At 63.3% G+C, this 49,561-nt stretch carries 36 protein-coding genes and 4 pseudogenes; 22 read left to right on the forward strand and 18 right to left on the reverse strand.

What is annotated here, in order from left to right; genetic code table 11:
* The first annotated feature begins 643 nt into the window (after positions 1–643).
* From ASG92_RS14835 to ASG92_RS14840, 3 genes are all read left to right on the forward strand, one after another.
* Positions 644–1,126 carry a hypothetical protein gene (locus tag ASG92_RS14835; RefSeq protein WP_056629690.1) on the forward strand — a complete coding sequence of 161 codons (483 nt, stop codon included), beginning with the start codon at positions 644–646 and terminating at the stop codon, positions 1,124–1,126.
* A gap of 128 nt (positions 1,127–1,254) precedes the next feature.
* On the forward strand, positions 1,255–1,377 hold the full coding sequence (locus ASG92_RS30285; RefSeq protein WP_277309302.1) for a hypothetical protein: 123 nt from the start codon (positions 1,255–1,257) through the stop codon (positions 1,375–1,377).
* A gap of 47 nt (positions 1,378–1,424) precedes the next feature.
* Complete coding sequence (locus ASG92_RS14840) at positions 1,425–2,381, forward strand: AsnC family transcriptional regulator (RefSeq protein ID WP_056629757.1); 957 nt, start codon at positions 1,425–1,427, stop codon at positions 2,379–2,381.
* On the opposite strand, the gene ASG92_RS14845 is transcribed toward ASG92_RS14840, so the two are convergent.
* A complete protein-coding gene (locus ASG92_RS14845) occupies positions 2,362–3,822 on the reverse strand; it encodes an amidase (RefSeq protein WP_056629692.1) in 1,461 nt (486 codons plus the stop codon). The genes ASG92_RS14840 and ASG92_RS14845 overlap by 20 nt on opposite strands.
* Positions 3,823–4,095: 273 nt before the next feature.
* Between ASG92_RS14845 and ASG92_RS14850 the strand changes: the two genes are divergently transcribed.
* The 3 genes and pseudogenes from ASG92_RS14850 (at position 4,096) to ASG92_RS14860 (ending at position 6,924) form a co-directional block, all read left to right on the forward strand.
* A complete protein-coding gene (locus ASG92_RS14850; RefSeq protein ID WP_056629694.1) occupies positions 4,096–4,857 on the forward strand; it encodes a DUF5058 family protein in 762 nt (253 codons plus the stop codon).
* A 42-nt stretch (positions 4,858–4,899) separates the two neighbouring features.
* Positions 4,900–5,634, forward strand: coding sequence for a hypothetical protein (locus tag ASG92_RS14855; protein WP_056629696.1), 735 nt, complete (start codon positions 4,900–4,902; stop codon positions 5,632–5,634).
* A gap of 56 nt (positions 5,635–5,690) precedes the next feature.
* Positions 5,691–6,924, forward strand: a pseudogene (locus ASG92_RS14860) (amidohydrolase).
* 391 nt (positions 6,925–7,315) lie between these two features.
* Here ASG92_RS14860 and ASG92_RS14865 read toward each other — a convergent pair.
* The 6 genes from ASG92_RS14865 to ASG92_RS14890 form a co-directional block, all read right to left on the reverse strand.
* Entirely contained in the window at positions 7,316–8,326 is a 1,011-nt protein-coding gene (locus ASG92_RS14865; protein ID WP_056629698.1) for a threonine/serine dehydratase, read from the reverse strand.
* On the reverse strand, positions 8,319–8,795 hold the full coding sequence (locus ASG92_RS14870; RefSeq protein ID WP_056629761.1) for a RidA family protein: 477 nt from the start codon (positions 8,793–8,795) through the stop codon (positions 8,319–8,321). Before ASG92_RS14870 ends, ASG92_RS14865 begins: the two co-directional genes overlap by 8 nt.
* A 380-nt stretch (positions 8,796–9,175) precedes the next feature.
* Positions 9,176–10,048 carry an amino acid ABC transporter permease gene (locus ASG92_RS14875; protein ID WP_056629700.1) on the reverse strand — a complete coding sequence of 291 codons (873 nt, stop codon included), beginning with the start codon at positions 10,046–10,048 and terminating at the stop codon, positions 9,176–9,178.
* Positions 10,045–10,725, reverse strand: a complete 681-nt coding sequence (locus ASG92_RS14880; RefSeq protein ID WP_056629702.1) for an amino acid ABC transporter permease — start codon at positions 10,723–10,725, stop codon at positions 10,045–10,047. Before ASG92_RS14880 ends, ASG92_RS14875 begins: the two co-directional genes overlap by 4 nt.
* Positions 10,726–10,748: 23 nt before the next feature.
* Positions 10,749–11,591 carry a glutamate ABC transporter substrate-binding protein gene (locus tag ASG92_RS14885; protein ID WP_056629704.1) on the reverse strand — a complete coding sequence of 281 codons (843 nt, stop codon included), beginning with the start codon at positions 11,589–11,591 and terminating at the stop codon, positions 10,749–10,751.
* Positions 11,592–11,636: 45 nt separating this feature from the next.
* On the reverse strand, positions 11,637–12,365 hold the full coding sequence (locus ASG92_RS14890; RefSeq protein ID WP_056629764.1) for an amino acid ABC transporter ATP-binding protein: 729 nt from the start codon (positions 12,363–12,365) through the stop codon (positions 11,637–11,639).
* A gap of 1,291 nt (positions 12,366–13,656) precedes the next feature.
* Here ASG92_RS14890 and ASG92_RS14900 point away from each other — a divergent pair.
* Positions 13,657–14,703 (forward strand): aminotransferase class I/II-fold pyridoxal phosphate-dependent enzyme, encoded by a 1,047-nt coding sequence (locus ASG92_RS14900; RefSeq protein WP_082579518.1) that lies wholly within the window; start codon positions 13,657–13,659, stop codon positions 14,701–14,703.
* On the forward strand, positions 14,700–15,326 hold the full coding sequence (locus tag ASG92_RS14905; protein ID WP_200951983.1) for a TetR/AcrR family transcriptional regulator: 627 nt from the start codon (positions 14,700–14,702) through the stop codon (positions 15,324–15,326). The genes ASG92_RS14900 and ASG92_RS14905 overlap by 4 nt, the downstream gene beginning before the upstream one ends.
* A 114-nt stretch (positions 15,327–15,440) precedes the next feature.
* Here ASG92_RS14905 and ASG92_RS14910 read toward each other — a convergent pair whose 3' ends face one another.
* From ASG92_RS14910 to ASG92_RS29875, 3 genes and pseudogenes are all read right to left on the reverse strand, one after another.
* On the reverse strand, positions 15,441–16,154 hold the full coding sequence (locus ASG92_RS14910) for a cache domain-containing protein (RefSeq protein ID WP_056629710.1): 714 nt from the start codon (positions 16,152–16,154) through the stop codon (positions 15,441–15,443).
* A 1-nt stretch (position 16,155) separates the two neighbouring features.
* Positions 16,156–16,491: an FCD domain-containing protein gene (locus ASG92_RS29870; protein ID WP_240987150.1), complete on the reverse strand. Its 336-nt coding sequence runs from the start codon at positions 16,489–16,491 to the stop codon at positions 16,156–16,158.
* Positions 16,492–16,602: 111 nt separating this feature from the next.
* Positions 16,603–16,899, reverse strand: a pseudogene (locus ASG92_RS29875) (AMP-binding protein); the annotation flags it as partial.
* 232 nt (positions 16,900–17,131) lie between these two features.
* On the opposite strand from ASG92_RS29875, the gene ppk2 reads away from it, so the two are divergent.
* The coding region (gene ppk2 / locus ASG92_RS14920) for a polyphosphate kinase 2 (protein ID WP_157372232.1) at positions 17,132–17,946 on the forward strand (815 nt) is incomplete at its 3' end.
* A gap of 1 nt (position 17,947) precedes the next feature.
* A pseudogene (locus ASG92_RS27400) lies at positions 17,948–18,233 on the forward strand (polyphosphate kinase 2); the annotation flags it as partial.
* 126 nt (positions 18,234–18,359) lie between these two features.
* On the opposite strand, the gene ASG92_RS14925 reads toward ASG92_RS27400, so the two are convergent.
* Together ASG92_RS14925 and ASG92_RS14930 are read right to left on the reverse strand one after the other, a co-directional pair.
* Positions 18,360–19,529, reverse strand: coding sequence for a glutamate--cysteine ligase (locus tag ASG92_RS14925; RefSeq protein WP_240987148.1), 1,170 nt, complete (start codon positions 19,527–19,529; stop codon positions 18,360–18,362).
* 644 nt (positions 19,530–20,173) lie between these two features.
* On the reverse strand, positions 20,174–20,869 hold the full coding sequence (locus ASG92_RS14930; protein ID WP_056629714.1) for a hypothetical protein: 696 nt from the start codon (positions 20,867–20,869) through the stop codon (positions 20,174–20,176).
* 683 nt (positions 20,870–21,552) lie between these two features.
* Here ASG92_RS14930 and ASG92_RS14935 point away from each other — a divergent pair.
* From ASG92_RS14935 to ASG92_RS14955, 5 genes and pseudogenes are all read left to right on the forward strand, one after another.
* Positions 21,553–22,884 (forward strand): DUF2254 domain-containing protein, encoded by a 1,332-nt coding sequence (locus ASG92_RS14935; protein ID WP_056629716.1) that lies wholly within the window; start codon positions 21,553–21,555, stop codon positions 22,882–22,884.
* Positions 22,885–24,269: 1,385 nt separating this feature from the next.
* Positions 24,270–24,956, forward strand: a complete 687-nt coding sequence (locus ASG92_RS14940; protein WP_056629717.1) for a hypothetical protein — start codon at positions 24,270–24,272, stop codon at positions 24,954–24,956.
* 363 nt (positions 24,957–25,319) lie between these two features.
* A pseudogene (locus ASG92_RS14945) lies at positions 25,320–25,583 on the forward strand (p-hydroxycinnamoyl-CoA synthetase); the annotation flags it as partial.
* Positions 25,584–25,764: 181 nt separating this feature from the next.
* Positions 25,765–26,067, forward strand: a complete 303-nt coding sequence (locus ASG92_RS14950) for a hypothetical protein (RefSeq protein WP_056629724.1) — start codon at positions 25,765–25,767, stop codon at positions 26,065–26,067.
* Between the two features lie 449 nt (positions 26,068–26,516).
* Positions 26,517–28,493 carry an aconitate hydratase gene (locus tag ASG92_RS14955; protein ID WP_056629725.1) on the forward strand — a complete coding sequence of 659 codons (1,977 nt, stop codon included), beginning with the start codon at positions 26,517–26,519 and terminating at the stop codon, positions 28,491–28,493.
* Positions 28,494–28,831: 338 nt separating this feature from the next.
* Here ASG92_RS14955 and ASG92_RS14960 read toward each other — a convergent pair whose 3' ends face one another.
* Together ASG92_RS14960 and ASG92_RS14965 are read right to left on the reverse strand one after the other, a co-directional pair.
* Positions 28,832–31,288 carry an ATP-dependent Clp protease ATP-binding subunit gene (locus ASG92_RS14960; protein WP_157372229.1) on the reverse strand — a complete coding sequence of 819 codons (2,457 nt, stop codon included), beginning with the start codon at positions 31,286–31,288 and terminating at the stop codon, positions 28,832–28,834.
* 299 nt (positions 31,289–31,587) lie between these two features.
* Entirely contained in the window at positions 31,588–32,418 is an 831-nt protein-coding gene (locus tag ASG92_RS14965; RefSeq protein WP_056629728.1) for a DeoR/GlpR family DNA-binding transcription regulator, read from the reverse strand.
* Positions 32,419–32,717: 299 nt separating this feature from the next.
* On the opposite strand from ASG92_RS14965, the gene ASG92_RS14970 reads away from it, so the two are divergent.
* From ASG92_RS14970 to ASG92_RS14990, 5 genes are all read left to right on the forward strand, one after another.
* The gene (locus ASG92_RS14970) at positions 32,718–34,007 is read left to right on the forward strand and encodes a sugar ABC transporter substrate-binding protein (protein ID WP_056629730.1); all 1,290 of its coding nucleotides are present in this window, start codon (positions 32,718–32,720) and stop codon (positions 34,005–34,007) included.
* A gap of 66 nt (positions 34,008–34,073) precedes the next feature.
* The gene (locus ASG92_RS14975; RefSeq protein ID WP_056629731.1) at positions 34,074–35,003 is read left to right on the forward strand and encodes a sugar ABC transporter permease; all 930 of its coding nucleotides are present in this window, start codon (positions 34,074–34,076) and stop codon (positions 35,001–35,003) included.
* Between the two features lies 1 nt (position 35,004).
* Complete coding sequence (locus tag ASG92_RS14980; RefSeq protein WP_056629741.1) at positions 35,005–35,847, forward strand: carbohydrate ABC transporter permease; 843 nt, start codon at positions 35,005–35,007, stop codon at positions 35,845–35,847.
* A gap of 40 nt (positions 35,848–35,887) precedes the next feature.
* Entirely contained in the window at positions 35,888–36,748 is an 861-nt protein-coding gene (locus ASG92_RS14985) for a ketose-bisphosphate aldolase (protein WP_056629744.1), read from the forward strand.
* A gap of 14 nt (positions 36,749–36,762) precedes the next feature.
* Positions 36,763–38,031: an ADP-dependent glucokinase/phosphofructokinase gene (locus ASG92_RS14990; RefSeq protein WP_082579517.1), complete on the forward strand. Its 1,269-nt coding sequence runs from the start codon at positions 36,763–36,765 to the stop codon at positions 38,029–38,031.
* Between the two features lie 68 nt (positions 38,032–38,099).
* Here ASG92_RS14990 and ASG92_RS14995 read toward each other — a convergent pair whose 3' ends face one another.
* From ASG92_RS14995 to ASG92_RS30290, 3 genes are all read right to left on the reverse strand, one after another.
* Positions 38,100–42,962, reverse strand: coding sequence for an NAD-glutamate dehydrogenase (locus ASG92_RS14995; protein ID WP_056629746.1), 4,863 nt, complete (start codon positions 42,960–42,962; stop codon positions 38,100–38,102).
* 157 nt (positions 42,963–43,119) lie between these two features.
* On the reverse strand, positions 43,120–43,932 hold the full coding sequence (locus tag ASG92_RS15000; protein WP_056629751.1) for an MBL fold metallo-hydrolase: 813 nt from the start codon (positions 43,930–43,932) through the stop codon (positions 43,120–43,122).
* 431 nt (positions 43,933–44,363) lie between these two features.
* The gene (locus ASG92_RS30290) at positions 44,364–44,486 is read right to left on the reverse strand and encodes a hypothetical protein (protein ID WP_277309320.1); all 123 of its coding nucleotides are present in this window, start codon (positions 44,484–44,486) and stop codon (positions 44,364–44,366) included.
* A 588-nt stretch (positions 44,487–45,074) separates the two neighbouring features.
* Between ASG92_RS30290 and ASG92_RS15005 the strand changes: the two genes are divergently transcribed.
* Together ASG92_RS15005 and ASG92_RS15010 are read left to right on the forward strand one after the other, a co-directional pair.
* The gene (locus ASG92_RS15005; RefSeq protein ID WP_157372230.1) at positions 45,075–47,243 is read left to right on the forward strand and encodes a bifunctional polysaccharide deacetylase/glycosyltransferase family 2 protein; all 2,169 of its coding nucleotides are present in this window, start codon (positions 45,075–45,077) and stop codon (positions 47,241–47,243) included.
* Positions 47,244–47,610: 367 nt separating this feature from the next.
* Positions 47,611–49,077, forward strand: coding sequence for an NCS1 family nucleobase:cation symporter-1 (locus ASG92_RS15010; protein ID WP_240987149.1), 1,467 nt, complete (start codon positions 47,611–47,613; stop codon positions 49,075–49,077).
* Positions 49,078–49,183: 106 nt separating this feature from the next.
* Here the strand turns inward: ASG92_RS15010 and ASG92_RS15015 are convergent.
* The coding region (locus ASG92_RS15015) for an amidohydrolase family protein (protein WP_157372231.1) at positions 49,184–49,561 on the reverse strand (378 nt) is incomplete at its 5' end.

Below are 49,561 nucleotides of genomic sequence, written 5' to 3' on the forward strand. Positions count from 1 at the left end.
GTGAAGGCCCCGGAGGGACCCGGGGAAGGTTCCTCCGGGGCTGCGGGCCCGACCCGGACCGGCAACTGACCGACCAAAGACGGGTCCGCCGCGAACACCGCACATGCCGGAGGGGCCAGCCAAAGCGCACACACGCCCGCACCGACCCCTCCAACAGCACTTAGTTCAGCAGGCTCCTAGGAACAGGTGCGCTCCAGCGGGACTGCACCGGAAACGTCGTGGGAAACCATGTAGGTCCCGCCATCGGTAAACCTTCTCCCATTGCAGTCAGCGGCGCGGCGACCTGAGGTTGACGGTAAAAGTACAACAGCCGTGTTGTTTGAGTGCGGCAGGGACTTGTGGTCACAGAAACATTTCAATTTGATGGATTCATAGGAACGCCTCTGGTCCCGCACAGCGTCGCGATGTGATGGTGGACTCCCTGGTCTCGCATCGCATTGCATCCTAGGAGGACATCGTGGAACCCACCCAGTATCGGATAGTTCTGCGGTCGGGMCTCCCTGGTCTCGCATCGCATTGCATCCTAGGAGGACATCGTGGAACCCACCCAGTATCGGATAGTTCTGCGGTCGGGCCTGCTGCCAGCAGCCGGCCTCGCGTTCGCCTTCACGACGCAGAAGCTCTCGCTCCGCTACCCGGTGGCGTGGACGGCCGAGTCGCGAACATCCCCCGCGGCCCAATTACAGGGGAGTTCGTCACGTTCAAGGACGCCAAGGGCCGGACCTTGTTCACGGTGGACGTCGGCTTCAGCAGCTACGACTACGGCTGGCCGGTTCGGCGCACGGTCGTCGAGTCCGGCGCGGTTCCCGGCCTGTCCCAGGCAGGCTGGACGCCGCCGTATCAGTTTGCCTTTTACGCAGAGGAGCCCCTCTCCGGCCCGGGGACCGACACGGTCTGCACGCTCGCCCTGGTCCGTGAGGTTCCCCCTGACGGTCCGGGGATGCTCCGCGGGCTGCCGACGGGTGAACCCACGACAGTGCCATCGAGCTGGACCGGTCCCTTCCTCGGGGTCGAACTGAGTCAAGTCATCGAGAAGTGCGGGGATGTTGCCGCGGCCAGGGCGTGGTGGGCATCGCAGGAGGGGCAGCAGTTCAAGGCCGTGCTGCTCAGCCTGAGGGCGTCCTGACGGCGACCCCGTGTAGGCGAGGGTTTCCCCGCACGGCCGGTCATCCGCCCGAAACCATCGGCATCCTCATCTGCGGCACCACGAACGACTGCAGCGTCAGGTACATCCTCGGCCGCTCGACTTCCCAAATGGCCGTCGCAGCCTACACCTACGACCAACTCCCGCCAGCCGAACAGCGTGCTCTCCCCAACGAAGGACACCTCGTCGCGGCCTTGGAATGGGCCGAACCCGGTGCCGATGTCCCCGAGTGAACGCCCCGTCCGTGATGAAATTGACCGACGGAACGGACGGAGTTCGCATGGTGGTGTTTGACGCATTGGAGCGGCAGATTGTTGCCGCCCTCCAACTTGACCCGCGCTGCCCGTGGCGCAAGATGGCGGCCGTGCTCGGCGAGGCTGAGCGGACCGTGGCTCGTCGCGGATCCCAACTGTTGGAGTCGGGTGCGGTTGCCGTGGTGGGCGTGCGACCCAGGCAGGCGGCGGTGCTCGTGGACATGCGTTGTACCCCGGGGACGGTACGTGCGGCCGCCCAGGCACTCGCGCAGCGGACCGACACCACGTTCGTTTACACCACAACCGGCACGGGCGACTGCGTGGCAGAAATCCTCACCGAAGCAACGCGTATGGGCGACGTGTTGTCCGATGAACTGCCTTCCACCATCGGGTTGCGGGATTCCACCAGCTACCCCGTACTGCGCTACTTCCGGACCATCCGGGGTTGGCGGCCGGAGATCCTCAGCACGGACCGTGCCGAGGCCCTGCGATCGGATCTGTCGGCTGACTCGGGCATCCTGGAGGCGCGGCAGGACCTGAATCGACAGGACAATGAATTGGTCGAGGCACTGTGTGCCGACGGCCGGATGAGCTTCGAAGCGTTAGGGCGCCGGGTCGGTGTCTCGGAAGCCACGGCCCGGCGCCGCAGTGAATGGCTATTGGCCAACAACCAGGTCCAGCTAAGGGCCGTGGTGGAACCTGCGGCCTTTGGGCTTGCCGTCGAGGCCCTGCTCTGGATCCGGGCATCGCCGCAACACGTGGAACAGTTGGGCAAAGGCCTGGCTGAGCTTCCGATGGTCCGCTATGCGGCGGCAATTGCGGGCGATTACCAGATCATCGCGGATGTCACCGTGGGGGACATGTCCTCCCTGTACCGCTTCATCACGGGCTCGGAGTGGGCCCAGTACGCTTCAGGAGTGGACGTCTCCGTTCTGCTCGATGCCCGGAAACGCGGCGGACGGATCATGCGGACATCGTCGTAAGCGCCGCAGCACCGGCCCCAGCGCCAGCCCCGAAAGAAGGCGCGACGGCGGCGTACCCCGTCCGCTGCTCGAAGGCGCGGCCCCAGCGAAGCAACTGCATGTCGGTGTAGTGGTTGCAGGCGAGCTGGAGGCCAATGGGCAGGCCGGCGGAGCTGAATCCCGCGGGCACGCTTAGGACGGGGAGTCCGGCGGCGGACAGAACGCAGGCTGAGCGCATCCAGTCCAGATATGTCTCGGAGGCCACACCGGCCACGTCCGAGGGGTACCGCAGCGTTGCGTCGAAGGGCAGGACCTGCGCGCAGGGGCTGGCGAAGAGGTCGTAGCGGCCAAAGAACTCCTGCACGCTCAGTTCAAGGCGGGTGCGGGCAGCAGCGGTCTCTATGAGATCCTGCGCAGTGAGGGCAAAACCCTTGGCCACGTTCCAATGGACCTCCGGCTTGATGAGGTCCCCGGAGCGCTCCAGGATCGGCCCAAGTCCAGCGGCGAAGTCCATGGCACGGATGTTGCCGAAGACCAGGTCCGCTTCGCTGAAGTCCGGCGTGGCTTCCTCCACGATTGCGCCGAGCTCCTCGAACACGGCCAGCTGCCGTTCCAGATGGTCGAGGATTTCCGGTTCAACAGGCACGCCGATGCCGAAGTCGCGGGACCAGCCGATCCGCACGCCGCGCATATCGGTCTCCAAAGAAGACCGGAAAACTGCCGGGTCAAGCCCCTGGGGGTGGGGGACACGGGGATCCTTGCCGGCGGTGACGGACATGAACAGCGCGATGTCCTCAACGCTCCGGGCCATCGGACCGGTCCGTCCAAGCCACGCGTAGGCGTTCACTGCCGACGGCATGGGGATGACCGCCGTCGACGGCCTGAAACCGACCACGTTGCAGAAGGACGCGGGGATGCGCAGCGAGCCGCCCATATCGCTGCCATCACCGATGCTCTGGATCCGGGAAGCAACGACGGCGGCCACACCGCCACTGCTTCCGCCCGCGCTCAGCGTGGGTGCGTACGGGTTGGTCGTAGTCCCGAAGAGGTCGTTGAACGTGTGTGACCCCGCACCGAACTCGGGCACGTTGGACTTGCCCGTGGTGACCACGCCGGCCGCCTTCAACCGCGCGACGATCAGGTCGTCGGCGTCGGGAATGAAGTCCCTCAATGCCAGCGAGCCCTGGGTGGTGCGCATCCCCGTAGTGTTGTTGGTGTCCTTGTGCGTCATGGGCAGGCCGTGGAGGGGTGGCAACTCCGCGCCGGAGGCGGTGAGCCGGTCGGCGCGGTCGGCCAGTGCCTGCGCCCCTTCGGCATCGAGCGTAACTACGGCGTTGATCACGGGGTTGACCTCGGCGATCCGGTCGAAATGATCCGCCAGGGCTTCGCGCGCCGAGATCTTCTTGTCGCGGATGGCTGCGGTGAGTTCGACGGCGGACAGCTCGCCAATGGTGTCAGGCATGGTGCTCCTTTACTGGGTGTTCACTGCCCTGAAGTGTGCAGCGTCACAGGCGGAGCGGGGAAGTCTTGCGTAGCAGGAAAGCGCCCTTTGACTGTTTCGGCCACTTAGTTGGCTGATTCCGTCAAGTATTGTTTCGCGTCAGGCGGATAGCGGATGGTGTTGCTTACCCGTTGACCGATCTGGTCGATGGGAAAGGATTCGCCCTGGTGCAGCACGTACCGCACAACGTCGTCGGACGCGGACTCGCAACGGGGCTTTCAACCGGAGGTTCCCATGCACCAACCCCTGGCAACTCAACCCCTCGCAACCAACGACTCAGCGGACATCCTGGCCATTGCCAACAACCCCGTCTTGTGGATCTGCGTTGCAGGCGTCTTCGGCGTCATCATCGTCCAGTCCGTGATCTTCATGAAGGCAGCGCGCCGGGCCGCTCCGTCCGTGGAGATGAGCGCCCAGGACATCAAGACGTCGTTCCGGTCCGGCGCCGTCTCGGCCATCGGACCCTCCCTTGCCGTTTCCCTCGTGGCCATCGCACTGCTGGGCCTGTTCGGCGCGCCGGCGGTGCTCTCCCGGATCGGGCTGATCGGTTCGGCGGCGTACGACGTATCCGCGGCTGGCATCGCAGCAGGATCGATGGGGGCCAAGCTTGGCGATGCCAGCTACACCCAAAGTGTCTTCGCAGTGGCGTTTTTCGCCATGAGCATCGGAGGGGCAATGTGGATGCTCGCCACCCTGATCCTGACCCCGCTGCTCCGCAAGGGCGACGCCAAGATCCGCTCCGTGAATCCTGCCGCAATGGCGATCGTGCCGGCGGCCGCATTGATCGGCGCCTTCGCTTGCCTGGGACTGAGCGAACTGCCGAAGTCCGGGACTCACGTCCTGTCCTTCCTCGTTTCCGCAGCGGTCATGGGGCTTTGCTTACTGCTTGCCAAGAACCTCGGCAAGAGCTGGCTGCGTGAGTGGGGCCTCGGTTTCTCGATCGTCATCGGCCTGAGCGCTGCCTACCTGGCAGTCGGCCCGGCCGTCGGTGCCTGAGCCCGAACTCGAAGCCCTGACCACGAACGGAAAGGAACACCCATGACCTCCACTACCACCGCCCCCACCACCAGCAACTCCGCCATGGCGGACTTCAACCGCACCACCTCCCGCTGGGGCCAGATCACCATGATCGGCGGCTTGTTGATCTCCGTGGCCGGACCGCTGTATCTGGTTTTTGCCAGCGGCCTCGACATTGGCCCCGCACAACTCTGGATCGCCTTCGCGGCCGTCGCGGCCACGTTCGGCATCATCTGGATCGTTGAACCGCTGACGTACTTCCCAATCCTCGGCCCGGCCGCCATGTACCAGGCCTTCATGATCGGCAACATCTCCAACAAGCTCCTGCCCGCTGCCCTTATCGCCCAAACCAACATCGGCGCAAAGCCGGGCAGCAAGCGTGCCGAGCTTGCCGCTGTCGTCGCTATCTGTGGGGCTGCCGCGGTCCACCTGGTCTCCCTGGCAATCTTCGTCGGGCTCCTCGGGAGTTGGCTGATAAGCGAAATTCCGCCGTCGGTCCTGCTGGTGACCCGCTTGTATGTGCTGCCGACAGTCCTCGGCGCGGTGTTGGTGCAGGCCATTGTGTCCATGAAGCAGCCCCGCACCACGGTGTTCGCGCTGGTGGTGTCAGCCGTCGTCGTGTTCGTTGTCCTGCCCCTGGTGCCGTCACTTGCCACGGTGTCCACCGCAATCGTTGTGCTGGCCACGATCCTGCTGGCCTGGATCTTCCGGGGGAAGAGCGCCGTGGCTGAAGCCAGGCCCATTCACATCGAGTAGCCGGCACGCCACCACCCTCCCCCCAGACCCGCACTCCACGATAGGAAACCAAGACCATGACCCAAGCAGCCACACTTGCCCTCCAGCTCGACACCGAACAGACTGCCAAGCTACAGGCCCTGTACCGGCACCTTCACGCGCATCCGGAACTGTCCATGCAGGAGTTCGCTACGGCCACGCTGATCGAGGAGCAGCTGGACGGCCTCGGCATTGAGCACTTCCGCTGCGGTGGCACGGGCGTGGTGGGAATTCTCCGGAACGGTGAGGGTCCCGTGGTGGCGTTCCGGGCGGACTCGGACGGGCTCCCCATCGAGGAAGCCACGGGACTCGGGTACGCCAGCACGGACACGGGCACGTTGCCGGACGGCACACTACGGTCCCGGTCATGCACGGTTGTGGCCACGACACGCATGTAGCGAGCCTGCTGGGTGCCGCGGAAGGCTCACGGACAACCGCGGCGCCTGGTCCGGGACGCTGGTGCTGATCTTCCAGCCGGGGGAGGAGACGGCTGCCGGCGCGCTCGCCATGCTCGACGACGGTCTCTGGGACAGGGCCCCTCGTCCGGAGGTGGTCTTTGGGCAGCACGTCATGCCCCGCCGGGTCGGTACGGTGTCCATTTCGAGCGGCCCCGTAGCCGCCATGGCTGATTCGCTCCGGGTCACCGTCCACGGCCAGCAGTCGCACGGCTCCCAGCCTCAGGATTCCATCGATCCCATCGTCATGACGGCCTACATGGTCACCCGCCTCCAGGGGATTGTGTCCCGTGAGCTGGACCCGCGTAAGTCCGCCGTCGTGACGGTTGGCACCTTCCACGCGGGCCTCAAGGAGAACATCATTCCGGCCTCGGCCGAGTTCACGCTGAACATCCGCACCTTCGAAGAGGACATCCGGGGGCAAGTCCTGGCCGCCGTGCGCCGCATCATCGTGGCGGAAGCCGCCGCGTCCGGGGCGCCGCAGCCGGAGATCGAGGAAATGTACCGCTTCCCGCGATGCTTCAACGATCCCGACGCCGTTCCTTCGGTCATCGACGCACTGCGCGGTGCTCTGGGGCCGGAAGCAGTGGAAATCACCGCGCCCATGATGGGTAGCGAGGACTTCGGGCATCTGGGGACGGCGATCGGTGTGCCGTCCGTGTTCTGGATGTTCGGCGGAACGCCGGCAGACGTCTTCGACGGACCGGGTCCCGTCCCCGTCAACCACTCGCCCTACTTCGCGCCTGAGCTGGAAGGCTCGCTGTCCGGCGGAGTCTCGGCCGCCGTCGCCGTCCTTATGTCCCGTCTGGGCAACTGACACTTATCTTGAGGCACCCCGGCATGACTTCTCGCCAACGCCGGGATGTCTGCGATGAGCTGGTCGCGGGTGGCTGCGACTTGGAGGTTCGCGATGAGGCTGACGGTCTGGTCGTTGGTGCGTAGCTTTTGGCATCGAGCATGCCGGTCCAGGCGCACCTGCTCGATCGCATCGTGGTGGGGAATAGATTCCATGCGCTGCTCGACCGCGCCGGCCTTGGCTGCTTCGTGGGTTGGTGCGGGCAGGGTCATGCGGCCGGTGGGGTGGATGGTGCTGCCGTGGTAACTGAATTGGTGGCATCCCGAGCGATGTTGGGCACGTACGAAAAGGTGGCGGGATTTTTATCGGGCTCGTCCGGTGCCAATGCAACGGAGGCCGGCCGGTCACGGTCTCAGGCTAGCTTCAGCGGGTTTTCGGTGAGTGCGCGGGTGTATACGGCTGGGTCCACGTTGCCGCCTGAAGCTACGATCGCTACGGTCTTGCCCGCGAAGTTGGCTTTCTTCGACAGGACTGCAGCCAAGGATGCCGCGCCGCCTGGTTCGATCACCGTTTTCAGCGTGTAGAAAGAGGTTGCGACGGCCGCCAAGGCTTCCCCGTCGTCCACGGTGAGTGCTTTTACGCCGTGGCGGAGAAGAACTTCAAGGGGGAGTTTTCCGGCGACGGGACCGCTGATGCCGTCCATAATCGTGTGACGTACCGCGGGGTTACTGCGGACTTCACCGGCGGCGAGCGAGTGCGCCATTTTGTCGTAGCCCTGCGGCTCAACAATGTACTTTTCGATCTCCGGGAAGAAGTGCCCCATCGCTTCGATGACGCCGGATGCGAGACCGCCACCACTGCAATTGATGACAACTGCGTCAGGTTTCTGGCCTGCCGCGATCAGTTGCTCAGCCATTTCCAGTCCGGTGGTTCCAGCACCTGCCATGATGGCGTGGTCGTCGAATGGGGAGATGACGGTCATTCCGCGTTGGTCCGCGAGTGCTTGTGTGATCTCGGCGCGGTCCTCAGCGGCAGGGTCGTAGAAGACAACCTCTGCTCCCCACCAGCGGCAGTTCTCAACTTTGATCCGCGGTGCATTGTTGGGTACAACGATGACGGCAGGGCAACCAACGATGCTTGCGGCGGCGGCGACGGCGGACGCATGATTGCCTGCCGAATATGCCGCGATCCCGTTCTTGCGGCTTTCCTCGCTGAGGCCCAGGACCTTGTTCAAGGCCCCGCGGATCTTGAAGGAACCGGTCAGTTGAAGTGCTTCCATTTTGACCCACACGCGGGCATCGGCTGCCTTGTCCAGCATCGGCGAAGAGAGAAGTGGCGTTCGGACAACATATTCCGTGATCCGGTCGGCAGCCTGTCTAATATGCTCGATGCTGAACACGTCCGTGGCTTGTGCATTACTCATTGTCTTTGACCAGTTCAAACACGGTCGAAATCTCTACGGGTGCCTGCTGGGGGAGCGCGTAGACACCGACCGCGGTCCTGACGTGCTTGCCATTGTCGCCGAGGGCCTGAAGGAAGACGTCGGATGCACCATCCATGACTTTGGCCTGTTCTCCGAATTCAGGGACACAACGAATAAAACCGCTCAAACTGAGCAGACGAAGACCACTGAAGTCGCCGCCGCACGCCGCCCCTGCCACAGCAAGGGTGTTCAGGGCGCACAGGCGTGCAGCCGCTTGGCCGTCCTCGACGGTGAGCCCATCACCGACGACTCCCGTGAATTGCATTTCTTCCCCCACGCGGCAGATCTGGCCTGCAACCAACAGCTGATTGCCGGACCACACGAACGGCACATAGCTGCCACCGGGTCTCAGAGGCTCATCAGGGAGCTGAAGGCCAATCGAAGCTAAGCGGTCATTAATTGTGTCCATCAAGTCGTCTTTCTCATCGTGGAGGTAAATCGGCGCCGAGCCGGTCACGGGCAGGCCAGGCCGGCTCCATCGTCGTGCGGGCGTTCCCCTTCTGGGTCGGGGAAAGCTCCAGAACAAGCGTCCAGTAGACAGGCCTGCCATTAAGTGAAGGCATGAGCTCTCCCTGCTGCAGGTAGCGGTACGGTTTAGGGTCGCCGTCGGGACGCCACCAACCACTGGCCGGTGCATGGTGGCCGGTCATTGCTCCGACCGGAGGATTTGTACTGGTGATGATAGGTGTGACAACCACCTGGATACCTTTCTAAACGGTTCGACGGCCTAAGCAGTTCGACGGCGGTCCGCCACCAAGGGTGCGAGCCGCCGCCGTCGAACACGGAGACTCATAAGGCGGGTACCGCGACCTGCTGGTCCGGTGCCTTCACGACGGGTTTCCGGCCCTTTCGCAGCTTGTTCTCGACGGTCACGGCGAGTTGGGACAGCGCGAAGTTGATGGCGATCATGACAGCGGCCACGACGAGCAGGGCCGGAATGTAGTTGGAGTACGCCGACCCTGCCTGGATGCCTTGCCGTACTGCTTCAACGTAGGTGATCTGGTAGCCCAGGGCGGTGTCCTTGAGCGCGACGACGAGTTGGGCAACAATCGGGGGCAGCATCGCCGTAATGGCCTGTGGGAGGAGGACCATGCGCATGGCTTGACCGTTTCCCAGGCCGAGGGCGATCGATGCTTCGCGTTGTCCGCGGGGCAGCGCCTGGACGCCGGCTCGGACGATTTCGGCGATCACCGCGCCGTTGCAGAGGGTCAAGCCGGTGACGACGGCGGCCATCGCGAGCTGGGTGGAAGGGAAGAGTGAGTAATTGGCGAAGACCTGGAAGCAGAAGATCATTAGGATCAGTAGCGGCATGGCGCGGAAGAATTCCACGACGACCGTGCATCCGTACCTCATGAGCCTCTTCTCGGACATCCGTCCGACGCCGAGCAGGATGCCCAGGACTGTGGCAAGAACAACGGCCAGCGCTGCGGCCTGCAGGGTTCCGATGATGCCGGGCAGCAGGTAGGTGCGCCACATGTCGGCGGTCAGGAAGGGCAGCCATTTCTCGGGGGCGAGCTGGCCCTTCTCGCGCAGCGCTGAAAGTACCCAGACGGCACCGCCAGCGAGGCCGGCCAGGCAGGCGGCGCTGATGATGAGGTTCAGGGCTTTGCCGCGGGGCCCGGGCTCGTCGTAGAGGGTTTTGAGTGCGGGTTTCGTGCTCATGTTCTTACCGCCAGTTTCTTGCTCAGGTAGCTGAAGGCCGCGCCGGTGGGGAGGGTCAGGCACATGAAGCCCAGGGCGAAGATCAGGCCGACCACGATCAGGGCCGAGGTGTTTTCGATGACTTCCTTCATCAGCAGCGCGGCCTCCGCGACGCCGATGACGGAGGCGACGGTGGTGTTTTTGATCAGGGCGATCAGGATGCTGCCCAGCGGCCCGATCACTGCCCGGAAGGCCTGGGGCAGCACGATGTACCGCAGTCCCTGGGTGAATCCCAGGCCCAGGGACCGGGCGGCTTCGGACTGTCCCACGGGGATCGTGTTTACCCCGGCGCGGACCGCTTCGCAAACGAAGGTGGCTGTGTACAGGCTGAACGCCAGCACAGCGAGGCGGAAGGAACTGTCCGTAATCGAGGTCGGGGACTTCGGATCGACCAAGGTGATGCCCAGCTGCTGGGCCAGGCCGAAGGACGCGAACAGGACCACCAGTGTCAGCGGGGTGTTCCTGACGATGTTCACGTAGGCGGTTGCCACGGTGCGCAGCGCCCAGACCGGGGAGACGCGCATCGCGGCCAACACGGTGCCCAGCACCAAAGCAGCCACCGCGGACAGCGCGGCCAGTTGGATGGTGCGGGTGAACGCCGTGACCAGCTGGTCGCCGTATTCAGTGAGGATTTCCATGGATTAGCTTCCTTGAGGTGCTATCAGTACCTGTTGACGGCCGGCGCCGCAGGCTGCTGGTATCCGGAAGGGCCGAGATTCTTTCCGAAGGCTTTGGCCCATGAGCCGTCCTTGATCATGTCTTCGATTGCGTCGTTGATCTTGGCCCGACCCGTCGTGTCGTCCCTTTTCAGCCCGATGCCGTAAGAGTCTTTGGTGAAGGGCTTGCCAACGACCTTGAGCTTGCCAGCATTGATTGCGGCGTAGCCGGCCAGGACGATGTCGTCAGTACTGATGGCGTCAACGGCGCCGGACTTAAGCGCTTCAACACAGGCTGCGTTGGTGTCGTACTCCTGCAGCTGAACATCCTTGCTGTAGTTCTTCTTGATGTTTTGTGCGGGAACAGATCCGACGGTCGAGCACAGCTTCTTGCCGCCGTTGAGGGATTCGGGACCGGTGATGTCGGTGTTGTCGGCGCGGACAAGCAAGGACTGTCCCACTGTCAGGTAGGGGCCTGCGAAGCCGATCTTCTCCTTGCGGGCGTCGTTGATGGTGTAGGCGGCGACGATGTAGTCCACCTGGCCGTTCTGGATCAGGTTTTCGCGTTGCGCGGTGGGGGCTTCCTGCCACTTGATCTCGGATTCCTGGACGCCGAGCTTGCCGGCGACGTACTTTGCGACATCAACGTCGAAACCGCTGAAGCTGCCGTCCGGGTTCTTCTGGCTAATGCCGGGGCGGTCGAAGACAATGCCGATCGTCAGCTGGCCGGCTTTCGCCTTGGCCTCCACGCCCTTGGCTTCGCTGCCGGCCGCGCTGGCGCAACCGGTGGCCGCACCCGCGACGATGAGGGCGAGGGCGGGCAGGGCAATGAGGGACTTAAGTTTCATAATGGATTCTTTCTGTGCTGCTGGGAGAGATTGGTTGCCACGGGCTCAGTGGCTGAGGATTTTACCGAGGAAGTCGCGGGCTCTTGCGGTGGCGGGCGTGGTGAAGAATTGCTCCGGTGTGGTGTCTTCCAGGATCTGGCCGTCGGCCATGAAGACGACGCGGTCTGCTGCCCGGCGGGCGAAGCCCATCTCATGGGTCACGACGAGCATGGTCATTCCGCCCTTGGCCAAGGACGTCATAACGTCCAGGACTTCGGTGACCATTTCAGGGTCGAGGGCCGAGGTTGGTTCGTCGAAGAGCATCACCTTGGGCTCCATGGCCAGCGCCCTGGCAATGGCCACGCGCTGCTGTTGGCCTCCGGAGAGCTGGGCGGGAAGTTTGTCGGCCTGGTTGGCGATGCCCACGCGCTCCAGCAGAGCCATCGCCCGATCGCGGGCGGCTACCTTGGACAGTTTGCGCACCTTCTGAGGTGCCAGCATCACATTTTCAAGAATGGTCTTGTGGGCAAAGAGGTTGAATGACTGGAAGACCATTCCGACGTCGGCCCGGTAGCGGGTGAGGGCCTTGCCTTCCTGGGGGAGTGCCCTTCCGTCGATGGAGACCGATCCGGTATCGATGGTCTCGAGCCTGTTGATGGTCCGGCAAAGCGTGGACTTGCCGGATCCGGATGGTCCGAGGACTACGACGACCTGGCCGCGAGCGACCTCGAGGTCAATGTCGCGGAGGACGTGGAGCGGCCCAAAGTGTTTGTTGACTCCCTGCATGGAGATCATGATCTGAGGCCCTCCGGTCTCGGCTTCGCGGTCGAGGGTCGTTTCCGGGTTCTGTGAAATAGTCATGGTCACCATCCGTAGCGCTGAAGGGTAGGGAGCAAGCCGAGGAGCTCGGCCGTGGTGGCGCCGTCCATGATCCTGCGTCGGAACTCCTCCTCTTTGGCTTCCCGTTCCTCCGCGCACTGAAGTGTGCCTCAAGAACCTCGTAGGCTTTGACCACCACCAGCCCGTCACGATCGCCAACAATGATGTCCCCGCGCTCCACAGTGCTACCCGCAAGGTTGATGGTGCCGCCGATCGAGCCGGGGTCCACCTTGGTGGTTCCGCGAATGGAGATCCCGCGGGCGAAAACCGGGAACCCCGCCTTGATGATCGCCTCGGAGTCGCGGATTGAACCGTCAATGACAAGTCCCGCGATTCCAGCGCGTTGAGCGGCCAGGGTGAGCACGTCGCCCCAGGGACCGGCGTCAGTGAATCCCTTTGCGTCCACTACGAGTACGTCACCAGGCTGGGCCATCAGGACGGCTTGATGAAGCATAAGGTTGTCGCCTGGCGTCGTGTTGACCGTCAGCGCGGTTCCCACGACTTTCATGTCCGGGTGGATCGGGCGGATCTCTGAGGCGATGGATCCCCTTTGACCCTGCGCCTCGTAGACAGTCGCCGTACCCAGTGTCAGCAACCGTTGTAACTGCTTGCTGGCAACAGCCCCGTTTGCCAGGGCGTCGTTATGTTCCTGAATTCTTGTCATTGGGATCGGCGTGATGCCTGGTCTCCTTCTGGTTTGCGACGGCGGACGGGAAACGATGTCCGGGGCGGCGTTGAGGTAATCCATGCCGCAGCGCCGGTCGGCACCGGCGCGCTGCCGTCCTCAGGCCGGTTATTGATCCTTTGTTCGATGAGCGATCTGCTCTTCATCCGGATTGTCTCCTTGCATTGGGTTGGGCGAGCCCCCCGCACTTCGTTGTGCCTCACGTCACACTAAAGCACAATGAGAGAGCAGTCGCAAGTACGAGTTTGCTCGCAATATATTCCACAGTCATCGAAGATTTTGGGGTTTTGCGTCGCCGAAACACAACACTCCCTCCGGAAATACAGCGGAGACTACCGCTTATCTTGATTTTGAGACACCGACCTTGCCAACTTGCGACTACTGTCTTAGTTTGGAAGAGAAGTCGCAAATATTGGAGAAAACTTGAACTTGTATCGCGCATCAGCAGCCATCGACCGCGTTGTCGCCACTTCCCTCCGTCCCGTGGGGGGAGCGGCCCCGGCCGGGGCTCTTTCGCTGTCCATGGGCGAACCGGATTTTGATACGCCGCGGGAAATAGTCGAGGCTGCCGTCGAAGCCCTCCACGCCGGCTGGACCCACTACGGAGATGCAAACGGTGATCCGGACCTGCGGCAGCACATTGCCGACGAGGTTTCCTCCGTGTCCGGGCATACGGTCGGGCCGGAATCTGTCCTTGTCACACATGGGGGTTCGGCAGCCATCACGGCCACAGTCCTGGCGACTGTGGATCCCGGAGAAGGGGTTGTCATTCCGGAACCTACCTACTCCCTCTATCCGGATGCCGTGCGACTGGCTGGCGGGGTTCCGGTCTTCGTGCCCACCAGGCCTGATAACCAGCTTGATGTGCCCGCCTTGCTCGACGCCGCTAAGGGCGCCCGCCTGATCACACTCTGTAATCCGGTCAATCCCACCGGCGCCGTTTTCAGCAGGCGTTCTCTCGAGGAACTCGCCGAGGGGTTGGCAGGAACAGACACATTGGTGTTGGTCGACGAGGCCTACGCCCACCTTGTGTATGACGACACCTTCGTCTCGTCACTGGCTATCGAGCCGTTGCAGGAACGCTTGGTCTATTGCCAGACTCTGTCCAAAACGTACGCGATGACGGGATGGCGGATCGGCTACATAGCTGCGCCACCGGAGCTCATCGGTTCAATCCGTGCCGTGCACAGGACCATGAACAGTGCAGTCAATGCCGCGGCACAGCGGGCATCGCTGAAGGCGCTCCAGCTCGGCCCGGGAATTTCGTCCAGCATGCTTGAGGCCTATAGGGAACGGCGCGACTACGTGGTGGAACGGCTGAAGAACATCCCTGGAGTGGAGTTCACCGAGCCGAAGGGAGCTTTTTACGCCTTTTTCCGCTATCCCCAAGCCCTACCATCACCTGAAATGCTGGACCGATTCAAGCGATACGGGGTTATCCTTCGAGCTGGAAGTGAGTACGGGCCCTCGGGGGAGGGGCATCTGAGGCTGTCCTTTGCAGCAGACCTCGATACCCTAAAGACTGCCCTTGATCGCATTGAACAAGGAATATTGGAGATACAGGGGTGACCGTCCTGGCTGCTGAACAGCTTTCAAGCCCGCCGTCCGTTCGGAGTCGTCGAGACACCGTCCGAAACAAGCGGCGGCTCCTCAATGCTGCCGGAGAACTTCTGCGTGAGGATCCCCAGAACGCCTCCATGCCTGCGATTGCGGAGAAGGCCGAGCTCTCAGTAGCCACCGCCTACCGCTACTTTCCAACTCTGGAAGAGCTACACAAGGAGTATCTGCACGGCGTCCTGGTGAACCTGCGCGATTACAGCCTCGGTTCCCCGCTGCATGGAAAAGCTCTGTTTGAGGATGTTGTGGCCCGCCACGTGAAACTGCTGGAGACTTACGGTCCGGCCATGATCCAGCTCCGGTCCCGGGAAGGCTTTCTGACAAGGCTGCACCGCGGCGACGAAGTCATAGGTACGCTCCACGAAGCCTGGGAGCGCCCCGTGCGGGAGGTTATCAGGGAGCTGGGTCTCTCCGAAGGTCTTTTTGACTTCGCCCTCATGTTCTGCAACTCGCACTTTGATCCCCGTGAGGTGGACGACCTCTTGAAAAACCGCGGGAGCCTCAGTGAAGCGGCAGCCATCAGGATACTCATTAACGCGTTTTATGGTGCCCTCAAGGGCATGGCCGAAGGCTAGGCAAGCAAACCTTCGCGCGCCCTCCTCGATGGAGGGCGTAATTTTTGCCAATGCCCAGCTGAGGGACATGCACGACGGCCGCGCGACCGCTACACGTCAGGAAGGGCTTCACTCCTAAAAGCTGATCAGCTTCCAGGGCAGGCGGGTCGGGTTGCCGTGGGAAACATCGAGCGAGGTCTCCGCGCGGCTCAAATCCTCGTCACGGAGCAGGGTGCCCGTTGCGATGCGTGCGTTGTTGGACGCGACAACCCGGCCGTTAGGCCCGAGCAGGATCACCGCCGGCTCGCGGAGCTGAAGCGCCCGGAGGAAGACTCCCTCAAGATTCGCGAGGGTCAGGTCGCACCCGAGGACGTGCATGCCCTGTGCGGTTTGAGCGGGAACGCAGAGGGTGATGATGTTGACGTTGATGCCGCCGAAGTCGACATAGGGACCGACTGCCACCGGCCCTCCGGTGGAGGAGGGAAGGGTGAACCACTCCCGGCCTGTGTAGTCGTAGTAGTTCAGCGAGTCCGGATTGAGGTCGTGGGTGACGAAGCGGGGCCCGCCTTTGGGCTGTGCCCTCCACCATTCGAGCCAATGCGGCGCCTCGGGGAGGCTCCCTGGGGCGTAGGCGATCCCGGCGCCGACGATGAGGTCAGAGTGCAGCCTAATGAAATCGGCCAGCTCTTGCTTCAGGAACAGGAACTCGCTGCGGCGGGGGACACCGGGCACCGCTTCTGCGGCTGCCGTGACCGCGCCGGCGATCTTTTCCAGGTCCGCGAAGACGCGGTTGATGCTGGTGGAGAGGGTGACGGCGGTCCGCTCGAGGGCTTCTTTTACGGTCTCCACGTCACGCACCTTCTTCGGGCCGCATCGTCAACCTCAGATGCTGCTCAATCAAAAATTCCATCTCGCTTCGGCTGTGGTGCTCCGCTGCGCGGGCTGCGGCGTCGGCGTCCCGGTCTCTGATCGCATCGACGATCGCCTTGTGCTGGTCCACCAGTACGCTCTCGCTGCCGGAATGACCCGGGATGCCCCACCATAGGGTCATCAGTTCAGCCTCAAGTTGCAGCGCGGCCGAGGTCAGCCTGCTGGACTGCGAGGCAATGCTGATGGCCACGTGAAAGCGGCTGTCCATCCGGCGCCGCGCCCGTTCATCGGCAGTATCCCGGTGGCGATTGATCATCTGTCGGTGTTGCCTGCCGGGGAGCCGGGAAGGGCCGGACCCGCTCCGGGGAGGTGATGATCTCAGCGGCACGCAGGATCCCGGCGACGCCGGCCTCTTCGAACACCAGGCGGGAACATATGCGGCACCAACATACAGGATGGCCAGGATCGCGAGATACAGCTCGTTTGTCCCGGACGGGATCCGCACGCCGACCTTGTCTCCGGCGCCGATCCCGGCCTGATGGAGGCGCCGGCCATAGGCCCTCACGTCGCGGAGCAGCTCCCCATAGCTGAGTGAGGTCCGCCCGTCGTCCAAGGCAGAGGAGTCAGGGAACCGTTTGGCGGTTTCTTGGAGAATCTGAATCAAGATGCGCGGCGGAGCAGCGTCGGCAGCGCGGGCCAGCTGCGGGCGCTGGGTTGTCACCATCCCGGCTTGTCGGAGATCCGGCCGGAACGGGCGGCCGATCCGTTAGGCGCCAGCCAAAGCGCCGGATGTTACGGCCGCCGCGCATGCGGGCCGAGTGGCCCTTGCCAGGATCCGTGAGGCATCATTCCCCGTCGAATTGCGTGCGGAGACCTTTCCAAAATCTCTTCTCCGGCTGTCTATCCGTCCTGTTAGACTGCCGTCGACGGTGCGGCGAGACCGGAAGGAGACCCGGATGGCGCAGGCACGCAGCCCGTGGACCCCTGAGGATCCGTGGTGGGTCCGGGATAACCTGCGCGAGGCCATTGACCGTCTCGTGGCGCTGGGGTATGTGGTGCGCGGCGGGCAAGGCGAGGATCCGGAGCTCATCGACCCGGGAGGCTCCGCGGTGGAGACCTGGCGGGAGGATTACCCCTACGACGAGCGGATGTCGCGGGAGGAATACGAGCTCGAGAAGTACCGCCTGCAGGTCGAACTGCTGAAGTTCCAGTACTGGGGCCAGGACCACGGCCTCAGGAACGTCATCGTTTTCGAGGGTCGCGACGCCGCCGGCAAGGGCGGGACCATCAAGCGCTTCACCGAACACCTGGATCCCCGCTCCGCCCGCACCGTAGCGCTAAGCAAACCCTCCGACCGCGAACAGGGCCAGTGGTACTTCCAGCGCTACATCCAGCACCTGCCCACCGCCGGAGAAATCGTGATGTTCGACCGCTCCTGGTACAACCGCGCGAACGTAGAACGGGTCATGGGCTTTTGCACCGACCAGGAGTACCGCACCTTCATGGGACAGGCGCCGCTCTTCGAGAAAATGCTGGTGGACGCCGGAATCCACCTGAACAAGTTCTGGTTCTCGGTCACCCGCCACGAGCAACGAACCCGCTTCGCGATCCGCCAAATCGACCCGGTCCGGCGCTGGAAGCTCTCACCCGTGGACCTAGCCTCCCTGGACCGATGGGAGGACTACACGGAAGCCAAGGAACAAACATTCCTGCGCACCGACACCGACCACGCGCCGTGGATCACCATCAAATCCAACGACAAGAAGCGGGGNGAGCCGCCAAATCGACCCGGTCCGGCGCTGGAAGCTCTCCCCCGTGGACCTAGCCTCCCTGGACCGATGGGAGGACTACACGGAAGCCAAGGAACAAACATTCCTGCGCACCGACACCGACCACGCGCCGTGGATCACCATCAAATCCAACGACAAGAAGCGGGGACGGATCAACGCCATACGCTTCTTCCTGAACCAGTTCGACTACGACAATAAAGACATCTCGGTCGTGTACGAGCCCGACCCGCTCATCGTGCGCCGCGGCCGCGAGGCCGTCGGCGACTGATCGCGACCGGATGATGGCCCGGCGTGAAGGTCCCCGACCTCACATGCGCGATGAAAGTCGGCTGCCGACGCCTGCTCCGGTGCCGCAACCGTCGGCAGCCCAGGGCGCTCAGTCGCGTGTCGCGGCTCAGCCTAGGCTTGCGATGGCGGTATCCGCGGCCCGGTTCGGGAGCAGTTCCTCAAGGGGGTGCTCGGCGGGTTCCCCGTGGGTAGCGTCGATGGCATGCGTGACGACGTCGGCCAGGCTGCCGTTGCGCTGGTAGGCCTGCCGCTGTCGGGTGGCCCCCGTGCCCTGGTTGAGGATCCTCTGCAGAGACTGATCGACGTAGGCTGCGTCCGCGGTCTCCTCGAGTACGTCCCGGACGTGCGCGTGAAAAGCGGCAACGACGTTCCTGGCCGTGTCCGGCGTGTGCCTCACCGGATGGAGCAGGTCCCCGTGGACGCCGAACCGGCTGGCGCGCCAGGCACCCTGGCGCAGGATTGCGGCAGGAACCAAGTCAGGCGCCTGCCCGGCATCCCATTCCCGGGCGGCGGTCTCCACCAAGGCCCGCACCAGGGCCGCAATCAGGGCGGCGTCCCGGGCGTCCAGACAGACATCCGAAACCCGGATCTCGACGGTCGGGTGGCGGACGGACAGACGCGCGTCAAAGTCGGGGCTGGTGACGACTCCGGTGCCCGACAGCCGCGCCACCAGCGCGTGGTATGCCTCGGCCGAGCCGAAAACGTCCGTCGGCCCTGCGGTCGACCACCGGTTCCAGGCCTGGGTGCGGAAACTGGCATAACCGCTGTCGGTGCCGTTCCAGAACGGGGAATTCGAGCTCAGTGCTATGAGGGGCGGCAGCCAGGACCTGATCCGATCGAGGACCCCGACGCCTTCCTCATCCGAGGCGACGGAAACGTGGACGTGGTAGCCGCCCGTAAGCTGCTCCCGGGCCGTCAGGGCAAATTTCTCCATCAGCGCGTCGTAGCGGTCGCCGCGAGTGGCAAGGGGCGTGACCGGCGTCGGGGAGGTGGCGAGGGCTGCGATCCTCGCGCCTGTCTTCTGGGCGAGCGAGTCTGCATAGGTCCGGCCCGCCCGTATCTCGGCGGCGAGCCCGCTCAGGCTGTTGTGCGGGCGGGTGATGACTTCGAGTTGTTCCTGCTGCAGCTCGACAGCCAGCACGGGGAGGGGAGAATGATGGTCCGCCGCATGGTCACCGGGGTCATGGAGCCGCAGCATTTCTCCGGCCAAGGGCAGGGGACTGCCGTTATAGGGATCCACGATCAGGAATTCTTCCTCAACACCAAAAGTACGCACGTTACAAGTGTGGACGATGAAAGCGCCGGTGAAGGACAGGGCCTGACCGTTGCAGCACCTTGCCGACCCTGTGCTCCGTTTTACTCTGGTCCCGCACAGCGGGCACACGACTGAAGCGCGGGCAGCGGGATCTGGCCTCGTCATCCGCGCCTCCGGGGCGACGTTCTGCTGACCGATCGGTGCGCTTCTTTGGTGCGAAGTTCTGGACGAGTCCCGGAGTGCCGCCTTGGACAACGGGGGGCCGCATCACCGTCGGAGCATTAGCGCAGGTCAGGGGCGGTCCTGCCTGAGCTGCGATGTCACGGCTGGCTGGGCCGAGCACCCGTCACGCTGGAGGGGAGGCCCCAATCGTGTCCTCGAACGGAGCGGGGAAGATGTGAACGTGAGTGGGTCGGTGAAGATCTTCGTCCGTCCGGACAAACGACTCGTCCGTCGCGCCGCCGTTTTTTCGTCCCGTTCGGTCAGGAGCTGTTGCTTCGAGGAAGTCATTCACCAAGCGGGTTGACAAGCGGTCCTCCCTGCGAACTCTTCTTCTCGAATCGCCCCGTGCCCGCAGAGGGTGCCCATCCCGCGGGCTGCGGAGAAAACCCCGAAGGTGTCCTCCCCGCAGCCATTTGCGGCGCGTCGAAGTGAACGGCGGTGCTCTATTGAGAGACCGTGAGCTTGTAAGTCATGTCTATGGAAAAGTCTCCGAGTGTTCCGGTGAACTTGAGGGTGTGCTCGCCAGGAAGAGGGTTCTTGATCAGTGCGTAGTAACCGGCATCGGCGCAAGGCTCGTAGACTCCTCCGGGGGCGCCAGCGGAGGCTCCGCCGAAAATATTGTCGTCGGGAAGGGTGACGGAGAAGATGGGCGATTCTTCGTACTGCACAACGTCGGGGCCGATTGCCCTGCCGTCGAAAGTTACCGTGAGATTGCTGGCACTGTTTTTGACATCCACGCTCGCGACCAGTTTGCGGACGTAGGCTGGCGTTCGGTGGTCGGCCTGAGGTTCTATGTCCACGACATTGATGACGGGGAAGAACAGGTTGGTACCGGCGGGAACGGTGCAGGTCCGTTTTTCCTTGCCACCGGTGTTAAACGTGCCGGCTAGGAACCAGACGTCCCCTGTTTGTTGGTTGGCGCATTGCGCTCCCGTCTTATCCGTGAGTGGGTTTGTCGACGTTGGCTGGGATAATCCCCATATCCACCATTTTGCTGCCAGGGCGCTGTAGTCCTTGACATTGTCCTGTGCCGCGAATTGCACGGGCGTAGAGGAGACGGCGGGCGCGGCCAAGGCTGTGAGCGGCGCTGTTGTGATTAGTGTGGCCACGGTGATGAAGACGAGAAGCACCTTTTTCATGATGTGATCCTTCATTCAAGCGGGAGGGCGGAATAGCAACCGGAAGATGCGCCGCCGGCCCACACCGTCTTTTCCCGAACGGGCGGTCCGAACCATCGCATTATCCAGATCGTGCTCCGCCGACTGGAGTATTCCTTGGTGGCGCACCACCAGAATCTGATGGTGGAGACCGTTCGCCGTGAACATTCCGGGACAAAGCCCTGACTGCGGCGTGATTGGGAAGTGCCGCTGAATTACTCGGCCGGAATCACCGGCACAGCGGAACGATCGTATCCGGTGCGAATCCGCGACATAAGGGTGGTGACTACCTGTTATAGGCCTTGATGTACTCGTTAATGCGCTACAAGAAACTGGAATTGACGCGAGCTGTGTCGGCCACGTGACGAGAGGTTCAGGCCGTATCCCTAGCGGTTCGGCGCCGTGGCGGTCGAGCTGCATATATAGCCGAGTTCGTCGATGCAGATCAGGGGAGGACGCCGACTCCGATTTCGGTTCGTGCCTTGCGTGATCGCTCGGCGTCCTGGGTGTCCAAGGCGATGGGCTTCCGGTCAGGCCGTAGTGGTGGGGTCGTAGTTTTTCATGGGGTCCCCCTGACTTGCGGAAGCACCCCGCGCGCCCCACTGGGCGACAACCTAGCAGCGTTGCCCTTGACCGGCGAGGACCGTGAGCCGAGAGTGTTACATGTGAGGCGTGAGGCCGTTCGGGAGTATCTGGCGAGTGCCCTGTGGGCGATGCCGACGTGCGCCGTCGTCCTCGCGCTCATCGCGGGGGCGGGGCTCTCCACGGTGCAGCTCGGCGCGGAGTCGCCCCTCGCCGTCCTCCTATTCCAAGGGACGTCCGACGACGCGCGGAACCTGCTCATCGGGATCGCGAGTACGATGGTCACGGTCATCGCCGTCGTGCTCGGGCTCACCGTCGTGGCCCTGCAGCTCGCGTCGACGCAGTTCAGCCCGCGGCTGCTGCGGAACTTCCTTCGCGATGTCCCCAACCAGGTGACGCTCAGCGCGTTGATGGCCACGTTCGCGTACAGCACGGCGGGCCTCTACACCGTCGGCATCGCCGGCGGACAGCGCACTCAGGACTACCCGCGCCTCGCGGTGAGCGGCGCACTGCTGCTGCTGTTCGTGAGCATGGTCATGCTCGTCTTCTTCGCCCACCATCTGTCGCATTCGATCCAGGTGGACCAAGTCATGAAGGGCGTCGAGACGGCCACACTCAAGGTGATCGAGCGGTCGTTCGTCCCGGGCGATCCCAGTCTCCGCATGCCAAACCCGCCGCCCGGCGCCAAGGCCTTGCCGGCACCGCAGTCTGGATATGTCCAGGCCTTCCATGTCGAGGCGTTCGTCGGGGCGCTCGCGAGCCGAGGCCTCAGTGCCCGGATGGTGCCCATGGTCGGCCGACACGTCGTCGCCGGGGCCCCGCTCGCCTGGGTGTGGGGGAGCACGGGCGAGGGCGAGCGTCCCCTTGCCCCCGACGCTGGCGCTGAACTGGGCCAGGCGCTCGTACAGAGCGTGCGGATTGGCTACGAACGGACCCTTGAGCAGGATGTCGCCTTCGGGATCCGGCAACTCGCCGACGTCGCGTCCAAGGCGCTCTCGCCCGCCATCAACGACCCCTACACCGCGAACCAAGCGGTCGACCATCTCGGCTCGATCCTCGCGGCCCTCTCACTCCGGCAGCACGGCCCGCAGGCCGTGGCGGACGCGCAAGGCACCATAAGGCTGCACGTGCCGGCTCGCGATTTCGCCTATCTCGTGGATCTGGCCCTCGGACAGGTGCGGCGGTACGGCGCGAACGAGCCTCGCGTCGTCCGGGCTCTGCTGCGCGTGTGCCGCGATCTCGTGTGGTTCGGCGACGCAGCCCACCGCGCCGTAGTGCGGCAGTACGTCGAGACTCTCCTTAGCGATGTGACCCGGCTCGTGGCCCAGCCAGCCGATCGCGAACCTCTTCTCGCGGAAGGCGCGGCAGTGCTCAAGGCCCTCGACGTCCCGGGCGACACGACGGGCGCCGCTTAGCTAGCTAGGGCCACCGCAAAGGGCCGCCGCGAGGACGGCGCGAGCGCCGGCTGCAATGTGCGGCCACGGCGCCTCCCGAGGAAGGCAGCACCATGGCTACTGGCACCGTCAAGTGGTTCAAGAGCGAGAAGGGCTAAGGCTTCATCGCCCCCGACGACGGCCCGGCGGACCTGTTTGCCCACTACACGCTGACAGCCGCGGCTACCGAAGCCTCGAAGAGGGCCAGAAGGGGGTGGCTTGTGAATTAGTGGAATATCCGACGTTAGTGCTCTGGTGTGATTCGTTGTGGCGTATCAGAGCCCGGCGTCGGTGTCGCCTGCCCGGTTCGTCCTCGTTGCGGCTGGTGGCAGCACCGTTACCCGTTACATTTATTGGGTCCCCGAGGGCCGGGGATTTGGTGGCTGGGCCCGGTATGACTTTCTCCTGGATGACCGGGCCGAATCGTAATCGGCCGGGCTGCCCCGTTGACCGGTCATGCGAGTTCCGCCGTTGCGGTCCATGAGAAGTCTGAAGGGAGGAGGAGAACCGTCATGAGGCATTTCGAGTCCACAGAAGTGCTGGGACCAAGCGGGTCAAGAACCAGTTGGCGGGAAATTCGCTTGGGAAGGCTCCTGGCGCAGAACACGGAGTTGCCGCGCCCCATTGTCAGGGGAGCGCGGCAGTCGCATGGGATTGCTCAAAATCTGTCAGAAAAGGGGTGTGTAGAATGCGCACACTTTGGGCTTCGGACTCGGTCGTACGTCGGCCGGACTGGCTCGGATTGCCTATGTTTTCGGGACTTCCCAGTGTCGCAGGGGCTGGAATGCGGTTCGAGTCCCACCTCGGGCACAGTGTTTCCGCAGGTCAGGGGCGGTTTTTGAGCCACTGGCCGTGCGTACGTTGTGCACAGGTTGTGCTGGAGATCGCTGTGACTGGGTGTCAGCCGCGCGGTATGTAGTTGTCGTTGGCTTGTGGCCGGTTCCTTCCTTTCCTGGACTTGGCGGCTTTCTGCCATGCTGCTACTTCATTGCGGGGCCTGAGCGGACCGACATGACTTGGTTGGAGCCGGGGGAGTGGCGTTGCGCCGGCTTGTTGTTTGTTTCTGTGGTCATGACTGTTCATGGGGCTTGATCCGCTGAATCTCGCAGAGTGGGTTTGGGGCTGGCGTTGCGCTGGCGTTTGCCTTGGCTGCCCGGTCGGTGCGTTACCGCGCCATTGGAATTGGGGCGTCCTTCTGATCGAGGATCCGCGTACAACAGCCCTGTCGTGTGAGTGCGGCAGGGACTTGTGGTCACAGAAACATTTCAATTTGATTGATTCATAGGAACGCCTCTGGTCCCGCACAGCGTCGCGATGTGATGGTGGACTCCCTGGTCTCGCATCGCATTGCATCCTAGGAGGACATCGTGGAACCAGCAGCCGGCCTCGCGTTCGCCCTCGCTCTCTCCGGTTGTGGCTCAGGCGCCCCGGCGGCCGGACCCGCCTCGGCGAGCCCGCCGCCGTCGTCGAGCTCCGCGCCGTCCGACACGGCGCCCACCGCGACTCCGTCGGCTGAGACGAAGACGTTCGCCTTCACGACGCAGAAGCTCTCGCTCCGCTACCCGGCGGCGTGGACGGCCGAGTCGCGAACATCCCCCCGCGGCCCGATTACAGGGGAGTTCGTCATGTTTAAGGACGCCAAGGGCCGGACCTTGTTCACGGTGGACGTCGGCTTCAGCAGTTACGACTACGGCTGGCCGGTTCGGCGCACGGTCGTCGAGTCCGGTGCGGTCCCCGGCCTGTCCCAGGCAGGCTGGACGCCGGCGTATCAGTTTGCCTTTTACGCAGAGGAGCCCCTCTCCGGCCCGGAGTCCGGCACGGTCTGCACGCTCGCCCTGGTCCGTGAGGTTCCCCCTGACGGTCCGGGGATGCTCCGCGGGCTGCCGACGGGTGAACCCACGACAGCGCCATCCAACTGGACCGGCCCCTTCCTCGGGGTCGAGCTGAGCCAAGACATCGAGAAGTGCGGGGATGTTGCCGCGGCGAGGGCGTGGTGGGCATCGCAGGAGGGGCAGCAGTTTAAGGCCGTGCTGCTCAGCCTGACGGCGTCCTGACTGCGACCCCGTGTAGGCGAGCGTTTCCCCGCACGGCCTGTCATCCGCCCTCCTGCATCTCAGGTGAGGGTGTTGGTGGTCAGCGCCCCGGTGGCCGGGGTACTGGTCATGGACTGGAGCCGGTGCGGTCCGGGCTGCCCCGCGGCCGGCGAGGTTTAGTAGCCGGAGGTGTCTGCGAGGGCCTAACCTGTGCCGGCGGAATTATTGGTGAAGGAAATCGTTCCGTCAGCAGAGACCGGGGTGATGGCGAAGTTGGAGACGATCTGCCCTGGGCCGACTCCGGACGGCACCTGGCGCATAACAGGGTGCTGCCGCGCCGCCTGAATGGGGAGCGCGGCAGCCGCTTTGTGTTTGCTCGAATCTGTCGAAACCGCCATCGCAGAACTTTCAGTCGTCGGGAGCGTGGCAGTGATCGGTGGCGAGGATGCCAAGTGGGGCGAGGTCCCGCGCGCCATCGTCACCCTGCGCGAGGGCGCCACGCTCATCGAAGAACAGCTGCGCTCGCACCTGGACGGACGGCTCGCCCGCTACAAGATCCCCAAGTCCGTGGTGTTCGTTCATGAGGTGCCGCGCACTGCCAGTGGGAAGATCCGCAAAGTGGACCTTCGGAACCACTTTGCCGAATGATGCTCGTGCCCATTCCAATCGGGGATTCCGGTCTACTCGCCGATTCATTTTCGTCAGGAGAGTTTCCTCGGCGGCACGGGAGCGCCGTAGCTGCGGAATGCCACTCCTGCCCGTCGCCTTACTTGATGCGGCCTTCCGGGCCTAAGGTTGGGCGTGTAGAACCGTCGACAGGAGCACCCCCATGATTACCCTGCAGATCGAACACCAGGTCCGGGACTTCGGCATGTGGAGGAGGGCTTTTGATAGTGACCCACTGAACCGCGCCGCTTCAGGGGTGCTGTCATACCGGATCTCGCGTCCGCTCGACCAGGAGGACTACGTGATGCTGGAGATGGATTTTGATACGCAGGAGGCCGCTGTCGACTTCCTGGGCCGGCTGCAGAACGACACGTGGAAAACCGGTGTGACGGCGCCTGTGTTGGTCGGTGAGCCATCGACCAGAATCATCGAGACGGTCGCCATCGAGAAGTTAGCCGCCCCCTAACCCTTGTTCTGCGCTGTCGAATCACGGTCTCCGGACAATACCTTCTGGCAGGATCCGGCATAATTCCGCGGCTCGTTCCGCATCATCACATGGGGGAGAGTTCCGGGGCCGGCTGAAACCGGCGAAGTACGGCGTGCGGGCAAACTGTGCTCCGGATCGGCCTCGATGGGCGGGAGCACGATTTCACCGACCAAGCCCGATGGTTGGACGCGTTCTGTGTCGTACAGGAAGGCGCGGCGTTCGCCATAGCCCGCGGCACTGTCCATGTGTGTGCGTGAGCCGATTTCACGGTGCAGGGCCGGCCCGGACTGCCGGGGTTGCAGGGTCCGATGCCTACTATTGGTCCCGGCGCCATCAGCGGGCTACGTTTGGGATAAGCGGCTTGCCCCGGGGCCCGTTCCTTACACGACGGGTCTCCGGGGAAGCTCTATCGACTAAGGACGCTCACCATGGCATACAACGTCGCCCAGAAGCTCATCGCATCGCATCTGGTTACGGGGGAGATGATTCCGGGGTCAGAGATCGGTCTGCACATTGACCAGACCCTCACCCAGGACGCGACCGGAACCCTGGTCATGCTTGAGCTGGAGGCGCTAGGGCTCGACCGCGCACACACTGAGGTGTCCGTGCAGTACGTCGACCACAACCTCTTGCAGGCCGACAGCAAGAACGCGGAGGACCATGATTTTCTCCGCTCCGCCTGCCGTCGGTTCGGTCTGTGGTTCTCGAAGGCCGGCAACGGCGTGTCTCACCCAACCCACATGCAGCGGTTCGGCATTCCGGGCAAGACCATGGTCGGTTCCGACAGCCACACCCCGGCCGCAGGTTCGCTCGGGATGCTGGCTATCGGCGTCGGCGGCACCGAGGTGGCCCTGGCGATAGCGGGCGAACCGCTCTACCTCAAGATGCCGGAGATCTGGGGCGTGCGGCTCATTGGAAAGTTGCCGCCGTGGACAAGCGCCAAGGATGTCATTCTCGAAATGCTGCGTCGGCACGGCGTCCATGGTGGCGTTAACCGGATCATCGAGTACCACGGCCCCGGCCTCGCAACACTGACCGCGATGGACCGGCACGTGATCGCCAACATGGGCGCCGAACTGGGTGCAACGACGACGGTTTTCCCGGCCGACGATCAGGTCCGGGCCTTCCTGCGCTCCGAGCAGCGCGAGGGCGATTTCGCCGAACTTCTCGCCGACACCGATGCCACCTACGACGTGACCGAGGAGATTGACCTCTCCACAATCGAGCCGCTCATCGCGCTCCCCAGCTCGCCGGGCAATGTCGTTCAGGTGCGGGAGGTCGCCGGCAGGCCGGTGGAGCAGGTCGTGATCGGATCCTCCGCGAATCCGGGGCTCCGCGACTTCGCGATTGTCGCCGCAATCACCAAGGGGCGGCAGTCCCACCCCGGCTTGTCCTTCGACGTCAATCCCAGCTCCCGGCAGATCCTGCAGGACCTGACAAAAATGGGCGCGACCTTCGATCTCATCAGAGCCGGCGCCCGGCTGCATCAATCGGGATGCATGGGCTGCATCGGCATGGGCCAGGCTCCCGCGAACGGAACGAACAGCTTGCGCACGATGCCGCGCAACTTCCCGGGCCGTTCGGGCACCCAGGAAGACTCGGTTTACCTGTGCTCGCCCGAGACGGCCGCTGCGGCCGCACTCACGGGGACGATCACCGACCCGCGAGACCTGCGGGAGCTCTACGACCTGGAGTACCCCGAGCTCGAACTGCCCGCGGTGTCGAGCGTGAACCTGACGATGCTCGAGAAGCCTTTGCCGCCGGAGGAAGCATCCGAAGTGACACTGGTCAAGGGCGAAAACATCTCTTCGCTCCCGATCTTCGGGCCGCTCGCCGATCGCATCGAGGCGCCGGTCGCCATGGTCATGGGGAATGATGTCTCGACCGATGAGATCCTGCCGGCCGGTGCACGCGTTTTGCCCTACCGAAGCAACATCCCGAAGCTCGCCGAATTCACCTTTACCCGGATCGACGAAACCTACCCTGCCCGCGTCGCCCAAACCCGCGACACGTCCGGTCACATAGTGGTCGCCGGCGCCAACTACGGCCAGGGATCCTCGCGAGAGCACGCCGCGATCACCCCGCGCTTCCTCGGACTGCGCGCAGTAGTGGCCGTCTCGTTCGCTCGAATCCACTGGCAGAACCTAGCCAACTTCGGCGTCCTCGCACTCGAATTCACGAATCCTGCCGACCATGATCGGATCCAGCAAGGCGATGTGCTCCTACTGACAGGCACACGCGAGGCGCTCGTGACCGGCACGGCGATCCTCGTGCGCAACGAGACCCGCGATGAGGCCTACCCTGTGCGGCACGGACTGTCGACGCGTCAGGTTGACATGCTCCTTGCGGGTGGTCTCATCCCCTGGCTGCGCGAGCGAAAAGCACGCGACGCCAGCGATGCTTAAAGACTTTAGTCTCTGGGTCACGACCCGATGCCTACAACAGGCCGGGGCATTTGCACGCGCGCCAACATGGCCGCCGCCGCCCTGAACGAAGTCCACACGCTTCCGCACCAGCCGGCTCCGTGTTCAGTATGCAGAAGTGGCATGCCATAATCGGCCGATATCTTTAGTCCTCCGGCTGTTGTCCGTTATGTAGTTCACGGGGTTTGTGGACGGGTTAGCGTCTTGTCCGTCCACGAGGCAGGTGACGGGAGCGGCGATGCGGGTATCGAACGTGTTGGTTCCGGCAAGCAACGCGGTGTCTTTCACGCTGATCAGTGTGACCGGCGTGGTGGAACCGTTCAGGTCCCGGCGGGCAGTGCGTCCGGGATCCGGGGTTTGGTGTTTCCTGTGAAGGTGAACTTGGCGTCGTCTCCTTCGCCGTCCACGTCCACCACCACGATGTCGCCGGAGTGGAGCTCGCCGAAGAGGATCTTCTCGGAGAGCTGGTTTTCGATTTCGCGCTGGATGGTGCGGCGCAGCGGGCGCGCGCCCATGGCGGGATCGTAGCCTCGGGTGGCCAGGAGGACCTTGGCCGCGGTGGTGAGTTCGATGCCCATGTCCTTGTCCGCAAGGCGCTTCTCCAGACGGCCGATCATCAGGTTCACGATCTGGATGATTTCGTCCTGGGTCAGCTGGGGGAAGACGATGACGTCGTCTACGCGGTTGAGGAACTCGGGGCGGAAGTGCTGCTTGAGCTCTTCCGTGACGCGGGCACGCATCCGGTTGTAGCCGGTCTGCGTGTCCGTGCCGGACTGGAAGCCGGTGGCCACGCTCTTGGAGATGTCTCTGGTGCCGAGGTTCGTGGTCATGATGATCACGGTGTTCTTGAAGTCCACCACCCGGCCATGGCTATCGGTCAGGCGGCCGTCTTCCAGGATCTGCAGGAGGGAGTTGAAGAGGTCCGCGTGGGCCTTTTCCACTTCGTCGAACAGGACCACGGAGAAGGGTCGGCGGCGGACCTTTTCGGTCAGCTGCCCGCCCTCGTCGTATCCGACGTAGCCCGGAGGGGCGCCGAAGAGCCGCGATACCGTGTGCTTCTCCGAGTACTCGGACATGTCCAGGCTGATCAGAGCGTCTTCGTCGGCGAAGAGGAACTCGGCGAGGGCCTTGGCGAGCTCGGTCTTGCCGACGCCGGTGGGGCCGGCAAAGATGAACGAGCCACCCGGACGCTTGGGGTCCTTCAGGCCGGCACGGGTGCGGCGGATAGCCCGCGAAACCGACCTAATCGCTTCGTCCTGGCCCACAATGCGCTGGTGCAGCTCGTCTTCCATCTTCAGCAGCCGCGAGGATTCTTTCTCGGTCAGCTTGAAGACGGGGATGCCCGTAGAGTTCGCCAGCACCTCGGCGATCAGGTCCTCGTCCACCTCCGACATGTCATCCACGCCGTGGGTCTTCCAGTGGCGCTCCTTCTCGGCACGTTCGGCAATGAGCTTCTGCTCCTTGCCGCGTAGCGAAGCGGCCCCCTCGTAGTCCCCGGCGTCAATGGCAGACTCCTTTTCCCCTTTGACGACGGCAATCTTTTCTGCAAGGGCCTTCAGCTCCGGAGGGGCTGTCATGCGCCGGATGCGGAGGCGGGCGCCGGCTTCATCGATGAGGTCGATTGCCTTGTCCGGCAGGAAGCGGTCCGAGATGTAACGCTCAGAGAGATTCGCGGCGGCGACCAGTGCGCCGTCGGTGATAGTGACCCGGTGGTGCGCCTCGTAGCGGTCGCGCAGCCCCTTGAGGATCTCGATCGCGTGGGCCACAGCGGGTTCCTGAACCTGGATCGGCTGGAACCGGCGCTCCAGGGCGGCATCCTTTTCGATGTGCTTGCGGTATTCGTCCAGCGTGGTGGCACCAATGGTCTGGAGTTCGCCGCGGGCCAGCAACGGCTTGAGGATCGAGGCAGCATCGATCGCACCTTCGGCGGCACCTGCACCGACCAGGGTGTGGATTTCGTCGATGAACAGGATGATGTCCCCGCGCGTCCGGATCTCCTTGAGGACCTTCTTGAGGCGCTCTTCGAAGTCACCGCGGTAGCGGGAGCCGGCCACGACGGATCCCAGGTCAAGGGTGTAGATCTGCTTGTCCTTGAGGGTCGCCGGGACGTCGCCGCGGACGATCGCCTGGGCAAGGCCTTCGACGACGGCGGTCTTGCCGACGCCGGGCTCGCCGATCAGCACCGGGTTGTTCTTGGTACGGCGGGAAAGGACCTGCATGACGCGTTCCATTTCCCGTTCGCGCCCGATCACCGGGTCCAGCTTATTCTCGCGCGCAGCCTGCGTCAGGTTGCGGCCGAACTGGTCCAGGACCACGGAACCGGCAGGGGTGCCTTCTGCCTGACCCGGGCCCTCGCCCGCGCCGGTGGTTTCCTTGCCCTGGTAGCCGGAAAGCAGCTGAATGACCTGCTGGCGGACCCGGGTGAGGTCGGCTCCGAGCTTGACCAGCACCTGAGCCGCAACGCCCTCACCCTCACGGACGAGGCCGAGCAGGATGTGCTCCGTACCGATGTAGTTGTGGCCCAGCTGCAGGGCTTCACGGAGTGCGAGCTCAAGCACCTTCTTCGCGCGGGGCGTGAAGGGGATATGGCCGGAGGGCGCCTGCTGGCCCTGGCCGATGATCTCCTGTACCTGCTCGCGGACGCCGTCGAGCGAAATGCTCAAGGACTCAAGCGCCTTTGCAGCAACGCCTTCACCCTCGTGGATCAGACCCAAGAGGATGTGTTCGGTACCAATGTAATTGTGGTTCAGCATGCGTGCCTCTTCTTGGGCAAGCACAACTACGCGACGTCAAACATTTCGCCACACTCCTGGCTGTCTCCTACCTTGATGCTACGTCGCTGCGGGCCCTCATGGGGTGTTCGCCGAGAGGTAGGTTATGAGAACGCCAGGAAGGCAGACCGCGACGCCACGCCGCACGTTTTGTGCTCGGAAACGGTTCTCGAAACCCTAATCTGGACGAGGTCTGCACGAAATATCAGAAGCCGACTGCACGATCGATCCTCGGTTCGAATCCCTCGGGGGATTGAGAATGGCGCTGACCTGTGACCCGCCTCCCGAAAGCCCTGGCACCGGAGCTAATTACCGTCTGCGACGATAACCTGCACCCCGCTTTCGTCCAAGGCCGTCTGGAGGTCCTGCGGGGGTTGTTGATCGGTGACAAGGACGTCCCCGGCGTCCAAGGGCGAAATCTGGGCGAAGAGTTGTCGGCCGAACTTGGATGAGTCGGCGAGCACTATGACGCGTGTTGCGCGCTTCATCATTTGACCCATCATGACCGCTTCGGCGAGGTGGCTGGTGGTGTAGCCGGAGGCAGAGATCGCGCCGACGCCGATGACGGCAAGGTCGCACTTGATATCGATATCGCCGGCGTTTCCGTCTGCCCGGAAGGATAGCGGACCCACCACCGCCTGGGCGCCGAGCCGTACCGAACCGCCGAAGAGGTAGAGATCCCGGCAGACTTTGGGCGAGATTTCGGCGGGTATTCGGAGGTTGTTCGTGGCGATTGTCAGCTCGCGCTGGTCCTTAAGATGTCGGGCCATTGACAGCGAGGTCGTTCCGGCATTGATCATCAGGACGGTTCCGTCAGTGACCAGGGAGGCCGCCAGTGCCCCGATGCGGTCCTTGGCGCTGGTTTGAAGCCGCATTCTGATGTCCACGCCGGTGTCGGCGCGCGGGACTGCCGAAAGACTCACCGCCCCGCCGTGTGTTCTGATCAGGATACCGTCAGCGTCTAGCTGGTCGAGGTCCCGGCGGATGGTGTCGGGTGACACGTCGAACCTTGTCGCAAGGTCCGCCACCGTGACTTGCCCCTTTTCAGCCACGAATGAGGCCAGGTCCGCCTGTCGGCTCGCCGGAAAGCGTGCAGAGCGGTTGCCTGTGGGGGACGTTGCAAGTGATCTGCTCATAGTCCACATTTAACACATCCTGCGAGTTAATGCGATATAGCTGCCGCACCGATTGCCACGATGCGTTTTTCTGCGACAGCTGGCCGAACGGGATTCTGGAGGTTCCGAGAGCTGGCGATGCGGCTGTCATTCATGGTTTTTCGCGGGTCTGGCGCGCCCGCTGCATGCCTTCGCAAGATCCGTCGTTCCCCTATTGACGCAAAAGTGTGACGGGGCTTACGATCAATCAAACGCATAAACCGGCATAAAGTCGCATCGGAATGCGCGAATCAGCACTTTGGAACTTCGATAGGAGAGTCATGAGCAAGGATGCTCTAAGCAGGCGGGGACTGCTGGCGGCCGTAGCGGGCGTTGCCGCGGTCACCATGGTTGCGGGTTGCGGCGGAGGGTCTACGGGCGGCGGCAACGCGTCGCCCGGCGGGGAGGTGACGATCGAGTTTGCGCAGTGGTGGGAGCCGGAACTCCCTGCTGGTTCACTGCGTCAGATGATGGATCAGTTTGAGCAGGAGAACCCGGGCATCAAGGTCAAGCTGCTCAGCGGACCGTATGCCTCGACCAAGGAGCAGGTTGTGGCGGGAGCCGCGGCGGGGACCATGTCCGATGTTGTCGGGCTGGATGGCGCCTGGATCAGTGATTTCGCGAAGCAGGGCTCTATTGCGGACCTTGGCAAATTGATGGCTGACGCCGGTTATGACAAGACCCAGCTCTCCAGCGAGGTCAAGGTCAATGACGCGACGTACATGATCCCGGTATTGAACTTCGTGTACCCGATGTTCTCCAACACTGACCTGCTGCAGAAGGCGGGAATCGCGAAGGCGCCGTCGAACCGCACCGAGTTCACGGCTGCGGCGAAGGCGGTCAGCAACCTGGGCAACGCCAAGGGCTGGGTCCTGCCGTTGTCACTCGAGGCTCCCAACGGCGTGCAGAACGATGTCATGTCCTGGGCATGGGCCTCCGGCCAGAGCATGCTCAAAGACGGGAAGCCCGATCTCACCAACCAGGACATCAAGGGCACGGTGGAGTACGTCAAGAGCCTCTGGGATGACGGGGTGATCGCCCCGGGTTCCTTCACCATGAAGGAACAGGACAAGGTCGAGGAATTCACCAACGGCCGCGTCGGGATGATGATCGATTCCCTCGCGCACATCAACACGATCCGTGAGAAGAACCCGAACCTGAAGTTCCAGGTATCTTCCGTTCCGTCGGTCGATGGATTTGCCGGCAAACGGGGCATCCCCTTCGCATCGTGGGGGATCGGCGTCTCCGAGAACAGCGCGCACAAGGCCGAGGCCTGGAAGCTGATCCAATTTCTGATGAGCGAGAAGGCCAACGCAAAGCTCTCGACCCAGGCCAATGCCTTCCCCGGCAACAGCAAAGCTACGCCGGACTTCTCCGGGAAAGATGCACTGTTCAAGGAAGCCTTTGACATCTACAAGAGCGGCTACCCCGCCAACGAGTTCGTTGGCCTCCCGGTTGCGGAACAGCTGATGCGCACTTTCGACGAGCAGTTCCAGAAGACGCTTTCAGGCTCCCAGCCTGTCGACCAGATGCTTGAAAACACTCAAAACGCCTGGATCAAGCAGTTCTAGACCCACGAAGCGGTCCGGGTGCGGCCCAACGACGACGGGACCGCACCCGGACCGAGGAGGATTCCCATGGTGCTCCTAACACCAAAAACGCTTGACGCGCCGGCAGAGGTAGCGGCCCGGGCGAAGAAGAAACGCAACCTCGTCCCGTTCGCTTTCCTCTCGCCAACCATCATTCTGCTCGTGATCCTGATGCTGATTCCGATCGTGATGGTCATCGGGTACTCGCTGATGGATAACGTCATCATGAAGACGAACCCGGTATTCGCGGGCTTCAACAACTATGTGGAGGTCCTGGGCAGCGAGATCTTCCGTACGGCGGTCCTGAACACCACTTTCTTCACCACAGTAAGCGTCGGAGCGCACCTCGTCCTGGGCCTGGTCTTCAGCACGCTGCTCAACAGCCGGTTGCTGAACGGGGCCACCAAAGCGCTTTTCCGCGTCATCTACGTACTTCCATGGCTGTTTACTGTTGCCATCATCGCGATTCTGTGGCGGCTGCTGCTGAATCCCAACGGCGTCATCAACTACGTCCTGGTCACCCTCGGCATCACGGAGACTGGTGCCGAGTGGCTCTCCTCGCCCGGGACGGCGCTGTTCGCTGTCACCTTCATCAACATCTGGGCAGGGTACCCGTTCTTCATGGTGAGCCTGCTCGCCGGACTGCAGGGCATACCGCGGGACCTCTACGAGGCGGCCCGGGTCGACGGAGCCAACGGCCTGCAGCAGTTCGTGAACATCACGTTGCCGCAGCTGCGACCCATCATCGTCAGCATGGCCGTGCTCGACCTCATCTGGACCAGTCAGCAGTTCGCGCTGATCTGGATGACCACCGGAGGCGGACCCATTAACGCCACCGAGATGCTCAGCACCATGACCTACAAAATGGCCTTCAGCAACTATCAATTCTCGCTTGCTTCCGCAAGCGCAGTGATCATCCTGGTCATGTCCATGGTCCTGGCCTACTTCTACGTCCGTCATCAAAAGGCGCGTGATTGACATGTCGAAAACCAAAAAACAGCGTGAGGCGCTGGAAAGAACCGGTGTGCTCCTGGCCCTGATCGGCGGCGCCGTATTCGCAGGATTCCCGGTCCTGTGGATGCTCGCCAGTTCCTTCAAGTCCAACACCGAGATCTTCGAAGCACCGCCACGGTTCATCACCGAAGGATTCTCCTTCGCTGCATATGCTTCCATACTGAGCGATCCGACCAAGATGAGATTCTTCATCAACAGCTATGTTGTGGCTCTGGCGGTCACCGGTCTGACCCTGGTCGTCGCCCTGTTCGCGGCCTACGCCTTCAGCCGGTTCGACTTCCCTTTCAAGAGGACGATCAACATTGTCATCGTCAGCGTCCAGGCCGTGCCGCCGATCACGTTGCTGGTGCCGTACTTCGGCCTGGTGGTCTTCCTCCGCATGTTCAACACCTACCAGGGGCTGATCCTGACCTACATGGTCTTCACCCTGCCGTACGCGATCATCATGCTGACGGGCTACTTCAACACGCTGCCCCGTGAGCTCGACGAGGCCGTCCGGGTTGACGGCGGCGGACCCATGACCGCTCTCTGGCGCATCCTGGTGCCGGTCTCCGTGCCAGGGATCGTATCCGTCGGAATCTACACCTTCATGATCGCGTGGAATGAATATCTCTTCGCACTGACACTGACCAAAACCCAGGATATGCGAACCGTCCCCATCGGCATCCAGCTCCTCATGGGTCAACATTCCTACCAATGGAACGAAATGATGGCCATAAGCATCCTTGGCTGCATACCGATTCTCATTCTTTACATCTTCTTCCAGCGCTACTTCATGAGCGGTATGACCGCGGGCGCCGTGAAGTAAATCAACCCCATTCCATCAACAAAACGTAGGAGAGAAACAAATGTTGGTAAACGGCAAGACCATCCTCGATGTGGCGAACAAGCACAACTTCGCGGTCCCGGCCTTCAATATCAGTGACTACGCGATGATGAACGGCATCTTCGAAGTCTGCGAAGAGAAAAAAGCGCCAGTCATCATTGCCATCCACCCCGACGAACTCAGCCATCTCGGTGTCGACGTGCTGCCGGCCATCATCTCCCGGGCACACCGCTCCAGCGTGCCCGTGACCATCCATCTTGATCATGGCGCGAGCTATGAGCAGGTCCTCACCGCGATCCAGGCTGGATTCACCTCGGTGATGATCGACGGATCCATGCTTCCCTTTGACCAGAACGTCGCCATCACCAAGAAGGTCGTCGATGCCGCGCACGTTGTGGGTGTGTCGGTTGAGGGAGAGCTCGGGACCATTGGCAAGACCGACGACGAGGCCGAGGACGGCACGGCAACCATCATCTACACCGACCCGGAGGACGCCGTCCGGTTCGTCGAATCCACGGGCGTCGACAGCCTGGCCATCGCTATCGGCACCTGCCATGGAATCTACCCGGCAAGCATGAAGCCTGAGCTGAAACTGGACCTGCTGCAGGAGATCAAGAAGAAAGTGACCCTGCCCCTGGTGCTGCACGGCGGATCCAACAACCCCGACGGCGAGATCGGCGAGTCGGTGAAGCTGGGTGTCAACAAGATCAACATCTCCAGCGACATCAAGGTCGCCTATCACAACAAGATGCGCGAAATCCTCGCTGACCCGGGAGTCCGCGAGCCCAACACCATCCAGCCGCCCTCCATCGCAGCCATGAAGGTAGTCGCCGCCCACAAGATCGAGCTGTTCGCCGCAGCGAACACGGCCGAACTGTACTGAGGTAACGGAGTCTGATGTCGCGCGAGAATGTGGTGCTGGGTCTTGGCGGTACCGTCGATTACGAGGTCGAATGGAACTCGGCCATCATCGAAGGCCTGATTGAGGACTTCGCGATCGACGCCGCGGAGCTTGACCGGTTCGTCCCGGTCGATTCCGAAAGGAACCTGATCGTAGCCATTCTCGCGCACTTGCGCGACGGTGTCGGAGGAGAGCGGTTCATCACCTCCTCCGACACCGTCAAGACTTTCGCTTCCCGGTTCCAAAAAAGGATCACGCTGGGCGGCACCTGCGTCCGGGCCGGATTGGCCATGGCGAAGCTCGGAATCCCGAGCACTCTTCACCTGGTCAGCATCGATGACACCGTGCGGCGGCTGCTGCCTGCATCCTGCACCTACATCTGCAGCGCTTCGGCAGATTCGACCGACCCCCACCTGATCGTGCAATTCAACGGGGGCGCCACCGTGCAGGCCAGAGACATCGACCTGCGCGCGGACCACCCGAACCGGATCATCTTCACCAACGACCCGCCAAACACCGAGATGGTACTGAGCGAGGAACTCGGCAACGCACTCAGGACCGCGGATGCCTTCCTCATCTCTGGACTCAACGTCATCAACGAGCGGTCGGTCCTGGACGCGCGCTTGGCCACGCTGGGACGGGAACTGCGGAATCTTCCGCCCGGAGCGGTCGTGTTTTACGAAGACGCGGGCTTCCACCACGCTGTGTTTGCGCCGGTCGTCCGGGACTTCATGGCCGATACCGTGACCGTCTACAGCATGAACGAAGACGAATTACAGGCACATCTGAACAGGCCGGTAGACCTGCTGAACGCCGTTGACGTGTGCGCGGCACTCCGCGAGCTGCACGGACTAATGCCCGCACGCACCACGGTGGTCCACACCAAGTACTGGTCACTCGCCTACGGCAACAACGCCCGACGGTGGCGGTCCTGCCTAAAAGGCGGCATCACAATGGCCAGCACCCGCTTCTGTTACGGCGACAACTTCACTCCCGCCGACTACGAAGCGGTCGGAGAGGGACCCGTAAACTCCCGCGGCGCCGAACTGGCTGCCGAACTACACCAGCGCATGGGCGCCGACGTCGAATGCCTCCCGGCCCTGTCTCTGGCAACGCAATCACCTACCACCATCGGGCTCGGCGACTCATTCGTCGGCGGATTCATTGCAGCCATCATCGGTCAAAAGCAACGACTCAACGATACGACGGAGAATGCGAACTGGGTCTCCCGAGAACGTGCAGAGACCCAGCTTCTGGCCGAATAGTGCAGGACGGGAGCCCGCGGACCTCCCGCCCCATTCGTCTGGCGCCGCATGTGCCGAGCACCGCGAATTCAGTTGCGCACGAGGGTCCTCAGCAGCTTAAGCGCGACGGAGATCGAATGGATGTCCACCGGACCGGGCTGGGTGACTTCGGCGAAGGTGTCCTTGATCCGTGCGAGCTGCTCTTGGTGTCCGCGTTCCCACTCCACGATCCGTTCCGTGGAGTCGGCTCGCTCGGGACCGCTGCTGCGTGTTGTCCGCAGAACTGAGATGGTCATGTCGGCGACGGCGGAATAGACATCGTCGCGCAGCGCCGCCCTGGCCAGTGTCTCCCATCGGTTCTGCCGAGGAAGGTCGGTGATTCTTAGAAGCAACTTCAGGGCCCCGATGCGCTGGAATGCCGTGGAATAGAGGTCAGCAATGTGCTCGATGGGCTCATGGATCTGCTCCGCAATGAGTGAGATATCCAACAAAGTGAAGCTCAGGACTGCCTCAAACGCGCGTTGCGCAATGTCCGGCGGGATCCCAATGGCCTCCCAGTGCGTCAGAAGGTCTTGCCCGAAGTCGATGTCGTCGCCGCGCAAATAAACCACGGTTCGGTTCCGCCGGAGCGCCATGGCCGGCATGATCCTGCTGAGGGCCTGTTCCACTGGCTGGTCCCGATGATCATGGGACATGTACCAGCGCGTCGCCCGGTCCAACATCCTCCGCACATACAAGGCGAGTTCCGCCGCATGCTCGGCCGGAACAGCGGGGGGAAGCCCGGCCATCCAGTCCGCGATCCAGTGAAGGCCAAAGGCCTCGCGCACTGCCACGAAGGCCCTTGCGAGAGCGGCCGCGCTCCCGGTGGTTTCCTCGACGGCGCGGAAGGCGAAGGTGATTCCTCCGAGGTCGATGATGTCGTTGGCGAGCACGGTGCAGATGATCTGCCGGCGCAGGGGGTGCGTTTCCAGCTCGGTTCCGAAGCGGTCCCCGATCTGGGGCGGGAAGTAGCTGCGAAGAACCCGGTCGAACCACGGGTCGTCGGCGACGTCGCTGTCGTTCAGTTCCTTGGCGAGTGCGATCTTGGCGTAGGCGGCCAGCACGGATAGCTCGGGGGAGGTGAGCCCGTTGCCGGCCTGCAGCCGTGCATGGAGCTGGTCCGTGGTGGGCAGTGCCTCACGGCCCCGGTCCAGGTCGGTGGCACTTTCCAGCCAGTCCATGGTCCGTTCGAAGCCGGGGCTCCAGTTGAGGTCGAAGCCCGGGCTCCAGTTGAGGACAAGAGCACGGTCGTTGACGAGCAGGACGTTCTGGTCACGGCTATTCTTCAGCACCAGGCGTGCCACGTCGTCACTGAGCGAGTGCAGGAAGTCGGCGCGCTCGCTGGCTGCCATCGTGCCTGCCGCGATCATGCGGTCGATGAAGATCTTGATGTTGACCTCGTGATCGGAGCAGTCCACGCCGGGAGAGTTGTCGATGGCGTCCGTGTTCAGCAGGACTCCGTTCAGCGCGGCCTCCACCCGTCCCCGTTGAGTCATCCCGAGGTTGCCGCCTTCGACCATGATCCTTGCCCGGAGCTCGTTGCCGTTGATCCGGATCGCATCGTTGGCTTTGTCGCCCACCTCGGTGTTGATTTCGGCAGAGGCCTTGACATAGGTTCCGATCCCGCCGTTGTAAATGAGGTCTACCGGCGCCCGCAGGATCGCCTGGATGAGCTCGGGCGGGGTCATCGCCGTCGTCTTCGTCGGCAGGCCCAAGGCCGAACGCACCTGCGGACTGATGGCGACCGACTTGGCGACGCGCGGGTGCACCCCGCCGCCAGGGCTGATCAGCCCGGGGTTGTAGCCGGCCCACGACGAACGGGGCAGATTGAAGAGGCGGCGGCGTTCCTTGAAGGAGGACGCGGCGTCGGGTGTGGGGTCCAGGAAGATGTGCCGGTGGTCGAAGGCGGCTACGAGCCGGATGTGGTCGGAGCGCAGCATCCCGTTGCCGAACACGTCCCCGCTCATGTCGCCGATGCCGACCACGGTGAAGTCTTCGCGCTGGGAATCGATCCCGAGTTCGGTGAAGTGCTGTTTCGCGGACGCCCAGGCGCCCCGGGCAGTGATGCCCATCTGCTTGTGGTCGTAGCCCATTGAGCCGCCCGACGCGAACGCGTCGCCCAGCCAGAAGCCGTACTCCTTGGCCACCTCGTTGGCGGTGTCGGAGAACGTCGCGGTGCCTTTGTCGGCAGCCACCACGAGGTAGTAGTCGTCCTCATCATGCCGCACCACGTTCGGCGGTGGGACGACGCGGCCCACCGAGCCCCGTGTGCCGCGGGCGTCACGGGACACGGCGACGTCGGGCGGGGCCAGGTTGTCCGTGACATCGAGGAGCCCGCGGAGGAAGTCCTTGTAGCTCTCTATCGCTTCCGCGAGCCATGCCGCGCGGTTGGCCTCGGGATCGGGAAGCCGCTTCGGGTAGAAGCCGCCCTTGGCGCCAGTCGGGACGATCACGGAATTCTTGACGATCTGGACCTTGGCGAGCCCGAGGACTTCGGTACGGAAATCCTCGCGCCGGTCCGACCATCTCAGGCCCCCGCGCGCCACCGGCCCAAAGCGAAGGTGCACGCCCTCGACCCGGGGCGAATAGACCCAGATCTCGAACTTCGGACGTGGGTGCGGAGCGCCTGGGAGGTGGGAGGGCTGGAGTTTGAGGCTCAGGTACGGCCGGTCGCGGTAGAAGTTGGTCCTCGTCGTCGCCTCGATGAGGTTCAGGAAGGTCCGCAGCAGGCGGTCCGCGTCCAAGGACGTGACAGCATCGATAGCCTTGATCACTTCGTCCCGGGCGGTCGCCATTTCGCGGAGCCGCTGGGTGATGCCAAGCCCTGGAAGGAAGCGGGCGCGGAACAGGCCCAGCAGTGCGTGGGTCGCTCTCGCGTTGGCCAGGAAAGTATCCGCGATAAAGCCGTACGAGTTGGTGGTTCCCAGTTGCTGGAGGTACTTGGCGTAGCCGCGGAGGATCACGACGTGCCGCCAGTCAAGGCTCTCCTGCAGGACCAGTGCGTCGAAGCGGTCTGATTCCGTGTCACCACGTATGGCTGCTCCGAACGCGTCCGCGAGCAGGGAGCTGGTTCGAACGGGATCCACGCCGGGCGGATACTTCACGCCCAAGTCATAAAGAAACAGCGGCAGAGTGTTGCCCCGCAGGACCTCGAAGGGGCGCTGGTTAAGTACCTGGAGGCCCAGGTTGTGGAGGAACGGCAGGATCTGCGTGAGGCTCCGGGCACTGGTGAGATAGAGGCGAATCCGGAAGTCCTCGACCTCGGCCTGCGTAGCATCGGCACGGACAGCCAGTACAGAGTCGTTCAGGGGTCGACCGCCGGTGCCATCCAGATCGTATTGCTCAAACCTCTCGATGTCTTCAATGGCATCTGCGACCTCGAAATCTGCCCGGTAGCTGGCAGGGAAGGCATCGGCCCAGAGCGCGGACAGCCTTGTGGCCTGTTCGGAGGGCATGCGTTCCCGCAGGGCTTCGTCAAGTCCTTCGGCCCATGACCGAGTGGCATTGATGAGTGTCCGCTCCAGTGCAGCCGGATCGATGGACTCTGGTTTTGCGCCGGCGGGCAGAAGTACGCGGAAGAAGATGCGAGCCATGTGCGATTCGGTGAGTCGGACCTCGAACTCAAGCGATGAGGCTTTGGAGGCTTCTTTGAGCTCCTGTTCAATCCTGAGCCGCACGGCCGTGTTGTAGCGGCGGCGCGGAAGGAACATTAGGGCGGTCATGAAGGGGCCGTAGTCGTCGAAGCGTAGGAGAAGCCTAGTCTCATGGCGTTTTTGGAGCCGCAGGATGTCGGCCGCCAGCCGAGTCAGTTCGCCTTCGTCGATGTGGAACAGCTCGTCAAGAGGGAACGACCCCAGCGCGGCGAGCAGTTTCTTCTCTTGGGTTGACGCAGGGGCGAAACCGAGCCTGTTACTCACGTTAGCGGCCTTGTCCCGGATCACAGGAATGCGACGCACTGATTGATCCGCCGTTCCCGGGGCGAAAACGCCCACAAACCTGCGTTCCCCATTGACGACTCCGGCAGCACTGAACGTCGGGAGACGGATTTCGTCCAGATAAGAGGGCTCTGGAACCGAGGATCGAAGGCCGGAAGTGTACAGCGCGAGTACCTGCGAGCCCCGGAACACAGTCTGGTCTGAGCTGCGAGGGTGATTCTGCCTGCGCAAAAGGCCCAGGGCAGTACCCGGACGGGGTCGAAGAGCCGGCCCATCTTTCTCAGCCGTCAACACATATTCGCAGTGTCCCAGATAAATGAAGTTCCCCCCGTTGAGCCACAGCAGGAGCTCTCTGAGCTGTTCGGCTGACGGCACACAACCGCGCGGGAAGGCCGCTAAGGAGTCGACGGCGGCGGTCACTTGTTCCTTCAGGGCAGCTGAGTCCTCTGTAACTGCACGGACATCGGCAAGAACCCTCTGGATATTCGCGATGACGTCCGAGGCGTTCGACGATCTCGGCTGCCTGCCAATTTCAACGGCAACCCAGGTTTCCGTGGCCCAGGAATAGGGCAGGTCGGCAACAAGTCCCGCGCGCTGCGGCGCATGGCGGAGCTTGAGCAGCTCATGGGTTGCAGGATCCCGAAGGACCTGGAACAAGGGATGGACGAGCAGCCGGACCGTCGCTCCTTCGCGGGTCAGCTCCGAGGTGACCGCGCGAACCACGTGCAGCGCGCCTTCGGCCACCACGAACACCACACTGGCGCTCGGTTCGTTGAGGACATCCACCCTTGACGTCCCCGGAGGAAGCACCGAGGCGAGCGAAAGATGGTGCCGTGCACGACGCTCTAAAGTATCGCCTGCGTAGGTGAGGAGCTCCTCGGGGTCCACGTGCTCGTAGTAATCCATGAGGAAATGATCGTCCGCCTGGGCCGGACCACTTGATGCGGAGTGCTCCGCTGGCACAGATTTACCGGGCATGCCCTAACGCCTCCAGCGCGTGGGACCGCCTCCATTTGCGCCTCCGGAGATGGGATCCTCACGCCTGATTTCATGATGTCCTTCTCTCCCCGCGGCGTCCATAGCTGCGAAACAACCGCCCGGGTAGGCAGGGATCAAGCACGTTGGCAGTGTGGGTTCAGGTCAAATGGTCGAAGTCTCCTCTCGCCCAAGCAGCGTGCCGTTGGGCGGAATCGTGCAGAATGGCCTTGGCTCCGGACTCGATTACATTGTTGAAGTTGCCGTAGATCCGGTCGAACTTGAGCTCTCCCAGCTGCGCGGCGATTCGCAACGCCACCGCGCCGGATAGCGGCAAATGATTCGGGTAGCTGCGCATGAAGGCGATGGATCTACGGTCTGGATTCGGAAACACGCTGTCGCCGGTCAGCAGAGCTCCTCTGCCGCCCGCTCCTGCAGCCCAGTGCACCACCGCGCTGCCCGGGAAGTGCCCCCCGGTCTGGTGTAGTGTCAACCCTTCGGCGATAGTGTGACTGCCGGACCAGTATTCGATGATCGGATCGTTTCGCCCCAGCCATCGCCGGTCTGCGTCGGCCACAAGTACAGGGACGCCACCGAGCCGTTGCGACCATTCGACCTGCACACCAAACATGTGTGGATGGCTGGCGGCGATCGCCAGGACCGGGCCTCGCTCAAGCGCTGCCTTCACAGCGCTGTCATCGACATATCCGACCGGATCCCACAGCAGCGAACCCTCGTGTGTCACCACAAGCTGAGCGGTCTGGCCGATCCCGACTATTGGCTCCGTCTTGATCCCGATAAGTCCCGGCTCGTTCTCCTTCAACAATGTCTGCTGGCCCTCCTCCGCCAGCCCGTCCAGTGTGAGCCACTTTTGTCCGTCCTCGGGCACATACTGCCGCTCATCGGTGCAGATCGGGCAGACCCCCGGGGTAGGCTCGTCGCGTTCGACGGCGCAGGTTGCGCAGATCAGCATGGTCGGTCCCTTCTAAGCGTCTGTGTCCTGCTTTCCCGCCTTCTTCACCTTCGGCCGCAGGCTGGCGTGCCCAGACTATGGCACGCGAAAGTGTCCTAGGAAGAGAGATCGTTGCGGTATCAATTGGGTTGGCGGGCCGCCGTTCTCTTTGGCCGGGCGGACAGGGGTGAAGCCGTCGCGCCGGGTTACGGCGTGTCGGTGAGGTCAGCCGTCGGGATTCTATGTAAACCCCGGGGCCGGCGCACAGTCCGGCAAACGTGACAGATTTCAAGTCCGCGCATGTGCTGCGACATCAGGGTCCAGAGCCGGGTGCCGGGCAATCGTGTGCGCAAGTCTCGTTGGCACACCACAGAGCGGACAAATCTTTCTTTTATCGGCTCCTTCGGGGGCCTTCTTGGTTGATGGCCGTTCTTGTGGTCGATTGATCCCTTCTACTGGGTCTTGTTCGGGGTGTATCCCAGGGACAGGGCGGCTTCGGGCTGTCCGTGGCCGAGGATGCCTGCCGGGACTGTCGCGGTTGCAAACTTCCAGCCTTTAACGGGGCTTGATGGCAAGCGGTCCTTGAACCCGGAAGACCCTTCGGTCGTGATGCTTTTGGGATACAGATTGCGAATCCTCTAAGGTTGATGCCCAATGGAAGCTTTTGACGAAACGTCCGATCAGCCGCGGTCCGCGTCGCCGCGTGGGCCGGTCTTTGTCGATGCGTCAGGTCGGCGCCTGCGGCGGGTCAAGTTTATCGGCCTCGGGGCCCTCGGGCTCGTGGCAGGGTATGTCGTCCTCCTGCTGGTTGCGGTCATCGGCGGACCCAATATCGCCGCGCCGTACTTACCTCTGCCTCCCGCTCCGGTGGCCCCGGCGGCCCGTGATCTTCCGTCATCCCCATCGGCGCCGGCTTCTAACGCGGCTGGGCTCCCAGATCGCGAAGCTGAACCGGCGGAGCCTGCAGCGCCGGCCGCTTTCCAGGCTCCGGTGACTGCGCCTTCGGCCGTTCCTGTGGCACCACCGATCAATGGTGAGGCCATGCAGCATGCGGCCCCCTTTGCCTCCGGTACCCCTCTTGCGCCCAGCACGGAGCCGGCGAGTCCGGGCAAGAGCGAGACGGCTCCCGGCCAGACCACGCGACCGTCCACGCCGACGCACCCGTGAGTACAGGCCGCCTGAGCAAGGGTTCTGCTCCGGTCAGTGTCAGGGCACACTGGTTCATCCTTCTGACCGTCGTGTTTGCGCTGGGTGTCGCACTCGCCGTGCAGGGGTACATGCATCACCTCGCTGGGATCGGCGACGACTCCGTGTCCGAGAGTGGGGCCGCCAGTACTGTCCCGAATGCCGTCTCTCAGGGTGGCCCCGTCGTCGACTCCCGCGGCGGGACGGTCCGCACTGTGCGTCCACCGGATCGTACGGTGGCCCTGACGTTCGACGACGGCCCAGACCCGGTCTGGACGCCTCAAATTCTCGACGTCCTCCGGAAGCATCACGTCCACGCGACGTTCTTCGTAGTCGGCTCGGCGGCGATCGACAACCCCGACCTCGTGCGCCGCATCGTCGAAGACGGTCACGAGATCGGCGTGCACACACTCACCCATGCCGACCTCGGCACCGCGCCGACGTGGCGACGACAGCTCGAGGTCCAAGGTGCCCAGAATGCGGTCGTCGGCATCACGGGTCGTGCGGCGTCTCTGCTGCGACCGCCGTACAGCTCGGAGAACGATGCGGTCACCGACGGCACCTGGTCCGCGATGCAAGGGTCGGCGGACGAGGGGTACCTCACCGTGCTCAGCACCACCGACAGCGAGGACTGGCGACGGCCAGGCGTCGCGACAATCGAGCGGAATCTCACTCCGTCCGGCCGACAGGGGCAGGTGCTCCTGATGCACGACGGCGGTGGCGACAGGCAACAGACCGTCGCCGCCCTCGACTCCACCCTGTCGCGATTCGCTGACCAGGGCTATCGCGTGACCACGGTCGGCGACGCCGTCGGGATTGACAGCATGCGGCAGACGTCCACCGTGGAACAGATCAGTGGAACGGCGTTCGTGTGGGGCATCCGGCTCAGCGACTTCGTCGTCACGGCCATCTCGTGGGCGCTCATTGCGGCCGGCATCTTGACGCTCATCCGGGCCGTCCTTGTGGTCGGTTTCGCGGCGCGCCATAGCCGCGCCTCACGCCGCGTCCGGGCGGCCAGTCGCGGTCGACGCCGGATGGATGTTCCAGTCCGGCCCGAGACCACGGAGCCGGTCAGTGTGATCGTCCCGGCGTACAACGAGTCGGCAGGCATCGAAGCCGCGGTCCGATCCATCGTCGCCTCGACCCATCCGGTTGAGATCATCGTGGTCGACGACGGGTCGACCGACGGGACTGCAGACATCGTGGAAGCGCTTGGCCTTCCGGGCGTCACGGTGATCCGGAAGGAGAACGGCGGCAAGCCGTCCGCCCTGAATGCCGGGCTCGACGCTGCCAGCCACGATCTTGTGGTGATGGTCGACGGCGACACCGTCTTCGAACCGGACACGGTTCATGCCCTCGTCCAGCCCTTCGCCGACCCACGGGTGGGTGCAATTTCGGGGAACACCAAGGTCGCCAACCGCGGCGGCATCCTCGGCGCCTGGCAGCACATCGAATATGTCGTCGGCTTCAATCTGGACCGCAGACTGTTCGACGTCGCGGAGTGCATGCCGACCGTCCCCGGCGCCATCGGCGCCTTCCGCCGGGATGCTCTCCTCCGGGTCAGCGGAGTGAGCGACGACACGCTCGCCGAGGACACCGACCTGACCATGTCACTGTGCCGCGATGGCTGGCGAGTCGTGTACCAGGACGACGCGAGGGCCTGGACCGAGGCACCCGCGAGCCTCGGCGCCTTGTGGCGCCAGCGGTACCGCTGGTGCTACGGCACGTTGCAGGCCATGTGGAAGCACCGCGGCGCGGTGGTGCAGGGAGGAGCGGCCGGCAAGCTCGGCCGTCGCGGGCTCGGCTACCTGCTCGTCCTCCAGGTGCTGCTTCCCCTGTTCGCCCCCGTAGTCGATGTCTTTGCCGTCTACGGCCTGATCTTCCTCGATCCGCTGCGGATCGCGGTGCTCTGGCTCGTCTTCGTTGTCGTTCAATTCCTCATGGCCGCCTACGCGTTCCGGCTCGACAATGAGCCGCTTCGCCCGCTGTGGACGCTTCCACTTCAGCAGTTCGTGTATCGGCAGCTCATGTATCTCGTCGTCATCCAGTCGGTGGTCACCGCCTTGGCCGGCGTGCACCTGCGGTGGCACCGAATGGAGAGGTACGGCAGTCTGCGCGTCCCGCCCGCCACGCAGGGCCAAGCGTAGGAGTGCAGGAACTCCTGGGGAACCGGGCGCCATTCAGAAGGTCGCGAGGAAATGCGCCCAGCCCGCCGAGCACGTAGTCGTAGAGCGTGGCCTCGGGGATCTCGACGTCCGGGTACGGGCTGGTGAACATGGCGGCTCCTTCGACGCACGACGGCGGGGAGTCGCCGTCGACCCTGGGTGAACGAGCCTAATGCGGCAACCTTCGATCCGGGCAGCATGTGTTCAGCAGCGCGATTTGTCTACTTCGCCATTGCCAGGCTGGGTATATTGGCATCAATGGACACGCTATTCACAGCTCCTTCTATATCGGTTGGGGCTTAAGAACTTACTCTCAGCATGTGTGGAAGTTTTGGGAATCGAGGGCCTGGTGTCTCACGCAATTCCGCCGGGGGCCAGCCGGCGTCTGTACAACGAAGACCTCGCACCGGCCGAACACCGTACGTGGGGTTTCTATTCACTGTTTGCAATGTGGATGTCGGACATTCATTCGCTCGGCGGATACACGTTCGCCGCCGGTCTCTTCGCGATGGGCCTCGGTGCCTGGCAGGTGTTCCTTGCACTGGTGGCAGGGATCATCATCGTCTTTTTCCTGATGAACTTCTCCGGATACGCAGGCCAGAAGACCGGCGTGCCCTACCCGGTGCTCGCCCGGGTCTCGTTTGGAACGTTCGGCGCCAACCTGCCCGCCCTGATTCGTGCGCTCGTCGCGATCGCCTGGTACGGCATCCAGACATGGCTGGCCTCGCGCGCCGTCATCATCATCGCCCTGAAGATCTGGCCCGAACTGCAGGGTTTGACGGAGAACAATTTCCTGGGCGAATCCACACTGGGCTGGCTCGCCTTCCTGTTGATGTGGTCGCTCCAGCTTCTTCTGCTGCGCAACGGCATGGAGACGATCCGGAGGTTCCAGGACTGGGCCGGTCCGGCCGTCTGGGCGGTGATGGGGCTGTTGGTCGTTTATATCCTGATCAATGCCGGGTGGAATATTTCCCTCGACCTGCCAGGGGGCAAAGCCGAATGGGGGGTAACTCATGCCTTCTTTGCCGCCGTAGCGCTGACGGTGACGTACTTCTCCACCCTGATGCTCAACTTCTGCGACTTCTCCCGCTTCGCGCCGTCCCGCAGAGCGGTGCGCACGGCCAACCTGTGGGGGCTGCCGGTGAACTTCATCGCCTTCTCCGTGGTCTCCGTCGTCGTCACTGCCGGAACGTTCAAGGTCTACGGGGAGCACATCTACGACCCGGTTGAGATCGTCGGCCGGATCGACAGCATCTGGGCCCTTCTGCTCGGCGCCGTCACCTTCGCTGTCGCGACGCTGGGAATCAATGTCGTGGCGAACTTCGTCTCGCCGGCCTACGACCTCGCCAACGTTTGGCCCTCGAGAATCGATTTCCGGCGCGGCGGGCTGATCGCGGCGATGATCGCACTCGTCATTACGCCCTGGAACCTGTTCAACAGTCCGGTCGTGATTAACCTTTTCCTCGGAGGGCTCGGAGCGCTGCTCGGGCCGCTGTTCGGGATCATCATGGTCGACTACTACGTGCTCCGAAAGCAGCACGTGCTGGTCCGAGACCTGTTCAGAGAACAGGGGTACTACACCTACACGGGTGGCTGGAACCAGAAGGCCCTCATCTCATTCCTCGTCTCGGCCGTCCCGGCCGTGGTCTTTGCCCTCGCTCCATTATTTGCCGCCCTCTCGGCCTTCTCCTGGTTCATCGGAGCAATCATGGCGGCCGCGGTGCATTACGTCAGCTCCCGCCGTGACACGACTCTGGCCGAATCGGTCACGGCCGCGGCCGCCGAGGAAGCGGGGCAGAGCGCGGCAAGGACGTAGGCTCCCGATGGGGCGAAGAACTCCTGGTGCCCCGCGAATCCACCCCTTCGCTCTGCGAGCTCTTATTTAGGTGCAACTGATCGCAGGGTTCCTGATCTCGCGGGGCTCAGACGCCGCCGCGGCGGATCAGTTTGCCGCCGGGGGTCTGGCCGTCCACGACGTTGCCGCGCAGGTAGGTGCGGCGGACGACGCCGGAGAGGGCCTTGCCGTCGTACGGGGTGATGGGGTTTTTGTGCTTGAGCTTGGAGACGTCGACCACGAAGGCTTCGTCGGGGGCGAAGACGGAGAAGTCGGCGTCGTAGCCGAGCGCGAGCTGGCCCTTGTTGGAGAGGCGGGCGAGGGCTGCGGGCTTCTCGGCCATCCACGAGACCACCTGTTCCAGGGGGATGCCGCGGTGCCGGGCCTCGGTCCAGATCAGGGACAGGCCCAGCTGGAGCGAGGAGACGCCGCCCCAGGCCACGGCGAAGTCGCCGTTTTCCAGGTC

The sequence above is a fragment of the Arthrobacter sp. Soil736 genome (genome assembly GCF_001428005.1).
In the GTDB taxonomy this organism is placed as follows: domain Bacteria; phylum Actinomycetota; class Actinomycetes; order Actinomycetales; family Micrococcaceae; genus Arthrobacter.

What these genes read in the sequence shown, in the direction of transcription:
- ASG92_RS14980 (WP_056629741.1), top strand. Translation starts at nt 35,005, where the DNA reads ATGTCGAAAACCAAAAAACAGCGTGAGGCGCTGGAAAGAACCGGTGTG.
- ASG92_RS14885 (WP_056629704.1), bottom strand. Translation starts at nt 11,591, where the DNA reads ATGAAACTTAAGTCCCTCATTGCCCTGCCCGCCCTCGCCCTCATCGTC.
- ASG92_RS14995 (WP_056629746.1), bottom strand. Translation starts at nt 42,962, where the DNA reads ATGCCCGGTAAATCTGTGCCAGCGGAGCACTCCGCATCAAGTGGTCCG.
- ASG92_RS15000 (WP_056629751.1), bottom strand. Translation starts at nt 43,932, where the DNA reads ATGCTGATCTGCGCAACCTGCGCCGTCGAACGCGACGAGCCTACCCCG.
- ASG92_RS14850 (WP_056629694.1), top strand. Translation starts at nt 4,096, where the DNA reads ATGCACCAACCCCTGGCAACTCAACCCCTCGCAACCAACGACTCAGCG.
- ASG92_RS14875 (WP_056629700.1), bottom strand. Translation starts at nt 10,048, where the DNA reads ATGAGCACGAAACCCGCACTCAAAACCCTCTACGACGAGCCCGGGCCC.
- ASG92_RS14880 (WP_056629702.1), bottom strand. Translation starts at nt 10,725, where the DNA reads ATGGAAATCCTCACTGAATACGGCGACCAGCTGGTCACGGCGTTCACC.
- ASG92_RS30285 (WP_277309302.1), top strand. Translation starts at nt 1,255, where the DNA reads ATGGCCGTCGCAGCCTACACCTACGACCAACTCCCGCCAGCCGAACAG.
- ASG92_RS14900 (WP_082579518.1), top strand. Translation starts at nt 13,657, where the DNA reads ATGGGCGAACCGGATTTTGATACGCCGCGGGAAATAGTCGAGGCTGCC.
- ASG92_RS14955 (WP_056629725.1), top strand. Translation starts at nt 26,517, where the DNA reads ATGGCATACAACGTCGCCCAGAAGCTCATCGCATCGCATCTGGTTACG.
- ASG92_RS14870 (WP_056629761.1), bottom strand. Translation starts at nt 8,795, where the DNA reads ATGGACACAATTAATGACCGCTTAGCTTCGATTGGCCTTCAGCTCCCT.
- ASG92_RS14970 (WP_056629730.1), top strand. Translation starts at nt 32,718, where the DNA reads ATGAGCAAGGATGCTCTAAGCAGGCGGGGACTGCTGGCGGCCGTAGCG.
- ASG92_RS14950 (WP_056629724.1), top strand. Translation starts at nt 25,765, where the DNA reads ATGATTACCCTGCAGATCGAACACCAGGTCCGGGACTTCGGCATGTGG.
- ASG92_RS14845 (WP_056629692.1), bottom strand. Translation starts at nt 3,822, where the DNA reads ATGCCTGACACCATTGGCGAGCTGTCCGCCGTCGAACTCACCGCAGCC.
- ASG92_RS14855 (WP_056629696.1), top strand. Translation starts at nt 4,900, where the DNA reads ATGACCTCCACTACCACCGCCCCCACCACCAGCAACTCCGCCATGGCG.
- ASG92_RS14985 (WP_056629744.1), top strand. Translation starts at nt 35,888, where the DNA reads ATGTTGGTAAACGGCAAGACCATCCTCGATGTGGCGAACAAGCACAAC.
- ASG92_RS14840 (WP_056629757.1), top strand. Translation starts at nt 1,425, where the DNA reads ATGGTGGTGTTTGACGCATTGGAGCGGCAGATTGTTGCCGCCCTCCAA.
- ASG92_RS14930 (WP_056629714.1), bottom strand. Translation starts at nt 20,869, where the DNA reads ATGAAAAAGGTGCTTCTCGTCTTCATCACCGTGGCCACACTAATCACA.
- ASG92_RS14865 (WP_056629698.1), bottom strand. Translation starts at nt 8,326, where the DNA reads ATGAGTAATGCACAAGCCACGGACGTGTTCAGCATCGAGCATATTAGA.
- ASG92_RS14975 (WP_056629731.1), top strand. Translation starts at nt 34,074, where the DNA reads ATGGTGCTCCTAACACCAAAAACGCTTGACGCGCCGGCAGAGGTAGCG.
- ASG92_RS14965 (WP_056629728.1), bottom strand. Translation starts at nt 32,418, where the DNA reads ATGAGCAGATCACTTGCAACGTCCCCCACAGGCAACCGCTCTGCACGC.
- ASG92_RS14990 (WP_082579517.1), top strand. Translation starts at nt 36,763, where the DNA reads ATGTCGCGCGAGAATGTGGTGCTGGGTCTTGGCGGTACCGTCGATTAC.
- ASG92_RS29870 (WP_240987150.1), bottom strand. Translation starts at nt 16,491, where the DNA reads ATGATCAATCGCCACCGGGATACTGCCGATGAACGGGCGCGGCGCCGG.
- ASG92_RS14890 (WP_056629764.1), bottom strand. Translation starts at nt 12,365, where the DNA reads ATGATCTCCATGCAGGGAGTCAACAAACACTTTGGGCCGCTCCACGTC.